At 56.3% G+C, this 57,671-nt stretch carries 46 protein-coding genes and 1 riboswitch (1 of these 47 running past the window's edge); of the genes, 23 read left to right on the top strand and 23 right to left on the bottom strand.

Annotation, left to right across the window (positions count from 1 at the left end; translation table 11 throughout):
* Window positions 1-240 carry the 3' end of an aldehyde dehydrogenase family protein gene (locus ACTJJ7_RS24860; RefSeq protein WP_440969158.1) on the top strand. The gene continues 2,160 nt to the left of window position 1, outside the view, so only the last 240 of its 2,400 coding nucleotides appear in the window; the start codon falls outside the window, past its left edge; it ends in the stop codon at window positions 238-240.
* Between the two features lie 55 nt (window positions 241-295).
* Here ACTJJ7_RS24860 and ACTJJ7_RS24855 read toward each other — a convergent pair whose 3' ends face one another.
* The 8 genes from ACTJJ7_RS24855 to ACTJJ7_RS24820 form a co-directional block, all read right to left on the bottom strand.
* Window positions 296-1,231: an ABC transporter substrate-binding protein gene (locus ACTJJ7_RS24855; protein WP_130273143.1), complete on the bottom strand. Its 936-nt coding sequence runs from the start codon at window positions 1,229-1,231 to the stop codon at window positions 296-298.
* A 35-nt stretch (window positions 1,232-1,266) separates the two neighbouring features.
* Window positions 1,267-2,316 (bottom strand): LLM class flavin-dependent oxidoreductase, encoded by a 1,050-nt coding sequence (locus tag ACTJJ7_RS24850; RefSeq protein WP_105738215.1) that lies wholly within the window; start codon window positions 2,314-2,316, stop codon window positions 1,267-1,269.
* Between the two features lie 38 nt (window positions 2,317-2,354).
* On the bottom strand, window positions 2,355-3,290 hold the full coding sequence (locus tag ACTJJ7_RS24845) for an ABC transporter substrate-binding protein (RefSeq protein ID WP_440969157.1): 936 nt from the start codon (window positions 3,288-3,290) through the stop codon (window positions 2,355-2,357).
* A 42-nt stretch (window positions 3,291-3,332) separates the two neighbouring features.
* Window positions 3,333-5,138, bottom strand: a complete 1,806-nt coding sequence (locus ACTJJ7_RS24840; RefSeq protein WP_440969156.1) for an amino acid ABC transporter permease/ATP-binding protein — start codon at window positions 5,136-5,138, stop codon at window positions 3,333-3,335.
* Between the two features lie 220 nt (window positions 5,139-5,358).
* Window positions 5,359-5,910 (bottom strand): GNAT family N-acetyltransferase, encoded by a 552-nt coding sequence (locus ACTJJ7_RS24835; RefSeq protein ID WP_440969155.1) that lies wholly within the window; start codon window positions 5,908-5,910, stop codon window positions 5,359-5,361.
* An 18-nt stretch (window positions 5,911-5,928) separates the two neighbouring features.
* The gene (locus tag ACTJJ7_RS24830) at window positions 5,929-7,122 is read right to left on the bottom strand and encodes a M20 aminoacylase family protein (RefSeq protein ID WP_440969154.1); all 1,194 of its coding nucleotides are present in this window, start codon (window positions 7,120-7,122) and stop codon (window positions 5,929-5,931) included.
* Window positions 7,122-8,474, bottom strand: a complete 1,353-nt coding sequence (locus ACTJJ7_RS24825; protein WP_440969153.1) for an LLM class flavin-dependent oxidoreductase — start codon at window positions 8,472-8,474, stop codon at window positions 7,122-7,124. The genes ACTJJ7_RS24830 and ACTJJ7_RS24825 overlap by 1 nt, the downstream gene beginning before the upstream one ends.
* A gap of 16 nt (window positions 8,475-8,490) precedes the next feature.
* A complete protein-coding gene (locus ACTJJ7_RS24820) occupies window positions 8,491-9,495 on the bottom strand; it encodes an LLM class flavin-dependent oxidoreductase (protein ID WP_440969152.1) in 1,005 nt (334 codons plus the stop codon).
* A 450-nt stretch (window positions 9,496-9,945) separates the two neighbouring features.
* Here ACTJJ7_RS24820 and ACTJJ7_RS24815 point away from each other — a divergent pair, with 450 nt between their 5' ends.
* The 4 genes from ACTJJ7_RS24815 (at window position 9,946) to gcvP (ending at window position 15,616) form a co-directional block, all read left to right on the top strand.
* The gene (locus tag ACTJJ7_RS24815) at window positions 9,946-10,953 is read left to right on the top strand and encodes an adenylate/guanylate cyclase domain-containing protein (RefSeq protein WP_105738201.1); all 1,008 of its coding nucleotides are present in this window, start codon (window positions 9,946-9,948) and stop codon (window positions 10,951-10,953) included.
* Between the two features lie 129 nt (window positions 10,954-11,082).
* A riboswitch (glycine riboswitch) is annotated at window positions 11,083-11,179 on the top strand.
* A 150-nt stretch (window positions 11,180-11,329) separates the two neighbouring features.
* The gene (gene gcvT, locus ACTJJ7_RS24810; RefSeq protein WP_130273148.1) at window positions 11,330-12,433 is read left to right on the top strand and encodes a glycine cleavage system aminomethyltransferase GcvT; all 1,104 of its coding nucleotides are present in this window, start codon (window positions 11,330-11,332) and stop codon (window positions 12,431-12,433) included.
* Window positions 12,430-12,807, top strand: a complete 378-nt coding sequence (gene gcvH, locus ACTJJ7_RS24805; RefSeq protein ID WP_182552720.1) for a glycine cleavage system protein GcvH — start codon at window positions 12,430-12,432, stop codon at window positions 12,805-12,807. The genes gcvT and gcvH overlap by 4 nt, the downstream gene beginning before the upstream one ends.
* A gap of 10 nt (window positions 12,808-12,817) precedes the next feature.
* Window positions 12,818-15,616, top strand: coding sequence for an aminomethyl-transferring glycine dehydrogenase (gene gcvP / locus ACTJJ7_RS24800; protein ID WP_440969151.1), 2,799 nt, complete (start codon window positions 12,818-12,820; stop codon window positions 15,614-15,616).
* Between the two features lie 38 nt (window positions 15,617-15,654).
* Here the strand turns inward: gcvP and ACTJJ7_RS24795 are convergent, their stop codons facing one another.
* Entirely contained in the window at window positions 15,655-16,719 is a 1,065-nt protein-coding gene (locus tag ACTJJ7_RS24795) for a GSU2403 family nucleotidyltransferase fold protein (RefSeq protein WP_440969150.1), read from the bottom strand.
* 267 nt (window positions 16,720-16,986) lie between these two features.
* On the opposite strand from ACTJJ7_RS24795, the gene ACTJJ7_RS24790 reads away from it, so the two are divergent.
* From ACTJJ7_RS24790 to ACTJJ7_RS24770, 5 genes are all read left to right on the top strand, one after another.
* The gene (locus tag ACTJJ7_RS24790) at window positions 16,987-18,285 is read left to right on the top strand and encodes an amidohydrolase family protein (protein ID WP_440969149.1); all 1,299 of its coding nucleotides are present in this window, start codon (window positions 16,987-16,989) and stop codon (window positions 18,283-18,285) included.
* 396 nt (window positions 18,286-18,681) lie between these two features.
* Window positions 18,682-21,951 carry an adenylate/guanylate cyclase domain-containing protein gene (locus tag ACTJJ7_RS24785; RefSeq protein WP_440969148.1) on the top strand — a complete coding sequence of 1,090 codons (3,270 nt, stop codon included), beginning with the start codon at window positions 18,682-18,684 and terminating at the stop codon, window positions 21,949-21,951.
* Window positions 21,952-21,974: 23 nt separating this feature from the next.
* A complete protein-coding gene (locus ACTJJ7_RS24780) occupies window positions 21,975-22,655 on the top strand; it encodes a peroxiredoxin-like family protein (RefSeq protein WP_105738235.1) in 681 nt (226 codons plus the stop codon).
* A gap of 101 nt (window positions 22,656-22,756) precedes the next feature.
* Complete coding sequence (locus ACTJJ7_RS24775; protein ID WP_105738189.1) at window positions 22,757-23,392, top strand: DUF1326 domain-containing protein; 636 nt, start codon at window positions 22,757-22,759, stop codon at window positions 23,390-23,392.
* A 2-nt stretch (window positions 23,393-23,394) separates the two neighbouring features.
* Window positions 23,395-24,216: a DUF2182 domain-containing protein gene (locus ACTJJ7_RS24770; RefSeq protein WP_440969147.1), complete on the top strand. Its 822-nt coding sequence runs from the start codon at window positions 23,395-23,397 to the stop codon at window positions 24,214-24,216.
* A 54-nt stretch (window positions 24,217-24,270) separates the two neighbouring features.
* Here the strand turns inward: ACTJJ7_RS24770 and ACTJJ7_RS24765 are convergent, their stop codons facing one another.
* From ACTJJ7_RS24765 to ACTJJ7_RS24730, 8 genes are all read right to left on the bottom strand, one after another.
* Window positions 24,271-25,134 carry a protein-L-isoaspartate O-methyltransferase family protein gene (locus ACTJJ7_RS24765; RefSeq protein ID WP_440969146.1) on the bottom strand — a complete coding sequence of 288 codons (864 nt, stop codon included), beginning with the start codon at window positions 25,132-25,134 and terminating at the stop codon, window positions 24,271-24,273.
* Between the two features lie 765 nt (window positions 25,135-25,899).
* A complete protein-coding gene (locus ACTJJ7_RS24760) occupies window positions 25,900-26,721 on the bottom strand; it encodes an NAD-dependent epimerase/dehydratase family protein (protein WP_440969145.1) in 822 nt (273 codons plus the stop codon).
* Window positions 26,722-26,734: 13 nt separating this feature from the next.
* Window positions 26,735-26,881 carry a hypothetical protein gene (locus tag ACTJJ7_RS24755; protein WP_440969144.1) on the bottom strand — a complete coding sequence of 49 codons (147 nt, stop codon included), beginning with the start codon at window positions 26,879-26,881 and terminating at the stop codon, window positions 26,735-26,737.
* Window positions 26,882-27,047: 166 nt separating this feature from the next.
* Complete coding sequence (locus ACTJJ7_RS24750; RefSeq protein WP_440969143.1) at window positions 27,048-28,103, bottom strand: NAD-dependent epimerase/dehydratase family protein; 1,056 nt, start codon at window positions 28,101-28,103, stop codon at window positions 27,048-27,050.
* Between the two features lie 181 nt (window positions 28,104-28,284).
* Window positions 28,285-29,799 (bottom strand): alginate O-acetyltransferase AlgX-related protein, encoded by a 1,515-nt coding sequence (locus ACTJJ7_RS24745; protein WP_440969142.1) that lies wholly within the window; start codon window positions 29,797-29,799, stop codon window positions 28,285-28,287.
* 1 nt (window position 29,800) lies between these two features.
* A complete protein-coding gene (locus ACTJJ7_RS24740) occupies window positions 29,801-31,315 on the bottom strand; it encodes an MBOAT family O-acyltransferase (protein WP_440969141.1) in 1,515 nt (504 codons plus the stop codon).
* Between the two features lie 410 nt (window positions 31,316-31,725).
* Complete coding sequence (locus ACTJJ7_RS24735; protein ID WP_440969140.1) at window positions 31,726-33,444, bottom strand: M10 family metallopeptidase C-terminal domain-containing protein; 1,719 nt, start codon at window positions 33,442-33,444, stop codon at window positions 31,726-31,728.
* 373 nt (window positions 33,445-33,817) lie between these two features.
* Window positions 33,818-35,683 carry a rhamnan synthesis F family protein gene (locus tag ACTJJ7_RS24730; protein ID WP_440969139.1) on the bottom strand — a complete coding sequence of 622 codons (1,866 nt, stop codon included), beginning with the start codon at window positions 35,681-35,683 and terminating at the stop codon, window positions 33,818-33,820.
* Window positions 35,684-36,540: 857 nt separating this feature from the next.
* Here ACTJJ7_RS24730 and ACTJJ7_RS24725 point away from each other — a divergent pair.
* The 6 genes from ACTJJ7_RS24725 (at window position 36,541) to ACTJJ7_RS24700 (ending at window position 45,778) form a co-directional block, all read left to right on the top strand.
* Complete coding sequence (locus ACTJJ7_RS24725; protein WP_440969138.1) at window positions 36,541-37,431, top strand: class I SAM-dependent methyltransferase; 891 nt, start codon at window positions 36,541-36,543, stop codon at window positions 37,429-37,431.
* Window positions 37,432-37,821: 390 nt separating this feature from the next.
* Window positions 37,822-38,268 carry a hypothetical protein gene (locus ACTJJ7_RS24720; protein WP_440969137.1) on the top strand — a complete coding sequence of 149 codons (447 nt, stop codon included), beginning with the start codon at window positions 37,822-37,824 and terminating at the stop codon, window positions 38,266-38,268.
* 285 nt (window positions 38,269-38,553) lie between these two features.
* Window positions 38,554-40,029, top strand: coding sequence for an MFS transporter (locus ACTJJ7_RS24715; RefSeq protein WP_130273154.1), 1,476 nt, complete (start codon window positions 38,554-38,556; stop codon window positions 40,027-40,029).
* 109 nt (window positions 40,030-40,138) lie between these two features.
* Window positions 40,139-41,356 carry a PLP-dependent aminotransferase family protein gene (locus ACTJJ7_RS24710; protein WP_440969136.1) on the top strand — a complete coding sequence of 406 codons (1,218 nt, stop codon included), beginning with the start codon at window positions 40,139-40,141 and terminating at the stop codon, window positions 41,354-41,356.
* A 424-nt stretch (window positions 41,357-41,780) separates the two neighbouring features.
* Window positions 41,781-44,354, top strand: a complete 2,574-nt coding sequence (locus tag ACTJJ7_RS24705; RefSeq protein WP_440969135.1) for a DNA translocase FtsK — start codon at window positions 41,781-41,783, stop codon at window positions 44,352-44,354.
* A 134-nt stretch (window positions 44,355-44,488) separates the two neighbouring features.
* Complete coding sequence (locus ACTJJ7_RS24700; RefSeq protein WP_105738178.1) at window positions 44,489-45,778, top strand: Hsp70 family protein; 1,290 nt, start codon at window positions 44,489-44,491, stop codon at window positions 45,776-45,778.
* A 30-nt stretch (window positions 45,779-45,808) separates the two neighbouring features.
* Here ACTJJ7_RS24700 and ACTJJ7_RS24695 read toward each other — a convergent pair whose 3' ends face one another.
* The 4 genes from ACTJJ7_RS24695 to ACTJJ7_RS24680 form a co-directional block, all read right to left on the bottom strand.
* Complete coding sequence (locus ACTJJ7_RS24695; protein ID WP_440969134.1) at window positions 45,809-46,105, bottom strand: hypothetical protein; 297 nt, start codon at window positions 46,103-46,105, stop codon at window positions 45,809-45,811.
* A 146-nt stretch (window positions 46,106-46,251) separates the two neighbouring features.
* A complete protein-coding gene (locus ACTJJ7_RS24690; RefSeq protein ID WP_105738174.1) occupies window positions 46,252-46,545 on the bottom strand; it encodes a YkgJ family cysteine cluster protein in 294 nt (97 codons plus the stop codon).
* A gap of 5 nt (window positions 46,546-46,550) precedes the next feature.
* Window positions 46,551-46,733, bottom strand: coding sequence for a hypothetical protein (locus ACTJJ7_RS24685; protein WP_440969133.1), 183 nt, complete (start codon window positions 46,731-46,733; stop codon window positions 46,551-46,553).
* A gap of 152 nt (window positions 46,734-46,885) precedes the next feature.
* Window positions 46,886-47,554, bottom strand: a complete 669-nt coding sequence (locus tag ACTJJ7_RS24680; protein WP_158531355.1) for a TetR family transcriptional regulator — start codon at window positions 47,552-47,554, stop codon at window positions 46,886-46,888.
* Between the two features lie 212 nt (window positions 47,555-47,766).
* Between ACTJJ7_RS24680 and ACTJJ7_RS24675 the strand changes: the two genes are divergently transcribed.
* Window positions 47,767-48,930 (top strand): efflux RND transporter periplasmic adaptor subunit, encoded by a 1,164-nt coding sequence (locus tag ACTJJ7_RS24675; protein ID WP_440969132.1) that lies wholly within the window; start codon window positions 47,767-47,769, stop codon window positions 48,928-48,930.
* The gene (locus tag ACTJJ7_RS24670; RefSeq protein WP_105738166.1) at window positions 48,927-52,070 is read left to right on the top strand and encodes an efflux RND transporter permease subunit; all 3,144 of its coding nucleotides are present in this window, start codon (window positions 48,927-48,929) and stop codon (window positions 52,068-52,070) included. The genes ACTJJ7_RS24675 and ACTJJ7_RS24670 overlap by 4 nt, the downstream gene beginning before the upstream one ends.
* Before the next feature lie 51 nt (window positions 52,071-52,121).
* Here the strand turns inward: ACTJJ7_RS24670 and ACTJJ7_RS24665 are convergent, their stop codons facing one another.
* Window positions 52,122-52,490, bottom strand: coding sequence for a DUF3592 domain-containing protein (locus tag ACTJJ7_RS24665; protein ID WP_440969165.1), 369 nt, complete (start codon window positions 52,488-52,490; stop codon window positions 52,122-52,124).
* Here ACTJJ7_RS24665 and ACTJJ7_RS24660 point away from each other — a divergent pair.
* Both ACTJJ7_RS24660 and ACTJJ7_RS24655 read left to right on the top strand, forming a co-directional pair.
* Window positions 52,482-52,646, top strand: a complete 165-nt coding sequence (locus tag ACTJJ7_RS24660; RefSeq protein WP_440969166.1) for a hypothetical protein — start codon at window positions 52,482-52,484, stop codon at window positions 52,644-52,646. The two genes, ACTJJ7_RS24665 and ACTJJ7_RS24660, sit on opposite strands and share 9 nt — an antisense overlap.
* 30 nt (window positions 52,647-52,676) lie before the next feature.
* A complete protein-coding gene (locus ACTJJ7_RS24655; RefSeq protein ID WP_440969131.1) occupies window positions 52,677-53,027 on the top strand; it encodes a VOC family protein in 351 nt (116 codons plus the stop codon).
* 52 nt (window positions 53,028-53,079) lie between these two features.
* On the opposite strand, the gene ACTJJ7_RS24650 is transcribed toward ACTJJ7_RS24655, so the two are convergent.
* Window positions 53,080-53,991, bottom strand: a complete 912-nt coding sequence (locus ACTJJ7_RS24650) for a LysR family transcriptional regulator (RefSeq protein WP_440969130.1) — start codon at window positions 53,989-53,991, stop codon at window positions 53,080-53,082.
* A 125-nt stretch (window positions 53,992-54,116) separates the two neighbouring features.
* Between ACTJJ7_RS24650 and ACTJJ7_RS24645 the strand changes: the two genes are divergently transcribed.
* The 3 genes from ACTJJ7_RS24645 (at window position 54,117) to repB (ending at window position 57,527) form a co-directional block, all read left to right on the top strand.
* Entirely contained in the window at window positions 54,117-54,950 is an 834-nt protein-coding gene (locus tag ACTJJ7_RS24645; protein WP_440969129.1) for an aldo/keto reductase, read from the top strand.
* Window positions 54,951-55,313: 363 nt separating this feature from the next.
* Window positions 55,314-56,513: a plasmid partitioning protein RepA gene (gene repA, locus ACTJJ7_RS24640; RefSeq protein WP_105738157.1), complete on the top strand. Its 1,200-nt coding sequence runs from the start codon at window positions 55,314-55,316 to the stop codon at window positions 56,511-56,513.
* A gap of 3 nt (window positions 56,514-56,516) precedes the next feature.
* Window positions 56,517-57,527 carry a plasmid partitioning protein RepB gene (repB, locus tag ACTJJ7_RS24635; protein WP_105738155.1) on the top strand — a complete coding sequence of 337 codons (1,011 nt, stop codon included), beginning with the start codon at window positions 56,517-56,519 and terminating at the stop codon, window positions 57,525-57,527.
* Window positions 57,528-57,671: the final 144 nt, after the last annotated feature.

Raw genomic sequence — 57,671 nt, 5'->3', positions numbered from 1 at the left:
GGCGAACGCGATGTCCTGGCCAAGACCCTGGCTGAACACGACGAAGTGGATGCGCTGTGGTATGTGGGCTCGAAGGACGGCAGTGCGATGGTCGAAAAGGCATCGTGCGGCAATCTGAAAGCCACCTGGGTCAATAATGGCTGCCAGCGCGACTGGGCGAACACGCAGCAGGGGCAGGGCAGGGATTACCTGCGCCGCGCCGTCCAGGTGAAGAACATCTGGGTTCCCTACGGCGAATAAGCCAAACAAAAGGCCGCACCGGTTACGCCGGTGCGGCCTTTTGATGTGAATGGTCTCAGCTCTTTGGCAGACCGGGCGGGTTGGTGGTTGCCTTGTCGATGGCTTCGGAGCCAAGATTCCAGCGATCGAGCACCTTTTTGTATTTGCCATCGGCGATGACGGCATTCAGTGCCGCAGTAACGCCGTCCGCCGCGCCGCTGCCCTTGCGGGTGGTGACTGCAACCTCGGCAGTGATCGGCCAGCCGCCGCTGACGGTGCCCACGAGCTTGGTTTTGCCGCTGACAGCGGCCTTATAGGCTTGAGTTGCATTGACGCTGAAGACGGCATCGGCGCGGCCCGATTGAATGGCAAGCGTGCTGACCGCATCATCGTCATAATACTGGACTTCGATGGGTTTCAGACCCTTGGCGACATTTTCCTTATCCCAGGCCAGCAGGATCTTCTCCTGGTTGGTGCCCGCATCGGTGATTACCTTCAGCCCGGCGATATCCTTGGGTTCCTTGATGGCCTTGATGGCGCTGTCCGCCTTGACGTAGTAGCCAAGCTCGTCCTTGCGGTAGGTCGAGAAATCGAACTTCTCCTTGCGTTGTTCCGTCACCGTGACATTTGAAATCACCGCATCGAACTTGCCGGATTCAAGCCCAAGCGGCCAATCCGCCCAGGCAACCGGCACGAGTACCAGTTCGCGTCCAAGGCTATCCGCCACCAGCTGGGCGAGATCGACGTCAAAACCGACGACCGTCGTGGCATCGCTGGCGTAGGTGCTGAGCGGCGGGTTGGACGGGTGCAGTCCGATGGTCAGCTTGCCGTCGCTGACGAATTTGAAGCTCTTCGAGACAGCTTCAATTGCCTTTTCGTTTTTCTCGGCCCGCACGCGGTCTTTCTGATCCGGGCTGAGATCGAAGCCGCTCCCGGCGGCAAAGGCGAGATGAGTGGTGGCGGCGATGAATGCCCCGGCCACGAGAGATAGAAGGTGCAGTCTGGTTGTCATGGATAACCCCTTGAGTGTGGCTTGTTGGTTGATGGTCAGCGCCGTGCCCCCGCACTGATGCGCACGGGCTGATTGCCCCAGCCGATTTCCGGAGCGATGTGGGAGATGAAATCGGAGAGGATTTGCTGATATTCGTGCTGTTGGAACTCATAGGGAAGTTCCAGCCGCAGCTCCCCGACGCGCGCCACGATCGGATCGTTGAAAAGCTGCTCGAGGATCTGCTCGGATGTTCCCACAAGATCCTTGGGAAATAGGGTACGCCGCTCGCCCTGCGGCTTCAGGGTGCGTTCATGACGGCTCGCGGCATAGTCGGCATATTTCTTGCGGGTTGCTGCATCGGCGCTATCCGTCGGGACGATGACGCGTCCGAGGGACACGCGGCGGAAGAGGCCATCGAGGTTGTGATGATACGCGTCGAGCTGATGACCCTGGGCTTCGTAGAAATCATCGGTGTTTTCACCGGCGGTCACGTTGCCGATCATGAGATTGAAGCCGTTCTGACCGGCCCAGCCCACGGACCGGAGCGACCCGCCGCCATACCAGATCCGGTTGACCAGGCCCTCCGCATGCGGTTGCAGGCGCGGCCGTTGCGGTCCGCCCGGCGTTGCGATGAACGTCTGGGGATCGGCAAGAAATTCACCACGCAGGTTGTCGGCGAAGCGAATGACACGGGTGTGGGAAAGGTCGTACTCCTTCCAGTCACCGTCAAACACCCGCGGGCCGAGCAACGCCGCATGGGCCGGTGTACCGGCACTCAGGCCGATGTTGAGCCGCCCCCGCGACAGGACGTCGACGGTCGACAGATCCTCGGCGAGGCGATAGGGGCTTTCATAACCGATCTGGATGACCGCTGTGCCCAGCTGGATGCGGCTGGTGCGCTGGGTTGCTGCGGCAAGGAACACGCCCGCGGAGGATATGCCGTGCTCGAGGTGGCGCTGCCGCACCCAGCCGCTGTCAAATCCCAGTTTCTCACCGAATTCCAGCAGCTGGAGCGTGTTCTCCAATCCTTCATACGGATTGTCGTCCCGGTAGTTTCCTGGTGTGAGGAAGCCGACATGATTGATGGCGAGGGATGTGTTCGTCATGGGAGAAGCCCTTCTTGCTTGTTCGTAAGCCTTGCCGGTCAGATTTTCGGCAGGCCGGGCGGATTGGTCCGCGATTTGTCGAGGGCTTCCGGGCTGAGTTTCCAGCGTTCGAGCGACTGGGCATATTTCCCGTCGGCGATCAGTTCGTTGATTGCCGCGGTCAAACTATCGGCAATGCCGCTCCCCTTGCGCGTGGTGATGGCGACGTCGGCGATGAGCGGCCATCCGGCATTCACCGTTCCCACCAGTTTGATCTTGTGATCGATTGCAGCGCGGTAGGCCTGGGGCGCATTGGGATTGAATTCCGCATCGGCCCGGCCGGACTGGATGGCGAGCGCACTGACCGCATCATCGTCGTAATACTGCAGTTCCACGGGCTTCAGCCCTTTTGCCGCATTCTGCTTGTCCCATTCGAGCAGGATCTTTTCCTGAATGGTGCCCGAGCCCGTGATGATCCTGAGCCCGGCAATATCCTTTGGCTCCTTGATCGATGTGATCGGGCTATCGGCCTTGACGTAGAAACCATGCAGGCCGAGGCGGTAGGTGGAGAAATCGAATTTCTCCTTGCGCTGCTCGGTCACACCGACATTGGAAATGACAGCATCGAACTTTCCCGATTCCAGGCCGAGCGGCCAATCCGCCCAGGCAATCGGCACCAGTTCCAGTTTTCTGCCGAGAATATCGGCAATCAGCTGGGCGAAGTCCGGATCATAGCCGACGACGGTCTTGGCATCCGTTGCGTAGGTGCTGAGCGGCGGGTGCGCGACACTGATACCGACGGTCAGCGTATCGTCCCTGACGAATTTGAACGTCGCAGGAACGGTAGCAATGACCTTTTCGCTCTTTTCCGCCCGGATACGGCGGCTCTGGTCCGGGCTGAGGTCAAAACCTTCGGCGTGAACCATGGCGAGACCGGAAACGGTGGCGATAAGCACCGCGAGAGCGAAGGAGATGTGGGATGGGCGAAAATTCATGCTGCTTTCCTTGGATATGGACATGCCGGAGCGGGCGCTGGGTTAAAGAACCTTGGCGAGAAATTCGCTGGTGCGGGCATTCCTTGGCCGGTTCAGGACCTGCTCAGGCGCGCCTGTCTCAACAACCCTGCCGCCGTCCATGAAGATCACCGTGTCGGCCACTTCCCGGGCAAATCCGATCTCGTGGGTGACGATGATCAGGGTCGTGCCGGAGCGGGCCAGTTCCTTGATGACGTCCAGCACCTCGCCGACCAATTCGGGGTCGAGCGCGGATGTCGGCTCATCGAACAACAGGACCTTTGGCCTCAACGCCAGCGCCCGTGCAATCGCCACACGCTGTTGCTGCCCGCCGGACAGCTGGCGCGGATAGGCGTTGATCTTGTCGCCGAGACCGACACGGGCAAGCAGTTCCCGTGCGAGGCTAATGGCTTCCGGGCGGGTCAGCTGGCCGAGTGACACCGGCGCTTCAATGATATTCTCAAGAACGGTGAGATGCGGGAACAGGTTGAAGCTCTGGAACACCATGCCGATGTCGGCGCGGCGTTTGAGAATGTCCTTCTCCTTGAGCTCATAGAGTGTCCGGCCGCTTTTGCGATAACCGACCAGTTCGTTGTCCACGGTGATGAAACCGTCATCGACGCGTTCGAGATGGTTGATGGTGCGCAGCAGGGTGGACTTGCCGGAGCCGGACGGGCCAAGGATCGCGGTGACGCTGCCTGCCTTGATGTCGAGCCGGATATCGTCGAGCACCTTGAGCTGGCCAAAGCTCTTGGAAACACCCTGGATTTTTACCGATCCCGGCGTACGCCAACTGGCGAGAGGTATGCTGCGGTCGCTGGTTTTGACCGCGGCCGCATTTTGCAGGGAGGAGACGGGGACGCTCTGCGGGCGGGCGAGAATCGGGGCACCGAAGAGCCGGCGAAACAGTTTGCGGAAAATCGGGGCAGGAGGATTGCGCAGGGCACCTTTGGAGAAGTGCCGTTCGATATAGTGCTGGGCGACTGACAGCACGGTCATGATGATCAGGTACCAGACCGTTGCCACCATCAGCAACGGGATCACTTCGAGGTTGCGGCGATAGATCACCTGAACCGTGTAGAAGAGCTCCGGCAGCGCCAGCACATAGACCATGGATGTGCCTTTGGCCAAGCCGATGATCTCATTGAATCCGGTGGGCAGAATAGTGCGCATGGCCTGCGGCAGGACGATACGGAAGGCCTGCCGGCGCCGGGAAAGACCGAGCGCGGCGGCGGCTTCAAGCTGGCCCTGATCGACGGACAGGATACCACCGCGGATGATTTCAGAGGAGAAGGCTGCCTGATTGAGGCTGAGACCGATAAGCGCTGCTGCAAAGGGGCTGAGGATCGAAATGGTCGGATACTCGGCGAAGAGAATATCCGTATAGGGCACGCCGATGCGCACCGTCGCATAGAGATAGCCGAGATTGTTGAGGATCAGGAGCAGCACGATCAGGGGAATCGAGCGCAGAAGCCAGATATAGGCCCACGACAGACCCGACAGGAGAGGCGATTTCGACACGCGGGCCAGCGCTAGCGCTGTGCCCAGCGCGAAGCCGAGAATGGTTGCGAGTAGGGTCAGCAGCAGTGTGCGCGCCAGGCCAGCCAGAACGGGAGCCGAGAAGAACCATTCGGCAAAAACATTCCATCCCCATTTCGGATTGGTCAGAATGGATTGAAGCGTGACAGCAATGATCAGCGCAGCAAACAATGTTCCGAAGAAACGCGCGGGGTATCTCGCCTTCACAATCCTGTAGTGGGTGTAATCCTCGGTAGTGGCGGCGGGCGGCTGGACGGAATGTGTAGCCGAATAGTCTGCTGTAATCGCCATGCTTGCAAATTCCCCTGTACAACACTTTTCAGTCGAGCGAGCCCGTATCGGAAAACCTTCTGCGGGCCCGGATTTTACTCGACTGATTTAGTAGTGTTTAAGCGAAACAGTCAAAGACGGCGGACTGCGAAATCAGAGGGGTTAGAGAAGCATTGTTGCAAAGAACCGGACTTATTGAGCATGAAATCCCACGGTCCGGGCAATCGTGGCGCCGGTGAAATCAGCCGGCCTGGCGCAGAAGATCGCGGTCTGACGAAGCCGAAGCAGCAACCTTGGAAAGCTGTGCTGCCAATGCACTGATATCTTTCTCGAAGGGCAGATGCCGATAGACTTCCGGGTCGGCATTGACATCGAAAAGAGCGGTATATCCCGAACGCAGATACAGTTCCTTTGCCTCGGGCTGGCGGAAGCCGGTGGTCAGGTAAATCCGCGTATAACCCTGGCGCGCAGCCTGTTCTTCCAGTTCGGTCACAACCTTGCGTGCAAGGCCCTGCTGACGCAAATCCGTATGGGTCCAGATGCGTTTGAGTTCGGCTGTCTGCTCGTCATAACGTTTGAAGGCACCGCCGCCAATGGTCTGGCCATCGCGGATCAGGAGCAGAAAGGCACCATGGGGAGGTGCAAACAGTTCGGCCGGATACCGGCTCAGCTCGTTGCGGGCGGGTTCGCCGTAGAAGTTGCCGTAGCGTGTTTCATATTCAACGATCAGAGCTTCTATCAGCGGTTGGGAGCGTTCGTCGTTCGGTGTCGTGTAAACAAAAACATCAGTCATGATTGTCTCGCGTTCTTGTCAGATGGGCCTGTCGGAGGGATTCCTGGTGAGATAGGCTTCGGTCAGCTTCACCCAGTAACGGGCGGCTGACGGCAGAATCTCGTCATTGAAATTGTAGAGCGGGCTGTGCAGTGGAGCGCTGTCGCCGTTGCCGAGGAAAAGATAGCTTCCCGGTGTTTCCTGCAGCATGAAGGCAAAATCCTCGCTGGCGGAAATCGGCCGGAAATCCTTCTCGATCCGCGCATCGCCGAAGTGTTCAAGCGCCACGTTTCTGGCGAACGCCGTTTCATCGGCATGGTTGACCAGCACGGGATAGCCGCTGGGATATGCCACCTCGGCGACAGCGCCGTAGCTTTCGGCCTGCGCTTTCGCCAGCGTGGTGAGGCGGGATTTGATGGCTTCCCGCACTTCCTTGCGGAAGGTGCGCACCGTCAGTTCCAGCTCGACGCTGTCGGGTATGACGTTGGGGGCGATGCCTGCATGGATGGTGCCAACCGTAATCACCGCGGCATCAAGCGGATCGATATTGCGGGCGACAATGCTTTGCAGCGCCATGATGAAAGAGGCGCTGGCAACGACGGGATCAATGGTTTCCTGGGGGCGGGCGCCGTGGCCGCCCTTGCCGATGATCCGGACCGTGACCTTGTCGACCGAGGCCATGGCCGGGCCGGTGATGAACCCGAACTGGCCCGTGGGAACACCCGGCCAGTTATGCAGGCCGAAGACGGCGTCGCAGGGAAAGCGCTGGAACAGGCCGTCGCGAACCATGCTGCGGGCGCCGGCACCGCCTTCCTCGGCCGGCTGGAAGATGACGTTGAGGGTGCCGGAGAAGTCACGCGTTTCGGCGAGATAACGGGCGCTGGTCAGAAGGATGGTTGTGTGCCCGTCATGGCCGCAGGCATGCATTGTTCCGGGTATGGTGCTGGCATAGGGCAGGCCCGTCGCTTCGACGATCGGCAGGGCATCCATATCGGCGCGAATGCCGAGCCGTTTGGGGCCGTTGCCGTTCTGCAGGGTTCCGACAACACCTGTTTTGCCGACCCCCTCGGTGACCTGATAGCCCCAGTCGCGCAGCCGGTCGGCGACGAGCGCGCTGGTGCGGTGTTCGTTGTAACCCAGTTCGGGATTCCGGTGCAGGTCGTGGCGAAGAGCGACCATCTCATCGAGATAGCCGCTGATTCGTTCCTCAATCCTGTCTGTTGGCTCATCCATCAGAGTGCCGTCTCCCTGATGCGTTCCTTTGCGCCCTGATCAATCCTGGCATAGCGGCTTTCACGGAAGTGCAAGCCGAGGTTTTCGCGCAATGTCGTGCCGGGAAGCACCCTGTTGTGATAACCGCGCTCCTCAAGCAGCGGCAGTACATCGCGCGTGAAATCCTCAAGCCCTTCGGTCAGGATCTGGAAGCCGAGAATGAACCCGTCGGCCGCTTCGGTTTCGACCCAGCGGATGAGTTCGTCGGCGATCTTCTGCGGTGTGCCGGTGAAGGCATTGCGCGGCGTTGTGACTTCCAGCGCAACCTCGCGCAAGGTCTGGCCCTTTTCCCTGGCATTGCGCTTGATGCGGTCCGTGGTGGAGCGGAAATTGTTCTTGCCGATATCGCCGAGTTCCGGGAATGGCGCGTCAATGGGATAGGCGCTGAAATCATGATGGTCGAAGAAGCGCCCGAGATAGGCGAGCGCTTCGTCAACGGTCACCAGATCGCGGATGATACGGTACTTTGCCTCCGCTTCTTCATCGGTTGCACCGACGATCGGTGCGATGCCGGGGAAAATCAGGACATCGTCCGGCTTGCGGCCATGCGCGACCGCGCTCTGCTTGACCCGGCGATAGAAGGCCTGCGCTTCCTCGATCGGCACGTGATTGGTGAACACGCCGTTCGCATGCTTGCCGGCAAGGTCGATGCCGTCATCGGACGATCCGGCCTGGAAAATGACCGGCTGGCCCTGTTCGGAACGGCTGATGTTCAGCGGGCCCTCGGAGTTGAAGAACCGGCCATGATGGTTCAGGCGATGCAGCTTGGTCCTGTCGAAAAATTGACCCGTTTCGCGGTTGCGGACAAAAGCGTCATCATCCCATGAGTCCCACAGACCCTTGACCACCTCAAGATGCTCGTCTGCAATCTCATAGCGCAGGGCATGGTCGGGATGGTCGCGGCCGTAATTCTTGGCTGAACCTTCAAGCGGGGATGTCACGGCGTTCCAGCCGGCGCGGCCGTTGCTGATCTTGTCGATCGAACCGAACTGCCGGGCAACGGTGAAGGGATCGCTGTAGGAGGTTGAGACCGTGCCGACGAGGCCGAGTTTCGAGGTTGTTGCGGCCAGTGCCGACAGAATGGCAATCGGTTCGAAACGGTTGAGAAAATGCGGGATGGATTTTTCGTTGATGTAGAGCCCGTCGGCGACGAAGGCAAAGGCAATGCCTGCCTCCTCGGCTTTGCGGGCATTGCGGACAAAGAAATCGAAATTGACACTGGCATCAACAGGCGAACTCGGGTGTTTCCAGGAATTCATGTGGCCGCCGGCACCTTGCAGCATCACACCGAATGGAATGGGTCGCTTGGACATGGTTAAATCTCCTTGATCACGCGGCAGCGGCGAATTGCGCCTGGGCCAGTAGTTCGATGGATCTGAGGCGCTTTGCAGCGTCATTGATGGGGGTATCGATGATGAATTCCCCTATGCCGTAGCGGTCATGCAGCCGGTCGAGCTGATCAGAAACCGTGCGGGCCGCACCGCGCAGGACATTGGGCGTCTTTTTCTCGATCCGGTAACCGGCTGCACCTGCCTGGCGGGCATATTCTTCAGCCTGTTCGACGCTGCCGACGGTGACGCTCTGGCCGTTGTCCACATGCACCTTGAAGTGCTGGATATTGCCGGTCAGCCGGTCAGCCTCCGCATCCGTTTCGGCCGCCACGATCCCCACGGCAAGGAGAGGCGCACGGCCGTGCGCTGCCTTCCGGTACGCGTCCAGTGTCTCCTGCAAGATCGTTTCGTCGCCGTTGAGATGGCTGGCGAAGACAAAATCCCAGCCCTGGGAGGCGGCAAGCAGCGCGCTGTCGACGCTGGCGCCAAGCAGGAAGCGGTTGGCGGCGATGGCAGGGCGCGGCGTCGCCTGAACCCCGGCAAGCGGGTCATCCGCAGGCAGTCCTTGATCGAGAAAGGCGCTGAGCTGGGCGAGCTGGGCGGAAAAATCCTGCTTCTGCGTCCGCGGGATAACGCCTTGCAGGGCACGCGTCGAAAACGGCAGTCCGCCGGGGGCCTTGCCCACGCCGAGATCGACGCGGCCGGGTCCCAGTGCAGCCAGGACATTGAAATTTTCGGCCACCTTGTAGGGGCTATAGTGCTGCAGCATGACCCCGCCGGAGCCGACGCGGATGCGGCTTGTATTGGCCAGCAGAAAGGCGATCAGCACTTCCGGTGACGAGCTTGCCAGCGTTGGCGCATCATGGTGTTCAGCCACCCAGAACCGGTGGAAGCCCCACTGTTCCGCCTGGCGGGCAAGCGCAACCGTCCGCTTTAGCGCGGTGCTGGCCGTTTCGCCATCGTGGATCGGACTTTTATCGAGCAAACTCAGTGCATAGCCCATTTTGGGGTATGGCCTCCATGTGATTGAAGCCACGCATTGCCACAGGCAGCGCGGACTCCGTTTTCAGAGGCAATCAGATTTTATCGGATTTCGAGGCCCGTCAAAGAACGCTTTGCTAAAAATCGGCGGGCAAACTGTATTAATATTCCGCTCGCCGACGGCGTGGATTATCCCGGTGGTTTGCATGCGGGGCATCGGGTTTGTCGTTGAACGACTATTCGGCGATGGTCATTTTCCAGTAATCTGGAGCCTTAAATTGACCGTAACCGATGTACAATTTGCACGGCGGTGAGTCTGATGGGATGATCCTCCATATAATTCTCTAGATGGATATCGCGATATCTTAGATATCTATTGGTTGGATAATATCTTTCGGCGCATCAATGGAATGACGAAGGGACGCGGTCTAGAAGGCGGCCCTGAAAGTTTGAAACGGATCGGAACGGGAATATGCGCAGAAATTCAGTGGGACTGTGGGTATTCCTTATCAGTGCAGTCGCGGCAAGCGGCTATCTCTACAGTTGGCTGGTCTACAGTCAGGGGTACTTTTTAGGGGCGGTGTTTGCCCTCTCCATCTGTGCTCCGATCCTGGCGTTTGAACGCGGGCTCATCTTTCCGAAGTTGCGCGCCTGGATCAACACGCTGCCGACAGCGGGTTTTCTCGTCACCGCATTGATAGCCGATTATGTGCTGATCAGCATCGGCAATGCCGTTTGCGGGATAACGCTGTGGAGCTTCGGCTGGATTGACGGACCTTTCTGGCGTGTTGCAACGCTTTCGCCGCAGGTGCTGCTCTACACGCTTGCCGTCCTGACCGTCATGATTTTCATCCTGCGGGTGCGCGATCTTCTTGGCCGCGACATTTTTGCCAGTCTTCTGATGAGCCGCTACCGCCAGCCGGTGGCTGAAGAGCGGGTGTTCCTTTTCATCGATCTTGTCGGGTCGACCTCGTTTGCCGAAGAACATGGCGATCTGCGGGCCCAGCAGTTTCTTGGCGCGCTGTTTGCCGCCTTCGCCGAACCTGTCCGGCGTCACGGCGGAGCCATTGACGACTATGTCGGGGACGCGGCCATCATCACATGGCCCATTGAGCGCGGCATCAAGGATGCCAGCTGCGCGCGCTGTGTTTTTGATATTCTGGACAGTATCGAAAAGAATGCAAATCAATGGCTTGAGCGATTCGGGAGGGTGCCGCGCCTGCGTGCAGCCCTGCACGGGGGGCCGATCATCACGGCCGAGATCGGGGTGGATCACCACAAGATCACCTATTTCGGCGATACGGTGAATACGACAGCGCGGCTGGAGAGCCTCTGCCGCACATTGGCCGCGCCGGTTTTGATCTCCAGCGAATTGGCACAGAGGATGAGTTTCTCCAATGAAATCAAGGCAAATTACCTTGGAATGCATGGCGTCAAGGGCAGGGGGCAGGCGCTTGGGGTGATTGCCCTGACCCGCTGACAGCGGGTACTCCTTGTTGAAGTATCCTCATTCAGACAATTTCTGTCCACAAAGCGGCAAATCGGCCATTTGCACGATGACAGGCAGAGGCCGTTGCGCTATGGTCCGGCCTGTCGAGGGCTTCGGCCCTGTCAGTTTGCGGGAGAGTGTCGTGCATGGAAATGTGCAGGCCACCGAAGGGGAAATCGCCCGAAATCTCTCAGGTACCAGGAACCGCAAACCGGGAAGGCAACTCTGGAAAGTCGGGGGAAACTCCGCGCCGAAGGTGTAAGTTCAGTCAGGGGTCCTGATTGAGCGAGTCTCTCAGGCTTCCGACAGAGGGGCAAAGAAATGTTCCGTCGTGTGGCGGAGGTCTTTGCACGTCTCTGGAGTAAAAATGGGCACTGAAGATAATCTGAAACAATTGCCGCTTGACGATCTGCACAAGGCTGCGAATGCGCGCTTTGGCGGTTTTGCCGGCTGGTCGATGCCAATCACCTATCCGCTCGGTGTGATGAAGGAACACCTTCACACGCGCGAGAAGGCCGGGCTTTTCGACATTTCGCATATGCAGCTCTTTGATGTTGCCGGGCCACAGGCCGCGGCACTCTTGTCACGCGCATGCCCGCTTGATGCGTCTGCGCTGCAGACGGGTCAGTCGAAATACACCTTCTTTCTCAATGACAAGGCAGGCATCCTCGATGACCTGATCGTCACGCGTCTCGGCGATGAGCATTTCATGGTCGTTGCCAATGCCGGAAATGCGGCGGCGGACGAAGCGCATCTGCGCGGTGTCGCCAAGGGTTTCGACTGCAAGATCGATGCGCTGGATCGTGTGTTCCTGGCCATCCAGGGGCCGCAGGCCGTGAATGTGTTGCGCGATGCCGGTATTGCCGGAACTGACCTTGCTTTCATGAACGGATTTGAGCCGAAGCCGGGCTGGTTCATGAGCCGCTCCGGCTACACCGGCGAGGACGGTTTTGAGATCGGCCTGCCGGAAGCCGATGCCCGTGTGCTTGTCGAAAAGCTTTTCGCCGACGAGCGTGTTGCCTGGATCGGGCTTGCCGCCCGCGACAGTTTGCGTCTCGAAGCAGGCCTGTGCCTGCACGGCCATGACATAACGCCGGACTATGATCCGGTGGATGCCGGACTGCTCTGGGCCATTGCCAAGCCGGTACGCGAGACGGCGGGCTTTATCGGCGCCGCGGCCCTTCTCGCCAAAATCGCAACAGGATCCACCAAGAAGCGCGTCGGCTTGAAGCCCGATGGCCGGCAGCCGGTGCGCACCGATGCCGAACTCTTCGATGCCGACGGCAACAAGGTCGGGCTGGTCACCTCGGGCGGTTTCGGACCCTCGGCGGGTTTCCCCGTTGCCATGGGGTATGTCAGCAAGGAGCTGTCCGCGCTGGGCTCCAAGGTTTTCGCCGAGGTGCGGGGTAACCGCGTCCCGGTCGATATTCATTCACTTCCCTTCACTCCACATCGCTACCACAAAGGATAATTGAGATGGCAGCCACTTACTTTACCGAAGATCACGAATGGGTCCGCGTCGAGAATGACATTGCGACGGTCGGCATTACCGATCACGCGCAGGATCAGCTCGGCGATCTGGTTTTTGTCCAGTTGCCGGACGTCGGTCAATCCTTGTCCAAGGGCGATGCCACGGTTGTGGTTGAATCCGTCAAGGCGGCATCGGACGTCTATGCGCCGCTCGATGGCGAAGTGACGGAAGTGAACGATGCAACCGCAAGCGATCCGTCTCTGGTCAATTCGGCCGCCGCAAGCGACGGCTGGCTATGGAAGATGAAGCTGTCCAATCCGGATCAGCTGACCGGCCTTCTCGACGAGGCAGGCTACAAAGCAATCATTGGCTGAAGGCATGATGATGAAAGACACCATATTCCCGTTCGCTGACCGTCACATCGGTCCGAGCACACAGGGCTCCCGCGCCATGCTGGCCGCTCTTGGCATTCCGTCGCTGGAAACCTTGATTGCGCAGGCTGTGCCGAAATCCATCCGGCTTGAACGGCCACTCGACATTCCCGAGGCCGCCACTGAATCGGAAGCTCTGGCCGAGCTTGCTGCCAAGATGAGCCAGAACAAGACCCACAAGAGCTTTATCGGGCAGGGCTATCACGGCACCCATGTGCCCGCCGTCATCCTGCGCAATCTGTTTGAAAATCCGGCCTGGTATACTGCCTATACACCGTATCAGTCGGAAATCAGCCAGGGTCGCCTTGAGCTGCTGTTCCACTTCCAGACGCTGGTAACGGAGCTGACCGGTTTGCCGGTTGCATCCGCGTCGCTCCTGGACGAGGCGACGGCCGTTGCAGAAGCCGTCGGCATTGCCTATCGCCATCATCGTGAGAAGCGCACCCGCATCGTGATTGCCGGTGCCCTGCATCCGCAGACCGTCGATGTGGTCAAGACCCGCGCCGAGCCGCTGGGCATGACCGTGGATGAAGGCGAGATCAACGTCAGCGTTGCAGCGATCATCGTTCCATGGCCGGACACATTCGGTGTCTATGGCGACCATGCTTCGGTCATTCAAGCAGCCAAGGCCGCTGGTGCGCTGGTGATCGCCGTGGCCGATCCGCTGGCCCTGACGATCACGGCGCCGCCTGCCAAGGCCGGTGTCGATATCGCTGCCGGTTCCATGCAGCGCTTTGGCGTGCCGATCGGTTATGGCGGCCCGCACGCCGCCTATCTCGCCGTCAGCGAAACGCTGACGCGGCTCATTCCGGGCCGTCTGGTTGGCCAGTCCGTCGACAGCAAGGGACGGGCAGGTTATCGCCTCGCCTTGCAGACGCGCGAGCAGCATATCCGCCGCGACAAGGCGACATCGAACATCTGCACCGCGCAGGCGCTGCTGGCCAATATGGCGGTGTCCTATGCCATCTGGCATGGCCCGCAGGGGCTTCAGGCCATCGCCCGCCGCGTGCATGCCCAGGCAGCCCGTCTGGCCGCTGCGCTGACAGGGGCGGGCCTTTCCATCGCTGGATCGCAGTTCTTTGATACGGTTACGGTCACTGCTCCCGGCAAAGCTGCCGCCATTGCAGCGCAAGCCGAAAAGGGTGGACGTCTGCTGCGCGTTGTTGATCAGGACCGCCTCGGCATCACGGTGGATGAAACGACATCGGAAGAGGACCTGAAAGCACTCAGTGCGCTTTTCGGTGCCAATCTGCCTGCGGAAGCAAAGGCAACATTACCCGGCGAAAGGCAGGCCGAGGGTTTCATGACCCAGGCCGTTTTCCATCAGCAGCGCTCGGAAACCGAAATGATGCGTTTCCTGCGCCGTCTGGCGGACAAGGATCTGGCGCTCGACCGCGCCATGATCCCGCTCGGCTCGTGCACGATGAAGCTCAACGCCGCTGCCGAAATGCTTCCGGTCAGCTGGAACAGCGTTGCCAATGTGCATCCGTTTGCTCCTGCCGGCCATGCCCTTGGCTACAAGGCGATGACCGACGATCTGGAAGCCTGGCTGTCCGAGATCACCGGCTTTGACGCGGTTTCACTGCAGCCCAACGCCGGCAGCCAGGGTGAATATGCCGGTCTCCTGGCCATTCGCCGCTATCATCTGGATCGGGGCGATGCGCATCGTGATATCTGCCTTATCCCGGAATCAGCGCATGGCACCAATCCGGCCAGTGCCCATATGGCTGGCATGCGTGTGGTGGTCGTGGCGTGTGAAGAGGCTGGCGATATCGATCTTGAGGACCTCAAGGCAAAGGCCGAGCAGCACAGCGCCAATCTCGCAGCGCTGATGATCACCTACCCCTCGACCCATGGTGTGTTCGAAGAAGGTGTCAAGGATATCTGCACGGTCATTCACCAGCATGGCGGTCAGGTCTATTTCGATGGTGCCAACCTCAATGCGCTGGTTGGGCTTGCCCGTCCCGGCGATATCGGTGCCGATGTCTGCCATATGAACCTGCACAAGACCTTCTGCATTCCCCATGGCGGCGGCGGGCCAGGTGTTGGTCCGATCGGCGTGAAGAAGCATCTTGCTCCATTCCTGCCCGGCCATGTGGCCAAGGGATCGCAGCATGCGGTTTCAGCGGCCCCATTCGGCAGCGCCTCCATTCTTCCCATCACATGGATGTATATCCGCATGATGGGCGGAGCTGGCCTCAAGCGTGCAACCGAGATGGCTATTCTCAACGCCAACTACATCGCGGAGCGGCTGAAGGGACACTATCCCGTTCTGTTCACCGGACAGAACGGCCGCGTGGCGCATGAGTGCATTCTCGATACCCGCGTGCTGAAGGACAGTGCCGGGATCAGCGTCGAGGATATCGCCAAGCGTCTCATCGATTACGGTTTCCATGCTCCGACCATGTCCTGGCCGATTGCCGGTACGCTGATGGTCGAGCCGACGGAATCGGAATCCAAGCGCGAGATCGACCGCTTCTGTGATGCAATGATCCTCATTGCCGGGGAAGCGGAGAAGGTTGCCAGTGGCGTCTGGCCGCGTGACGACAATCCTCTGGTCAATGCACCGCACCCATCCGGGGATGTGCTGGCCGATGACTGGTCGCATCCCTATACCCGCAGGGAAGCCAGTCTGCCGGCAGGCGAGAGCGAAGAGAACCCGAAATACTGGCCGCCGGTGTCGCGTATCGACAATGTCGCCGGGGATCGCAATCTCGTCTGCGCCTGCCCGCCCATGCAGGCCTATAGCTAAGACAAAGCGCCCCTTCCGGATCATCCGGGAGGGGCTTTTTACCAGTTCGGCGTGAGACTCAGAGCTTCGCCGGCATCATCGTCAGGCACGGGATCGAGTTCGGGCGCCAATTGGCGCAATGCCAGGGGAAGTGCCTGCAGGTCATTTGCCTCGAAGGACAGGTGCGGCAGCCTTGTCCGGATTAGTCCGGCAACGGTTCTGGCCTGCAACTCATCGCGTACGCGTTTGGCAGCATCGCGGTCGCTACGGCGCGACAACCACAGCTTGTGCAAGGCGAAGGCACGCGGATCAGGGCAGGTATAGTCCAGCGGATAGCCTTTTTCGTCGATGACAACAGTCGAGATTTTCGGACTGTTGACCAGCCACGTCAGGCCTTCGATTTCGATTGCCTGCAGGTCCTCTTCATCGGCGCTGAACCGGGTTTTCTCCCGCGTCGACATGCGGTCCTTCGGCGTCGGCTTGATCAGATCGACGAGAAAGCCGTCGCGGTTGGCGGCGCGATACCCATTTCTCGCCAGTGGCGCAAACGAATGATCGATTTTTTGCAGAAGCCCGATCAAACCCTTGTGGGAAAAATCCTTGCTGATCAGCCGCAGGCTGAACCGGGAGTCGAACAACAGGTCGACATCCTGTGTCGATAAAAGCCCGCCGGTGATCTGGACACCGGCCATGCGTTCATAGGCAAAAAGCGCATTGGTGCCGACGACATCGACCGCCGTGCCGATCAACCCCGATTTCCCGAGCGCGCGGATGATGCGTGCCGTCAGAAGCGGTACCCGGCCCAGCGCCATGGCCCGGTTGACAGGGGCAAGTTCATCCAATCGCCTTGCCAGGCGGGAAACACGGGTCTTGGCGTTTTCGCGACCCGTATGAAACTGCCCGAAGATCGCTTCCGTTTCGGCCGAGCGAGGGCCAAGGGATTTCCAGATGCCCTGTGTTTTTTTGTAGAGATAGTTCTTGCCGTTCGTGCTTTTCTTCCACGACATCGACCCGGAAAAACGCTGTTCATACTCCTTCAGGCTGGTCCGGTAGACATCATAGGCCTGTTCCGTATCAATGAGCTGGCGTATCTGATCTGAAGATAATTCTCTGAATTTACTCATCTTATCCCCAAACCTTGCATTAATGGCAGCAAGAGGGATAATACACCGATACAACTAAATTAGAAAGTTGATATGCAAAGGATTATCCCTATATCTTCATTATTCCGTTGAAATGGGGATAATCCTTTGCTCTTCAATAACTAACGTGAGTTGAGTGCGCCGGTGTCAATCGCAGTTCCCTGCAGTGCTGTTTGCCCGTTGCAGGTATGGGGTGTTTGCCTGTTAAAGTAGAGACAGTGCAACCGGCAAAACAGTCAAAGAGGTTCCATGTTCGATCTGAAAGTCACCAATGCAACCTTGCCTGACGGCCGTACGGCTATCGATATCGGCGTGCAATCGGGCCGCATTGTTGCGGTTGGCGTCAATCTGGTCGGGGAGGCGGGGGAGACGATCGATGCCGGCGGTCTTCTGGTTTCGCCCCCCTTTGTCGATAGTCACTTTCATATGGATGCAACGCTGTCGCTCGGCCAGCCGCGCCTCAATGACAGCGGGCTGCTGCTCGATGGAATCCAGATATGGGGTGAATTGAAACCGCTTCTCACCCATGAAGCGGTGGTTGAGCGCGCTCTGCGCTATTGCGATCTGGCGGTCTCACAGGGGCTGCTGGCAATCCGGACTCACGTGGATATCTGCGATGAGCGCCTGCTGGGTGTCGAAGCCCTCCTTGAGGTCAGGAAAAAGGTCGCGCCCTATATCGACCTGCAACTGGTGGCTTTCCCGCAGGATGGTTATTACCGCTATCCGGGTGCGGTCGATCTGCTCAAGCGGGCGCTTGATCGCGGCGTCGATGTGGTTGGCGGCATTCCGCATTTCGAGCGCACCATGGCCGATGGCACGGCCAGCGTCAAAGCGCTCTGCGAGATTGCGGCGGATCGCGGCCTGATGATCGATCTGCATTGTGACGAGACCGACGATCCGCTGTCACGGCATATCGAAACACTGGCCTATGAAACCCGGCGCCTTGGTCTTGGCGGCCGTTCGACAGGCTCGCATCTGACCTCCATGCATTCGATGGACAATTACTATGTCAGCAAGCTTCTACCGTTGATTGCAGAGGCTGGCGTGGCCGCGATTGCCAATCCACTGATCAATATCGGCATTCAGGGCCGTCACGACACCTATCCGAAACGCCGCGGCATGACCCGGGTTCCGGAGCTTCTGGCCCATGGTGTTACCGTTGCCTTCGGCCATGACTGCGTGATGGATCCCTGGTACTCGCTGGGTCAGGCCGACATGCTTGACGTCGCCAGCATGGGGTTGCACGTGGCGCAGATGACGAGCCGCAGCGCCATGAACCAGTGTTTTGCTGCGGTTACCACGGCGCCTGCCAGGATTCTCAATCTGGAAAATTATGGTCTCGAGGTCGGCTGCAAGGCGGATATGGTGCTGCTGCAGGCTGCCGATGCAATCGAAGCCATCCGGCTCAAGGCGACGCGGCTGGTGGTCATCAAGGCGGGCAAGGTCATCGCACGCACGCCAAAACGGATCAGTACGCTTGCTTTGGCCGGGCGTCCTGATGTGGTCGATGCTGCCCGCTATGCCCCATCATTCGCGAGAGTAATGTGAGTTCCATAAGATAGATTACGCGATCTTTATCCAGCAATTGAGTAGATTCAATTTTCATCGGACACCCCTGGAAAAGGGCCGGACCACTGGGTCCGGCCAAGTTGTGAAGGTCCTAGACCTTCTCCCTGGGGTGGGGGATGCCAGCACCCAAGAGGAGTGTGCTGGCATGTCTTCAGTAATGCCCTGCTCAAACACTTGCAACCCGATTATCTCGAGCGCAGATTTTGTTTCAACAGAATGCGTTCTATTGAGACAAAATCTGCTCTGGCATTGTTGGTTTGAAGTCCTGCTGCTTGCCAGTTCCTCGCAGCAGGTCCATTATTTGTTGGGGAGCCCAGTCCGCGGGATATAACCAGCGACAGGATCGCACATCCAGCTTCCCGCGAGGTCACATCGATGAACTGCACGAGTTGCGGTTTTGACGTTCAAAGTAGTTTTGCGTTTTGCCCAAAATGTGGCGCGAAGCAAGCCAGTGTGTGCCCCAGCTGCAAATATCTGTGCCCGCCCGACTTCCTCTTCTGCCCAAAATGTGGGACGCAGATCGCCGATGCGCCGGCAGTCAGTGGCCCGCAAAAGCCGGGAGAGATGCCGGGGCAAGCTCCCCTGCCCGTTCCGATCAAACCCGAGACCGGTGCAGATCGGCGCACCGTAACTGTGTTGTTTGCCGATCTCTGCGGTTTTACCACGTTGAGCGAACGGCTTGATCCGGAAGTAATGCAAACACTCCAGAACGAACTTTTCGAGGAACTGACGGCGGCGGTTCAGGGCTTCGGCGGCTTTGTCGACAAGTTCATCGGCGATGCGCTGCTCGCATTGTTCGGGGCTCCGGTCGCGCATGAAGACGACCCTGAGCGGGCACTTCGCGCGGCGCTGGACATGGCTGACCGGGCCGCAGCGGTGGGAAAGCGCTGGCAAACCCGCACCGGTTCGCCTCTCATTCTGCACGTTGGCATTAATACGGGGCCGGTTGTTACCGGCGGTTTCGGCGCGGGCAGCGCCAAATCCTATTCGGTGACAGGCGATACGGTCAACAGCGCACAGCGGCTGCAGTCAATGGCGAAACCGGGCGAGATCCTAGCAGGACCTTTGACCTACCGGCTTACACGCCATGCCTTTGCTTATGATTCACTGGGTGATCAGGCCCTGCGCGGCAAGGTTGGCAGTATTCCCGTGCACCGGCTGGTGGGCGTTCTCGAGGCGCCGCGCACCGCACGGGGCCTTGAAACGCTTGGCTTGAGTGCACCGCTGGTCGGACGTGAAAAGGAACTTGACCGCATGCTTGGCTGTCTCGACCTGGCATATGCTGGCCGGGCCCAACTGGTGCGCCTGATCGGTGAGGCAGGCATTGGAAAATCACGCCTGACGGAAGAGTTTCTCGCTGGCATGCGTGACGAAGTCCGGTTCGCCGATGTCGTGGTCCGGCGCGCCATCTGTTCGCCGCTCGGTGAGCCGTCATATGGAACGCTTGCCGCTGTATTGCGCAGCGCCTATGAAATCAGCGCCAACGATTCACCGGAGAAAACAAAAGAGCTGCTTGCGGCCGGGCTGAGCGAACTTGGTCTCGCCCCCGGCGACGTCAAGCAGTTGATGCCGCTCCTGCTTTACGTGATGGGCCTTGGCGAATCCGATGGTGTGCTGCGTCAGGTCGGGCCTGAGCAGTTGCGCCGGCAGATATTCTACGCAATCCGCACCATTTTCGAGCAGCGTCTGGCGCACTCGCCCCTGTTGCTCGTCGTCGAAGACCTTCACTGGGCTGATGCCGCCTCGCTTGAGGCATTGCGCTTTCTGATGGACCGTCTGGAGCGCAGCCGCTTCATGCTGCTGACAACGCATCGGCCTGCGTTTGATACGGATATGCTCGATTCAAGCCGCATCAGCCTGACGGCGCTGCGCCTTCCCCCTTTGCATGCCAATGACGGCCGGAAACTGCTCACTGCCTTCTTCGGTCACGGCCCCAATGGATTGCCTGCCGATCTGTGCAACCGCATTCTCGACCGTGCCAACGGCAATCCGCTGTTTATCGAGGAAATCGTGCGGCATTTCATTGAAGTTGGCGCCGTGCACAGGGACAAACGGCATTGGCGGGTTGCGAACAGGGAGGCTGCAGCCGATATTCCCGCCGGTATACAGGCAATGTTGCTCGCCCGAATGGACAGGCTGCCGCCGGACGTGCGCAGATTGGCTCAGGAAGCTGCCGTCATTGGGCCCCGTTTTGATACAAAGCTCTTGAAGACCATTTCGGCTGCTCCGGCACGTGTGGAAGCGGGGGTCGATCTTCTTTGCGATGCTGAAATCATCGAGGAAATTCCTGGCGCAAACCCGATATCGGCACCAGCTTACCGTTTCACGCAGACGCTGCTTCATGACGTGATTTATCACAATCTCCTGTTGCAACGGCGCATCGAAATGCATGCGCTCATTGGCGATACACTGGAGCGGTTGTATGGGGACGACCCGGAACGTCTCGAAGATCTGGCAATGTTGGGCCATCACTTCAGCCAAACCGCAGCCAGAATGAAAGGCGCGCGCTATCTGACGGCGGCGGGCGACCGGGCGCGCAAGACCTACGCCAATGATGACGCGCTCCGTTTCTACAGGCAGGCACTGGATGCCCTGTCGACCGCTGGCGATGAGGGACGGGAATCGCTGCTCCTGCGCGAACGCATTGCCGATCTTAGCGGGCCTGCCGGTCAGCGCGATGTGGCTGACGAACAGTACCAGACCGTCCTTGACGTTCATCGGTCCACGGGGGATCTCGCGGCTACCGCAAGAATATTGCGCAAGCTTGGGCGATTGCTTTGGGACACCGGCAAGCGCGAGCAGGCCGAGGCACGCTATGCCGAGGCAGCAGCACTGCTTGAAGGAATGAGTCCGCTGATTGAACACGCGCATCTTTCGCAGGAACGCGGCCACCTTGCGTTTCGCACCGGCGACCACGCTGCTGCCGTGGGGTGGGCTGATAAGGCCTTGCACTATGCTCAAACCCTGGCGTCCGAAACCGGCGTCGAAAGTGAGATCGAAACGGCGCGGGTCACTGCGGAAGCGCTCAACACCAAGGGGGTGGCGCTCGCACGGCTTGGCCGGAGCCAGGAGGCGCTGAGCGAGGTAGAGCGAAGTGTCAAGGTCGCAGAAGATGCCGGCCTTTTCAGTGCTGCCTGTCGCGGCTACACCAATCTTTCGGTGCTCTATACGATGGTCAACCCGGAGCGCGCGATCCAGGTGTGCCAGCGCGGGCTGGCTGTGGCGCGCCGCATCGGCGACCTGGGCTTTCAAGCGCGTCTCCTTGCCAATCTTGCCGTGGCCTACTGCACCTTCACCGACCGGTGTGTCAGCGAAGGCGTGCCTGCGGTCGAAAAGGCGATCGAGATCGATCGTGCGCTCGATCAGCGTGATCACCTCGCCGTTCCCCTCGTCGTGCTTGGACAAATTCATCAGTGCCATGATCAACCGGAACTGGCGCGTGAATGCTACAATGAAGCCCTTGAGGTGGCGCGCGAAATCGGTGAACCACAATTGCTGTTTCCGTGTTATGATGGGCTGGCGACGCTCAATCTCGACCTCGATGATTTGGCCGAGGCGGAACGATATTTCGCCATGGCGCAAGAGGTCTGCGTCCAACATGGGCTCGACCCTGAAGCGCTGGTTGTACTGCCATTTCTTGACTAGCCGCGTGGAAGGGGATGATGCATATGCCCGAACCTCAAATCAAAGGACCGCTGCAACCCGGCGACCGGGCGCCCAATGTTGTGCTCGACGCGATCACGCGTCAGGGCAAAGTCGCCATTGATGATTTTCGCGGCCGCAAGCCGGTTTTGGTGGGCCTGTTTCGCGGTTTGCATTGCCCGTTCTGCCGGCGCCAGATCACCGCCATGTCGCAGCTCGAAGGTGCCCTGCGTGAGAAAGGCATTGGCAGCCTGACAGTGGTGAATACGCCAATCGACCGTGCCCGGCTCTATTTCAGATACCACCCCTTGCCCAATCTGCTGGCTGCTTCCGATCCGGAACGGGTCTCGCACCGGGCATTCGGCCTGCCCAATGTCGAGTTCAACGCGGCTGAAAGCGACTGGCCATACAAGGTCAGCGCTGACGCCGTCATGAATATGCGCATTGACATGCCCGGCGAACTGCCTGGACCGATGAATACGATGGCAGCGGTCGAGTTTCTCGACAAATTGGACGGATATGAATTTTCCGAAGCGGACCGCCAGATGATCGCAACGGGCGAAGGTCAGCTCGTGGGAGAGTTTCTGCTGGATCGCGATGGTATCGTGCGCTGGAGCTTTACCGAAGTGCCCGAAGGCGGCCGTTACATGTTTGGGGTGCCGGCGCCGCAGGAACTCATGTCCGCCGCTTCGCAGATTGCCGCATAGAGCGACGCTTGTCTGCCTGCAAGGCAGGGCCTGCGCCGGACGAATGGTCAAATATCCGTTGGAGAACAAAGAACAAATAAAACAAGAAACAGGAGGAGAAAATGACGGACGTTAAATGGACCCTCGTGGGCCGTGAATTCGTACACTGCAACTGTGCTTATGGCTGCCCCTGTCAGTTCAACGCTTTGCCGACACGGGGAGATTGCTGCGCAGTTGCGGCCATTGCAATCGACGAAGGTCATCACGGAACCACAAAACTGGACGGGCTGAAATGCGCCATGATCGTGGCCTGGCCGGGAGCGATCCATGAGGGCAAGGGCCAAGCCGTGCCGATCATCGATGAGCGTGCGTCGGCCGGGCAGCGTGAAGCGCTGCTGCGCATCGTCAGCGGCTTGGATACCGAACCTGGCGCGACGTTTTTCCAGGTCTTTTCGACGACGTTCGAGAAAGTCCACGATCCGGTCTTTGCAAAAATGGATTTTGAAGTGGATGTGAGCGGCCGCACGGCGCGCCTGAATGTTCCCGGATGGATCGAGGCGCGCGGCGAGCCGATCCTCAATCCGGTCACCGGCCAAACCCATCGCGCGCGCATCAACCTGCCAAACGGTTTTGAATATGACACATGCGAGGTGGGGCGCGGCTGGGCTGAGACGCAAGGCCCTCTGAAGCTGTCCATTCCTGACTCTCATGCGCAGTTCGCCAGATTGCATCTCACCCAAAGCGGTGTGGTGCATTGAATGTGATGAGTGCCACTGCGCTCGAAGCGGTACTGCGGCGCGATCGATGGATCGTCGCCGCGTCCCTTGCCGCACTCACAATGATCGCGTGGGTCTATATTTTCTGGCTCGCACGCAGCATGTACAGCGATGACACGGCGATGCAGGGCATGGATGCCGCTTCGCTCGATGCGATGATGATGACGGGGTTTCGGTCGTGGACCATGACCGAACTTGCTGTCACATTGTTGATGTGGATGGTCATGATGATCGGCATGATGACACCCTCCGCCGCACCGATGATCCTGCTCTACGCGCGGGTTGGCCGGCACAGTGAGGTGGAAGGCAAGCCGTTGGCAGCAACGGGGTTCTTCCTTGGCGGCTATTTTCTCGCCTGGATGGCTTTCGCTTGTGCCGCGACCCTTGGCCAATGGGCCTTGGAAAGTACCTTGCTGCTCACCCCCATGATGACGAGCGCGAGCGGTATTTTCAGCGGGATTATGCTGATCGCCATCGGGCTGTTTCAGTGGACGCCGCTGAAGGATATCTGCCTCAGACAGTGCAAGGCGCCTGTCATGTTCATTCATCGGCACGGCGGGTTCCGGCGTGATCCTCCGGGTTCCATTGCGCTTGGCTTTCGCCACGGCATGTATTGCGTTGGATGCTGCTGGGCGCTGATGGGTTTGCTCTTCATCGGCGGGGTGATGAATGTCCTGTGGATTGCGGCCGTCGCGATCTTTGTTCTTGCTGAAAAGCTGGTGGCGAGGGGACGCTGGTTTTCCCGGTTGTCCGGGCTTGCACTGTGCGCAGCCGGATTATGGCTGCTGGGCGCAGCGATGCTCTGATTTATCCGGCGCAATGGAAGGTCGGAAACCGCCTCGCCTGCCCGAAACCGGTCCTCAAGCGTAGGCGAGCGACCAGCCTGGTGCCCGCAGCCAACAGCGTTCTGCTGGAATGTCCTCGCTACGATAGAGGCGCGTGACCCGTTTGTAGTCACTGCTCTCAAAGGCTCTCGCAAGCACCTTTTCCGATGCCGCATCGCGCATTCCCTCGCATGGGTAAATCGCCACCGGCGATATCCACCTGGCCCAAAATTTCTCCGCTTCACGCGTTATCAGAAAGACGCCGCCACGCCGGTGTACTTTGCTCCAATCGCTGCTGAAGCCCTTTTCGGTCGTGAGCGGCAGGATCAGTCTGCCGCCTTCCTTGAGGCGGTCGAGCCAGATATCTGCCGGCTTGGTCGCCCCTGCATTGACATAGATCAGGTCTGCGGCTTCAAATCCAATTTTGCTTCCGTCGCCTTGCAGCACCGAAACGTTCGCATGGGCGGCAAGATTTGTGCGCGCCCTTGCGGCAAGTTCCGGGTCGTATTCGATCGCAGTGACCCTGCCGGATGGACCAGCGAGCTGTGCCATGATTGCGGAGTAGTAGCCGGTACCGGCACCGATATGCACGATGTGTTCGCCTTTGCGGGGAGCGCTCTGCGAAAGAAGGAAGGCGTGCAGCGACGGCTGGCCGTTGTTGATGTGCCGTTCGGGCAGAATGCCCACAAGACTGTCGGTATAGAGATAAACCGGATCAGCGCCGGGTGTCGGCGTGTAGTCTTCCTGCCACCGCAGCACCGGCCACGGTCCGGGCCCGAGGAAATCTTCTCTGGGCACCGCAGCAAACGCACCTTCGACGGCTTTGTCAGCGATTCCCGCTGCAGCTGCGATCTGCATCGCGTAGGCGCGGCGCACTATCTTCAGTTCGTCAGGCGTCATGAGCGAAATCCGCGGTTAGTTGGCAAGTTGACTTCGCGGATTTGCGCTTTTTCCCCAGCTTGAATCATAATTCCACCCACACATTTGTGAATTGGACAAGCATCGCCTATCTCAGCGGCATGTTTTAGGATTGTGCCTCCTTGATCTCAAGCCGATCATCTCTAAGATGCATTTACGTCAGTAAAGTTGCAAGTATGTGTCGGCCATAAGCAGTTTATGCCCTCGCGTCAGCACAAAAGTTTCTCGTAAGTGGCTTTATGTCCGTAAGTATTGTCCTCGCAAAAAATCTGTGAAACCGCAAAACCCAATTAAAGCGTCCGTTCTGCACATATATAGCAATCTTATGGTTGCTTGCTGCTACGATGTTCACTTGGTGTGTACTTGGACAAGTGATATTCGTCCTAGTGCGGCAATCAACCTTATACGGATCCCGCTGCAGTAAGTTTATTTAATAGAATTATACTTGAAAAATATTGAGAAATAGGCGTTCTTTAATCGGTGATGTTTGTAAACTACAGGTGTGATCAGTATTTTTTGAATATGGAAGCGGAGTATTAGTAGGCCAACATCAACTCGATGCTCTTACTTGCTCGCCGATACATCGGATGTTTAAGTGTTGGAGGTTGTGTCGATGCCCCTTTGATATAAATGTCTTGGTTCACAACAGGGCTTTTTATAGGATAAAACACATCTGCTGGATTGCGATTGGGCTGGACCAGTTCCGATTCCAGGAACGGCTATACATTGAACAGGCTAATTTTTGAGTTAGCCTTTGACTGCCTGAATTGCACGGATTTTCGTTGCATCGCCCCAAATCGCACGGGAATCATAGGTTCTCATTGGAAATGCACCCCAGATCGGCTTGATCTTCAAATTATTCTTCTCAATGAAGCGTAAGACCATTGTCTTGAGCGTAACTGGTTCGCCAGAACAACAGTTGATGGTACCCGCAATTTGATCCTGACCAGCAACATCTGCAATCATTTCACCCAGTTCAGCTACATCTACAAAATCATAAAGCAGTTCGCCGGAGTTCAATGGGAATTCTGCTCTTCCTTCCGCTTCGGCTAGCAGCAATTTCTTAAAGATCGAATTGTTGTTGATGTCGTCTCCAACAATGTAAAAACATCTTACCCATTGGCTGACAGCACAATGTTCTCTGCATAATAGTTCCTGGACCAACCGAAGGTGATTTTTGGCTATTCCATAGGCATTCTGTGGAAAAGTGGGCGTGTGCTCTGTGATGGGGCCGACATGAAAACCGATTTCGTGAGAAGTTCCCGCACCGACCACATGCCTTAAACCACCGGCAAGCATGTTCTTGAGGAAAATGACATGTGCCGGCAGGTTATCCAAATGTTTGGGGCTGGCGTGAACAAAACCGTCTTCCCAAGCCAAATGGATCAAAATATCAGGCCGTCCGGTCTCTTCGAAAATATTCAGGTTCGGTATGAGAACATCGCCATCAAAGATTTCAACGCCATCATCACGCGACATCTTGCTACGGGTTGCAACGACAACGTTCTGCCCTCGAGAAACCAAGGACGCAACAACATGACGGCCAACGTAGCCATTGGCTCCGGTCACCAAATACCTCAAATCAATCTTCCTTCTCAAGGTTGCGACGTAGATGCCATTTCTCAAAGATGTAAGTCAACCAGTCATCCGGATTACGCCGCGGCATGTGGTCAAAACGCAACAACCTCAGCTCCAGTATCATCCTTTCAAGCGGAATTGTTTTTGCCATGCGATAACACCTGTTTGAAAAGATAATGTGGCGAGTGAACATGATTTTTGAGCTTCAAAGCCTTGTGACCTGAGGCCCTGAACGTCGTTGAAAACTTGGTAGAGCCCGTCGCAACGAGGCGACGGACAGTATGAAGCAGGCAGGATTTGCGGATGAATAGGCAGGCTTAAGCACGCTTATCGATCCAATGGATCAATGAACGAAGACCGCTCTGAAGGGAGATCTTTGGCTCCCAGTCAAGGTTTTCACGCGCATTCTGCGCTTTTGAGAACGCATGCCGAACATCTCCATAACGATATTCGCCAGTGAAATGAGGTTTTGGGGCAGAGTAGATTTCTGCGATCTGCTCCGCGAGATACTTGATCGTGATTGGAACGCCGCCCCCAATGTCCAATACACGTTCCGTGATACTTGGTTTGTGGGCAGCTCTTACGAGAGCTACAGCAACATCGTCGATGAGAACGAAATCACGCAACATCATTCCATCTTCATAAAGTGGAATTGATCTACCACTCTTGCCGAGCCGGCAAAATAGGGAAGCAATACCTGTATAAGGATTGATCAGGGATTGTCCGGGCCCAAAAACATTTTGCAGACGGAGCACTACCAATTCGGATCCACTTGCGTTGCACCAGGAAGCCAAAATATGTTCCTGAGCAAGTTTGGTGGCACCATAGATGCTGACAGGCACTGGGTGAATATGTCCTGCCTCCATTGCCAATGGTTCTCCGTCAAAGTCCCATTTCGCAGCCGCGAGTTGCTCGCGGCTGCGCTGCCCCGGGTAAAATATGGTATTGTTCTTAAGCGATTGCCAAGCGCCCTCACCATATACAGCACGGCTACTAGTAAGGACAAAGCGCTTGGGACGTATCCCGTGCCGATAGAAAGCGTCAAGCATTGTGGTCGTGCCCGTGACATTTGTGTGGGAATGACGCGACGCCTCTGAAAAGGATTGACCGGTGCCAGTTTCTGCTGCCAGATGAATTACCGTGTCGGGAGAACAATCCGAAAGTAGTGATTCCCACGTCGGTGGCTCGGTAATATCCGCCACGACAAGTTCTACACTTTTACAAAGGGAATCTGGACGGATTCGGGATTCATGTACCTGCGGATGAAGATTGTCTACAACTATAACGCGATCATAGAGCTTGGACAGCTGAGATGAAATCGCGCAACCGATGAAACCAGCTCCACCCGTGACAAGACATGTGCCGTTGCTCACGTTTATTCTCCCAATATTTCTATTTAAACTTGTTGGTGATAAAACTGCAACCAAATCTAAAATGTACCCCGCTTATTAGAATTTAAAGAGTTTTTATTCTTAACTCAACGTACGGTAAGTGCATAGTCAGTGTAGAAATTTCGACGAAAAGGCTCGTCAGCTTCGATTTGGGCGATCTTTATCAATGCTCAACTGAAGCCAATCTTACGCGAATGCCTGTGAGGGTGGCTGCCGCTCGCTTTGTGTCTCGTAACAACCAGACTGTGTTTGCATCGACCTGTGCTGGAATGGGTATCTGGATTTTGTTCTCGCCAGGACCAAATTCATGCCACCCTTCGGTAGTCACGCCAGCGACCTGATATGATACGTAAAGAGAACCGTCCCCTTGGCCGTTGACCGTAATCTGGACATATCTTTTGGCTCCGTCGTTCCCGGGAAGTTTGAATGTGGATGGTTCGGATAGACTTGTGCCAGATGAAAAGGCAACCTCATTTTGCTGCATTTGCACAGGCCATACGGCGTCCGTTGCCAACTCAGGCGCAGCCTGGAACGATGCTCTCATCTTGAATGCATCAACGTCGCCCAACGGCACACCGAAATAGCGTTCGGTCATCAGGTAGAGGACAAACTTAGGTTTGAATTTTTCAACAGTACCTTCAAAGTCCAACTTTTCCGGCGGTTGACGGACGTGGTGATTCACCTGAAGAAGTTCTTTGAATGATGCAGTCCAATACGGCGACAGAGATGCACCCATGGAATCCGTAAAAACAAGGGTTCGTATGTCGCTGGTCGCATTTGGGGAAAATGTCTCACGCGGCAGGTCAAGAAATCCGGTCAAGGTTTCTCCCGACAAAGGGCGCTGCTTGCCGTCTGGCATTACGACATTGTAAGCGGGAAACGGTTGTTGACGAACCGGTCGGGTCCAGTCGTTGGGTACATCTATGTTCAAGAGGCCTGATGCTTCGTTGCCTGTGTTAACCGTTTCAATTTTTATCCTGTCACCAACACCAGCGAGTTTTTGACCGGGCATAATTTTTTCAATTTCTGGCGCAATTTTCTGCCAGGCTACATATGCGCCAAAATCAGACCAGTGTGAATTCAATTTGGAATAGGTTTCGGCGGTCTTCCGCTCTTCGATCAGATCGCCGCGCACGTCGAGCAGTGGCAATCCCCGCTCCTTCGTTAGCTTGAGAACGCGATCAAACAACGTGGGATTGCTTGAAAAGCCTGCAGGTACGTTTGCAAGCTTGTCTGCGTAAACGGTTCCAGTTGAGGGTGCTACAACAAACAGCATTGGGATTCCCTGCTGCTTGAGATAATTCCGCTCATATTCGAACGTATTCACCCATGCTTCTATCTCGGCCTGCGGCGGATTAATGCGTCTGGTTACCTGGTCGTAGGCTTTGACGTGATCATTGCCAAGGAACATGTAACCATCTTTACCCATCGCCATCACATTCGGATTGGGCGACACACCGATGCGATAAAGAGCCGTATTATAGAGACTGATACCATCAGACCAGAGAGGTGTCGCGCGTCGCAAAGCTTCCTTCTGCACCGCAATAGACGCGGGGTTAGCGATAACCGCGCTGGCGAAGGTATGAAACTGAGGTGACAAGACTGCTGCCGCCGGCGGGATCAACAGAGCCCCGATAAAAACCGTGTTGATGATCGTCTTTGTGGGCGAGCTGAACATTCTAGAACCTGAAATAAAGGAACGGGCTGTAGGATCCGGAAAGAACCTTGAGGCTGCAAGCAAACACCAGAATTGCGGCGATAACCACGCTGCTGGGTACGAGTACACTGACTGGGACGAGTTTCTTCACTTTTTCATAGACAGGCATACTGAATATCACACCGACAATCAGTGTGCCCACGACAAGCGCGTTGGCAAAGGCGGCAATCGGCCACGCGAGTGTACTAGCTTCACCAAACCCGAACATTGCCTTCAGCATATGGGTTGCAACATCAGCGGAATCGGCCCGGAACAACGTCCAACCAATCATGACGACAAACATGACATAGACATGCCGCAAGGCATTCGGGATTGGCCATGTCTCTGGATTGAACCGTCTTTCGATAAGCATGAATAGGCCATGCCAAAGGCCCCAGATAACAAAGGTCCAAGATGCACCGTGCCAAAGACCGGTTAGTGCGAATACAATCAAAAGATTGACGTATGTCCGCCCCGCACCACGGCGGTTTCCTCCCAGCGAGAAATAGACATAGTCACGGAACCAAGATGACAGTGTCATATGCCACCGGCGCCAGAAATCGCCGATGGAACGGGCCGCATAGGGATGATTGAAGTTCTCCGGATATTTGAAACCAGTCATCCGTCCCATTCCGATTGCCATGTCAGAATAGCCGGAAAAATCGAAATAGATTTGTAGCGTGTATGCGATGACACCAAGCCAAGCGACGCTCCACCCCAATTCTCCGTGTGGAAGGGAAAATATAGCGTCGGCCGTGGCTGCCATCGTATCAGCAATAAGGACTTTCTTGGCGAGCCCTCGAATAAAACGTCCTATGCCCTCAAATACATCATCAGCTTTGACACGCCGGTCAGCCATGTCATCGGCGATATCGGCATAGCGCACGATTGGCCCGGCGATGAGTTGCGGAAACATGGCTTTGTAGGTCGCAAAAACAAACAAGCTGGACGTCGCTTGTATCGTCCCTCGATAAATGTCCATGAGGTAACTGATGCCTTGGAAGGCAAAAAAGCTGATCCCCAGCGGCAAGGCGATGTGAAGGACTGGAAGCATGTGCTCAATGCCAAGCATATGAAGTACGCGATTGGCATTCTCTCCAACAAAACCGATATATTTGAAATAGCCCAGCAGGCCCAGATTAAACGCGATGCCAGTGATCAATGCAAAGAGAGCTATCTTTTTTGATTGATTGACGAACCGCTTGATGAGAATGCCAAAGGAAAAGTTTCCAACGATTGATACCAGTAGGATAACAATCCGCTCGCCTTCGCCAATGGAGTAGAACAGCAGGCTGACGAGAAGGATCAGTAGGTTGCGATAGCGAGGATCAAGCAGATAATAGGCAAGAAAGAACAATGGAAAAAAGATAAACAGGAAGTTGTAGGAACTGAAAACCATTGTTAACCGGCCATTGTCAAAAGTGCTTTTTCCAAGCTGCACCTCACGTGTCAGCCGAGTGTGTCGATCGTCAATTTCAAGCGCAGGTACGCTTTTCACCAATACGGTTCAGTGAGTCAAGCGCAGTCGTTGTAACGTACACAACCAAATCCTCCATGCGTTGCCATGGGAATGCCGCCTGCTTCTTTGCAAATTACCCTGATCCGGCAGGTGTAGTGATTGTCAAATCCACCGCCAGACAACGATCAAGCAAACAGGGAAGCCAGAAAATGTACAAGCGCAAGGTAATTAATTCTATCAGAGTCTAATCCCAGACGATTCACGAAAGCGGCTTCGACACATCGCTGATAGGGTATTCAATTCATCCCGCATCATAACGGCAAGTTTCATCTCTATACACGGCCATCCACGTATGTTTGGGTAGGCAGACAAGCGAATGCCTATCCGTTTCGGGGATTCGTTTCGCAGACACCGTACCCAAGAAGTAAAATAGTCGTAGTTGCTGAATCTTAGAGGTACAAAAAGCTGCTTTGTACCGCTGCAACATTATGAGTACCATAGACCATGGCGCCCCAATAATTATTGTTGACCGCTACTGAGATGAACACGCCATTGGTGGTATCTTGAACAAAGGTTTGACCCAAATAGGCGGATGATAAAGCAAACAGATCTTGTCCAGCTGTGAAATCAGCCACGGCTTCGACTGTATTTGCTTGAATATCGCTCATAAACTGGAAGATATCCGCACCTGCCCCACCTTCAAATCGATCGCTTCCGAGACCACCGTAGAGCACGTCATTGCCATTACCACCATAAAGGAGATCGTTTCCGTCATAGCCAAAGAGGTAGTCTTCACCATCATTACCGATCAGAATGTCGCCGTTGACGGTCCCGCCGACACGATCATTGCCAGCTCCAGCATCGACGTACACGTAACCGCCGTAGGCATTATTGCCGTATATTGTGTCATCGCCAGCTCCCCCGAAGACTACATCAATGCCATTGGCATAAATTGTATCGTTGCCGTCGCCACCGTCGATTCTGCTAACACCGCTGGAAATAGAACCGTAATAGGTAGATGAGACGATAATATCGTTACCTTCTCCACCATTCAGGCTATCATTGCCTGTTCCACCATAAAGAGTATCGTCACCCGGGCCGCCATCCAAGAAATCGTTGCCTTGGCTGCCGTCTAGCGAATCATTGCCGGTCCATCCGTATAGAAAATCGTCGCCCCCATTTCCGCGGATCCAATCGTCACCAGCATTTCCATAAAGGCCATTTGGACCATCGTTACCAACAATGACGTCATTGAAAGCACTTCCAACACCGACCTCTATAAAGTAGTCAGATGGGTTCGCATTGTGGCCATTAAAGATATCAATATTATTGACGAAGCCATTGACGCTGGAAAACGTTCCGGGGATCAAATTAAGCGTTGTTCCCGTCACCGATCCCGAAAAATCCAGTGAATCCCATCCGCCAGAATCGTGGATGGTGAAGCCACCTTGGCTGAGATACCCGCTGGTAGTGAGAGCAAAGCCGTCCTTGCCGCCAAATCCATAGCTGTCATTGGACGTGTTGATGTTGACCTGCTGATAGGTGCCATCTGCATTGACAAAATATTTGCGTATCAATGCCTCAACATCGGCGCTTCGAGGGGAGACAAGATAGTAGTCACGATAGGAGTGGCCGGCTTCACTGGGTGTAAAATATGACATGATCGAGTATTGCCAGGAATCATAAGTGAACTCTGCATCCGTGCTGAAAGTGCCGCTACCATTATATCTTCCACCATGGCCAAGACCGAGCGCATGGCCGATTTCATGAATGAAAGTTTGATAACCGTAACCTCCGACTGAGAAATCCCCTCCCCACCATGTTCTGTTGACGTTCAGATTTCCGTAGTAATCGTCGAAATAAGCGCCATCGTAAACATTGCTGACCCTGATGTCAGTTGGGCTGCCTGCAGACACTTCCTGAAAAAAAATCGGCAGCATTTGTGACCATTTAGCCATTGCCATGCGCGCGCTATCTATCTGCTGGCCTGATCCGTTCAGCGCCGTGAGATCTACCTGCACAACCATATCCGGTTGGCGATACTCTGGGCGTCCCTTTGCCTGCCAATAACCGTGCCGAAGAAAATCCACATAGTGATCAAATGAGGGATCAAGTGTGCCAAGAGCCAAATCGCTTGACTGAACAGCGAAATCATAATTTCGAGACATGCACAGTACCCCGTAGCAGCGTGAAACAGATCTTCCCGATCAAAATACATATTGTCGCACTAAAGTATCACTAGAATGTACGCCTTACTACTGTCAATAGGTGTGCATTTATGGGATTGACAATGAACAGTGTTCTCGCAAGTTGTATATCGGGAGAGTGTTTGTTTGGTTTTAAATAAAATACGGCAATAGCGGCAATCATAAGTGATGCTGACGCTAATTAATGGATTATAAAGGTAATCTGGTGCTGCAAGTTACCTATGCAATGCCGTAAACAGCACTCCTATAACAGCTGCAATGCAGTACGTTGACGAGTTCTCCCCCACGGTTGCTTATACCAAAACCGTTCGTATCTCTGACTGAAGTCGATAGCTTAAGATTTGGTACGCATACGCAGGATGCGCCATCGGAATGAAAGCAGCATCGCCCGTGACAGAATAGAAATTGACCTCAGTACGCTGGGATGGAGGTTAACACTATCTACCGCGTTCCTACCGCCCTGTCTCATTGACATGATCATATTTCGTTGAGACTGAATGGAGTTCGTTGGTAAGGCCGATGTAAGAAGATCAACCTTATGCTCCAACATCACATAACCTTGGGCCGCGCTTCTGGCACCGGAAACATGCTCCGTGGTATATCCTGAATCTTGTGCGACATAAGCCATTACCCGCTCAAGCGCATGAGCCATGCCACCATCTGCGTGGTTGGGTTCCTTGTTGAAATCGGTCCATTTCCATTTTTGCTCGAACATCTTGCGTAAGGCTGACGGCCGGAACCAAAACATTGTCCCATAGGAAGCTACCGGTGTTGTATCATCAAGGTTTGCTTGAATATCCAGCAACTTGACGACTTCTTCCACCTTCGGCTTGTTATTGTACCAAGCATGGCCGATCGTGTAGAACGATATGTGGATGATTGGAGGTATGGCGATCCCGATCCAAGGGCTGTCGGCCAGCAAATTCAATAAATTGGTCACATAGCCTTTGCTGCCCAATAGATTGTTCAACAAATGCCGCTTGAAGAACTCCCCGCGTGCAGCTTCGACTTGCGGCGTTTTCTTTGTATGAACCCGGCAGACATAGTTGTATCGATCATCAAGAAAGAGGTCGCGACAACTGATGAATAGCGCGGACATATCTCTTCCACGATTTTCCTCTACCACCCTGACGATGACATTCTTTATACCCGGATAGCCAGTCAATCTCTCTATAAGTTCATTCTTCTTCTTTTCGGTGTCCGTCGTAGCAATGAAATCATAGGGTACCGGAATGTTATTTGTGTAACTCAAGATTTCCGGAAGCATTTCCGTGTAATACATATGAGCGCATACCGCGATATTCCCATACTGTTTTGCTTTCGCAGGCATTTCCGCCTTCTCAGGCAGTATGGACATAAGGGTGGCGTTTGTGTTCAATGTACGTAGCTTGCTCGTTCGTGCAACGTTTTTCCATATTAGACTCAAATCAAAATCGGATGTGGACTTCAATATATCCAATGCACGCGTCGTGTCGGATGCGTTGACTTCGAGGTAGTCGGTGTCACCAAAAAACATTCTGCGCTTAAGGATAGGGCAGCGCTTTAACATCATTTCGTCAGGCCGCAGCATAAGCGGGTAATCCCCCCCTATGTCCCGGCAAGAAAGATAGACAGAAGAGGTGAAACCTAACTTTTCAAGATAATGCGTAAACCTGCTCTCATGTTTCAGCACAGAGTCCACATAGCCATTTATTTCAGGCATTTTTGTCCAATAATGCTCAAAGGAAGTGGACTGAAGGATCGGACGTCGAATGGCAATGAAATGCGAATTGATATGGTAAGGTAACACGCCAGTGTGTGTAAATGGGTTCGGAGCCATCTCCGCATGATCTGTAATGCCCCAGAAATCGCATTCGCGGCTATCCATTTCTGCGAATAATTCTGAGAACGGATAAATAGGACCAAAATTCGTGTGATTATAAAGTATCAACTCATCATACTCAGCCAGCTGCTTGTAGCCGACTGATTCAATAGCCGTTTTGTAGGCCCATACGTCGAACCCCTCGTTCTCCCGGATGATAAGCTGGTCAACACATTCCTTGATCTTGATCTCGCCATCACGATGAAGCGGGCCATTGCTCACAAAGATGGTCTTCTCCACGAACGGTTTGAAGCCCTTCACAAGGGCCGGCATATAATCGTCCACAATTCCATCTTTGTCGTAGAAAAAAGCCACGGCAAGACGTTTGATACCGGCCATTTGCTAACTCCTGCATTGCAGCTTGTCTAATCTAAAGGGTCTAGCGAACCCAATTGCAGATTTTTTTCAAAACTACAACTCGGCAGAGCGGATTCGTTTGATCATTTGCGCTTGATCGGAGTCGTTTTGCCCGTGTCTGGTTAGTGTTTTGCCGTTTGTTGTGCACATTCACGAAACCGCGATAAGCTCTGCTCAACTGTTCACCTGTCAAACTGGGTATATTAAACATGTGATCTCGCGGCTTAGCCCAGGGGTAATGCGAGTAAGCGTAGTCTCCGGTTAAAATGAAGTTCTGGTGAGCAGGGCTCCTACAGAAATTTGACGCTTGGAGAGGATCGAATATCGTTCGTCAGTTCACTCGGCCGACGTCAAATAGAAAGAATCAGTGCGAGAGGATACCTTCCGTTGTAATCCATTCTTCTTGTTTTGATCGGTGTCTTGGTTCCTGACATTGTTTCAAAGCAATGCAAATGATGCATTCATGCTGCACCGAGCTATTGAGGGCCGCAGTATGGGCACTATCCGTTGGCGCCTCCGGCAAGACACGGGAGTGGGTATCTAGTCAGGATGATCCTAAGGTGCGACGGGCAATTGATGAATTGTCTGCCATTGTTAGTGTGAAGATGTTTCAACATTTAGCAGCGGATTGACAAGTATGGCATGTGGTTCATGTTGGGTTTCTGGGTAACTGAAAATAACAATGGTGAAGCCATTTGAAATTAAAGGGTTGTCTGTCTTGCGACACTTAATGCATATACAGAGTGTATATCGACGCGTATTGGCGGACACGTGTGCAGCTAGATCGTTATTCGTACGACTATCTATAAATACTGGATTTGAGGAACGGTGGAAAAGGGATGAAAATGGCTGTGCATGCGACTGAATTTCCCGCGGAATGCGACGTTGAAATATATAGATCTGAAAATGCCGAACTGGCGAGTTTTTCACCACACCTTCTGGAACAACACTACAGGCTCTATGGCGCAGCAGAGGGCAGATCCGGAAATGCATTGAAGACACGCGCCGATTTTTTGGCTTTGATACCATCCACCGCGTCGGTCCTTGAAATCGGTCCGTATTTCTCGCCGAGCATGATAGGCGATAACGTCAAATATTTTGATGTCCTGTCGCGTGAGCAACTTATTAAACGCGCGATTTCTCAGGGACAGACTAACCCAAACCCTCCGCACATCGATTACGTGTCACCAATAGCCGATCTGAACATTGTTGATGGCCAGTTCGACTATATTGTCAGTAGTTATTGCATTGAGCACCAGACCGATTTGATCAAACACCTGCAGGACGTTGAGCTGCTGCTTAATCCCGGGGGGAGTTATTTTGTCATGGCCCCGGACAAACGATACTGCCACGACCACTGGATGAAAGAGAGTGGAGTGGCTGAAATTCTGGGAGCTCATTACGAGCGCCGGACCACACATCCATTCCGGTCTGTTGTAGAGCATTTGGCACTTTCGGCACACAATGACCATTTTAGGCATTGGGCCGGCGACCATGGGCATCCATATGACGATTTCCTGCCGCGCCTCGATCACGCAAGACATGTTTTCGAGAACGCAAACGGCAACTATGTCGATGTTCATTCATGGTATTTTACACCAGATAGTATGCGCGAGATTATCGGGCTCCTCAACCGCACAGGTGACGTAAGCCTATCTTGCGTTCGCTGCTACGACACTCGAAAGTATCACAACGATTTCTGGGTGATACTTCAAAAAGCACCTCAATAGAGGTGCTGGCGCGGGTTGTCAGTGACAATTCCGGGTTGGATGAGGCGATTTAGCTGAGGAGCATCGACGCGTTTCTTCGGGCATTCAAACCTGCAGCCACACTGGATTCTTAATATCGCCCATTTTTGCATTAACTATACAGCACGCTTTTGGGCGCATTTTGTCGCCACTCAAGTCGAGCAAGATTGCCGCGTGACTCGGCACGGTTCTGTCCATCGTCTCATTTTTCGTGTTTTGTGCGATGGCATGGAATTGATACAGTTGCCGGTTTGATGCCAGCTGAAGCCGTTGACCAATGATGAAGGCATTGATCAGTAGGATTCACGCGAAGCCAGGGGGGGGATATCCCCTAAAATGCTGATGGTCCGAGTAAGATAGAAAGAGATAATTATGAGCACTCGCAGATTTACCTATAGCGCTGCCATTTACTCTATGATCGCTATATTTCCCATTACCGGAAGCTTTTATGTGAATGTCCTGCCGTCGGTTGCAGAAGAAAATGGCGCGGTATTGGCATCATGGCCGCCCGTTGACGGGATCGACAACTCCGCATTCGTGGGGGACCCAGCGCTCTCGGCACCCGCATCCATAAAGCTTATCAAATCGAATGGCGACGGCGATTTGCATTTCTTCTTTGCTTCAGAGGGCGCCTCTTCGGTTTATATAGGCTACCAAGTTGGGGGTAAAATAATTGAATCTTGGCACAATTTTAATATGGGAGAACCTGTAACTGTTCGAATACCGAGTAATGTGGATAATCAAATTGTTTGGATTAGCCGTGATCCTAAATTGGCACCGTTTAGCTTAAAAAGGATAGAGATCGTCCGAGGAATGTAAGCTGGATAGAGCTATGCGCCTTGGCAATCCGGTTGTCATGTTAACAAATATCTGATAGCCAGCGATATGCGTGTCTTCGGTCTTGAGCGGTTCCATGAAATTCTCGGCCCGAGCTCAATTTCGAGCAATTATTTTGTACCAGGTACAATGAATCACGAGAATGTATATGGATATCGCATAATCGCAGGTTTATATCGGTGGGCGTTTCCCCACGGCTGACCGCCGTTTGCAAATCCGCGGCATTTTCTTTCTGATGTGTACGCGCTACTGAGAGCGAACCCGACCATGTCGGACCAAACCAGTCAGGCCTCCCCGGCCCGGCCACTGACGATCCAAACGCCTGACAACAAAACAACAGGTCCGAATTTTCGCACCATAGCGCTCATCATTGCCAGTGCCATGTTCATGGAACAACTCGATGCGACGGTGCTGGCAACGGCGTTGCCAACCATGGCGCGCGATTTCGGCGTCAATCCCCCGGCCATGAGCCTCGCGCTCACCTCCTACCTCCTCAGTCTCGCCATCTTCATCCCGGCGAGCGGCAAGATCGCCGACCGCTTTGGATCCCGCACCGTTTTCAGCGCGGCAATAGCGGTGTTTGTCGCCGGTTCGATCCTGTGCGCGCAGGCACCGGATCTGCGCTTTCTCGTTCTCGCCCGGATCATCCAGGGGCTCGGCGGTGCGATGATGATGCCGGTTGGCCGGCTCGTCCTGATGCGCAGTGTCGCGCGCAAGGATCTCGTTTCGGCCATGTCCTGGCTGCTGGTTCCCGCGCTCGTCGGCCCCATCCTCGGGCCGCCGGTTGGCGGACTGATTGTCACCTATTTCGACTGGCGCTGGATTTTCTATATCAACGTGCCTATCGGCTGCATTGGTTTCATTCTTGTCAGGCGTTTCATTGAGGAGGTGAAGGGCGTATCCGACGGCCCCTTCGATTTTCTCGGCCTTTTCCTCTCCGGCATTTCACTCGGCTCTCTGCTTTTCGGCTTCGAAATGGCAAGTCGTCCGGGCGAAGGGCAGCTGGCGGGCTTGCTCGTCGTTGTGGGCGTGATCTTCGGCATGGGCTATCTCGCGCACGCCCGGCGGCACCCCTCCCCCATTCTCGATTTCTCGCTCATGCGCGTCAGCAGCTTCAGCACGTCTGTCATTGCCGGATCACTGACCCGCATCACCCAGGGTGCCCAGCCGTTTCTATTGCCGCTCATGCTGCAGCTGGGTTTTGGATTTTCTGCAGCACGCGCTGGCGGTATCGTTGTGGCGACCGCACTGGGCTCCATGATGATGAAGGCTGTTGCACCGAAAATCCTGCGGCGCTTCGGTTTCCGCGCAAGCCTCATCGTCAATGGCCTTATTGCAACGTTCGGCTATGCGCTTTGCGCGGCATTCCGGCCCGACTGGCCCCTGCCCCTCATCTTCTCTGTCCTGCTGTGCTGCGGGTTCTTCATGTCGTTCCAGTTCACCGCCTACAACACGGTTGCCTATGATGAGATCGGACGGGAACGCATGAGTTCCGCCACCAGTTTCTATACGACATTCCAGCAGCTCATGCTGTCGCTCGGTATCTGCGTCGGTGCACTGGCCCTTTCGGGTTCCATGCTGGTGCGAAGCCACGCGACACCGGAACTTGGTGACTTCTCGGCGGCGTTTCTCGTCGTAACGGCGATTTCGCTGACTGCAACGATCTGGAATCTCCGCTTCTCGCAATCGGCAGGCGCTGACATCAGCGGCCATACGAAAATGGTCAAGGCTCCCGGCGAATAAGGTTATGTGGCGGCAGGCCGTGCAAAACAACGGCAATCGATATGTCAGTATTGTTGACATATCGGCCATTTTACGGTGCTATGCGCCGACAAACAGCCGGGAGGAAGAAATGGGCGATTGGGATGCTCTGTACGCGACACGCACCAAAAACATGCGCGCGTCCGAGATACGCGAACTGCTGAAACTGCTTGATCAGCCAGACATCATTTCCTTTGCCGGCGGTATTCCCGACCCCGCCCTTTTTCCCAAGGAAGCGATACGGGAAGCCTATGAGGCCGTTCTCAGCAAGAATGCTGACGTTGCGCTGCAATATTCGGTGAGCGAGGGATATCGCCCGCTGCGCGAATGGCTGGTGCAGCATATGGCTTCGCTCGGTGTGTCCTGCACGATCGACAACATCATCATCACCACGGGCTCGCAACAGGCGCTGGACTACCTCGGCAAACTGTTCATATCACCCGGCGATACGGTGCTGACGACCTGGCCCACCTATCTCGGTGCCCTCCAGGCTTTCAATGCCTATGAGCCACGCTATGACCGCCTCAACCCCGAACAGGGAAACATGACACCGGCCGCCTATCGCGACAGCGCAAAGGCGGCAGGCGGTGATGTGAAACTTGCCTATTTGACAGCGGATTTCTGCAACCCGACAGGCGAAACAGTCAGCCGGGATGGCCGCATCCGCCTGATCGAGCTGGCACATGAACTCGACATACCGCTGATCGAAGATGCGGCCTATCAGGCATTGCGGTTCGATGGCGAGCCCGTGCCGTCGATGCTTGCCCTCGACTGCGAACGGGAAGGGCATATCGACCGCACGCGTGTCGTCTATTCCGGCAGTTTCTCCAAGACCCTTACGCCCGGTCTGCGCGTCGGCTGGATTTGCGCGGCGCAGCCTGTGATTGCCAAGCTGGTCCTGATCAAACAGGCGGCCGATCTGCACAGCCCGACCATCAATCAGATGACGATCCATCACGTTGCGTCCCGGGACTTCGACAAGCAGGTCGAAAAGGTGCGCAACAGCTACCGCCAGCGCCGCGACTATATGCTCGATGCCCTTGCCCGTTTCATGCCGCCAGGCGTGACATGGACAAAACCGGAAGGCGGCATGTTTGTCTGGGTCACCTTGCCGGAAGGCATGGACGGCGCGGCCCTTTTGGCACAAGCGCTGCAAAAAGTGCGCGTGGCATTTGTTCCCGGCTTTGCCTTTTATGCGGACGGGACCGGCAAGAATACCATCCGGCTCAATTTCTCCTTGCCCAACAAGGAAGCAATCGAAACCGGGATTTCCCGTCTTGGCAAGCTGATTGCCGAAGAAGCTGCCTGACGGCCCATACAGATACATGACAAACAAAGCGGCCTGATCTCAAACAGGCCGCTTTGTTTTTGTCATCCACGGCGTGCCTGCGCCGGTGCCCTGCGCCGATCGAGGCCGCCTCCGCCCCTGTCAGGAGACGGCAACAGGCAGAGCGTTTGCAGCCATCAGTAGCAACTTATTAACCTTCATTTTCTATTCGATTAGGCAAGTTTACGAGCAACATCCAATCGCTTCGCTTGCAGGTATCATGCGTATTCCAAGAACAAATTTCTCAATGAAGTCAGATGATTACGTAGACGAATATGGCGATGCGCACGAATCGCCAGCGTCTGCGCAGCCTCCCTTGGCGCAAAAGCCCGCCGTGCCGGAAGCTGTGCAACCGCCAGCTCCGGCCCAGGCGGCTCGAAATAGTGTGCCAAACGGTTCGGGAAACATGCGCACGCCTGCTGCTTCGCCCTATGAGCCGGTCTCCACGCGGCGTTCCATCGAAGCGCCTGCATCAACCACGCCCAGCGGCGGGATGCGCGCGCCTGCACGTGCACCGGTCACGCTTGAGCCGGATACGGATCCCACAGCTCCCATTTCAAAGCGGATGTTCTCCCTTTCGGCCAATGTGCGTTTCACCCGCACCCCCGATACCGTTCTGCAAAAGCATCGCAACGGGGCCGAAAGCGCGACCCCGGCGCCTGCTCCCAGGACGGAAAGGCCGGTTGCCGCGCCAAAGGCGGCCATCCCGGCACCAGCCCCGAAGGGTCCTGCCGTCGCTCCGGTTGCCGCTAAGCCGGTTGCAAGCGCGACTGTTCTTCGCACGGCCCCTGCCCCGGTGCAGTCCAGCTTATCGCGCGCTCCGGCATTCGTCACAAACTATGCGCCGGCCGTCGTCACGCATGCAGCGGCCGTTCCCGTTACGCGCGAAGCCCGGCCAAGCCTGCAAACAACCGGTGCGCAGCCTGTTCCGCAAAAATCCGGATCGCTCGATTATCTCTCCGATTATGCGTTCTGGGAGTCGATGGAGTTTTCCGGCGGTTTTGCAGCCGCCCCAGCCGCCCCCGTGGCCAAGACGATGCGCAAGATCGCACCCGATGCCATTACCGCGCTGTTCCGTGTTGTCGAACTGCGGCAGCCGCATGCCGCTGCCGCTGAGACCACAGTGCCCGCAGCGCCGGCTCCCTTGCCTGCCGCACCGGTAATCCCGGCTGTACCGGCGGCCGTTGCAGCCGTTACGCCGCAGCGCCAGGCCGATCCGGTCGTGGAAAGCGCTGCGATTATGAATCCGGTGGTTGATGTGCAAGAGGAAGTGACCCTTGCTCCCGCTGTGGTGGCACCATTACCGCCGGAAGAAGCGGCCGCTGAAGAAAAACCGTCACGGCTGCAGGTAACGGTGCGCCAGGAAAAGCCCGCGATCACGCCGGCCCGCCTTGCACCGCTTGCCGTGCAATCCTATGGCGAGATGTATGAGCGCCCTCCTCTGTCACTGCTGCAGGAACCGGCGGAACGTGCGGAAGTGATCATTACGCAGGAAGCGCTGGAACAGAATGCCGGGCTTCTCGAAAGCGTGCTTGAGGACTTCGGCATCCGCGGCGAGATCATTCATGTACGCCCCGGACCGGTGGTGACGCTGTATGAATTCGAGCCGGCACCCGGCATCAAGTCCTCTCGGGTTATCGGCCTTGCCGATGATATCGCCCGTTCCATGTCGGCCTTGTCTGCCCGCGTGGCGGTGGTGCCCGGACGCAATGTCATCGGCATTGAACTGCCGAATGCGACGCGCGAGACCGTATACTTCCGCGAAATGATCGCTTCGGCGGATTTTGAGAGCACCAAGCTCAAGCTGGCGCTCTGCCTTGGCAAGACCATTGGCGGTGAACCGGTTATCGCGGAACTCGCCAAGATGCCGCATCTGCTGGTTGCCGGTACAACGGGTTCGGGTAAGTCGGTTGCGATCAACACCATGATCCTGTCGCTCCTCTACCGGCTGACGCCGGAAGAGTGCCGGCTGATCATGGTTGACCCCAAAATGCTTGAACTGTCGATCTATGACGGTATTCCGCACCTGCTTACCCCTGTTGTGACCGACCCGAAAAAGGCGGTCATGGCACTGAAGTGGGCCGTGCGGGAAATGGAAGACCGCTACCGGAAGATGTCAAAGCTGGGCGTGCGCAATATTGATGGCTTCAACGCCCGCGCTGCGCTTGCCAAGGAAAAGGGCGAGACGGTGATGTGCACCGTCCAGACCGGTTTCGACAAGGGAACGGGCGAGCCCATTCATGAGCAGGAAATCATGGATCTGACGCCGATGCCCTATATCGTCGTCATCGTCGACGAAATGGCCGACCTGATGATGGTGGCGGGCAAGGACATTGAAGGCGCCATTCAGCGCCTCGCCCAGATGGCCCGTGCTGCGGGTATCCACCTGATCATGGCCACGCAACGTCCATCGGTCGATGTTATCACCGGCACCATCAAGGCGAACTTCCCGACCCGTATTTCGTTCCAGGTAACGTCGAAGATCGACAGCCGCACGATTCTGGGTGAACAGGGGGCAGAGCAGCTGCTCGGCCAGGGCGATATGCTGCACATGGCGGGCGGCGGGCGGATTTCCCGCGTGCATGGCCCGTTCGTCTCCGACGAGGAAGTCGAGCGCGTCGTCGCGCATCTGAAGGCGCAGGGTCGTCCCGATTATCTCGATACGGTGACTGCCGACGAGAGCGAAGAAGAAGAACCGGAAGCAGAAACCGGCGGTGCCGTCTTTGACAAGGGATCGGTTGCGGCGGAAGACGGCAATGAACTCTACGACCAGGCGGTCAAGGTGGTTATGCGCGACAAGAAGTGTTCCACGTCCTATATCCAGCGGCGCCTGCAGATCGGTTACAACCGGGCTGCATCTCTGGTGGAACGCATGGAAAAGGAAGGGCTTGTCGGACCGTCGAACCATGTCGGCAAGCGGGAAATTCTCTCGCATAGCCGGGACAATGCCCCGTTTAGCGCTGCAGATAGCGCGGAATAGCCTGTCCGGATAAAACGCACCTTGCGTCTGCACGTTTGCTATGTCATGACGCGCGTCCTTGATTTGGGCGCGCTGGGCCCATTCGACGGGCTTTGTCCCGATTTCTGACATTCATGGCATAAAGGAGCGCGGCAATGGCTCAGGCGCTGGGTTTTGACTTTGGCACAACCAATACCGTTTTGGCATTGGCGGATGGGACAAAGACACGCTCGCTATCCTTCACCAATGCGACCGGCACGGCCGATAGCATGCGCACGGCGCTATCCTTCATGAAGGATCCCCTCGCCGGTGCGGCGGCGTTGAAGGTCGAGGCCGGGCATGCGGCCATCCGCCAGTTCATCGACAATCCCGGCGAATGCCGTTTTCTGCAATCGATCAAGACATTTGCCGCAAGTGCCCTGTTTCAGGGCACCCTGGTTTTTGCAAAACGTCATTCCTTTGAAGACCTGATGGAAATCTTTGTGCGCCGGCTGAGGACCTATGCCGGTAACGACTGGCCCACCGACGTCAAACGCATCGTGACCGGCCGGCCGGTGCATTTCGCCGGAGCCAATCCGGACCCTGCCCTGGCCACGGCGCGCTACAACGAGGCGCTCACCCGGTTCGGTTTTCCAGAAATCCACTATGTCTATGAACCGGTAGCTGCGGCATTCTATTTTGCCCAGAACCTCAAGGCAGATGCCACTGTGTTGGTGGCGGATTTTGGCGGAGGCACGACGGACTATTCGCTCATTCGTTTCGAGACGAAGGGCGGAAAGCTCAGCGCAACACCCATCGGCCATTCCGGTGTCGGCATTGCCGGCGATCATTTCGACTACCGGATGATCGACAGCATTGTTGCGCCGCAGATCGGCAAGGGAAGTTTTTTCAAGAGCTTTGACAAGACGCTCGAAGTCCCCTCCTCCTATTATGCCAATTTTGGACGGTGGAACCAGCTCTCGATCTTTAAGACATCCCGGGAGTTTTCCGAATTGAAGAAGCTGGTGCGGTCCAGCCTGGAGCCGGAAAAACTCGAGACATTCGTCGATCTTGTCGACCACGATGAGGGTTACCCGCTGTATCAGGCCGTGTCGGCCACCAAGATGGCTCTGTCGACTGCCGACGAGGCTGAGTTCCATTTCGAACCGCTCGGCCGCGGCAGCCGCAAGCTCATCAAACGCAGTGAGTTCGAGGAATGGATTGCCGGTGACCTCGCACGCATCGAAGGCGCGCTTGACGATATTCTTGCAAGCACCCGCACGGTGGCCGGTGAAATTGACAAAGTGTTCCTGACCGGCGGAACATCATTTGTCCCGGCCGTGCGGCGCATATTCACCGAACGCTTTGCGCAGGACCGGATCGAGACGGGCGGCGAACTGCTCTCCATCGCACATGGGCTTGCGCTTATTGGCGAACGCGACGACATCCCGCAATGGACCGCCTGACGGCCATCCGCCGCCAGTTTCGGCCGGGCATCAGATATCAAATCGACGCCAAGATGCCGGTTTGAGGTTCGCCTGCGATGAGTGCTCGACGGTATCGCAGAAGGTCAGGGATGTCTTGCTGTCCGCCCGCCTGTAAAGTCCCGTATTCGCCGTGGAAGCGGTTACGGTCATGATATCCGGCCATTCGGATTCATATCCCACGGCTGTTGTGGCAATCAGCGCGGCACACAGGGCCAGGCTCAGCAGATAGACCCGTCCCAGGTTTTGCGGTCCTCCGGTGCGTTCCCTTACATATTCCGGTTCACGCTCGATATTGCTTCTATGCATGATGATACTCCGGATAGGTTTGATTGAATGCAGACAAATCAACTCGAAAGGCCGCCGGAGTTACCGCCGCAATCAGGGCAAGTTTTTGACCGATGTGCACACATCGGAATCACATCTTATTGATGGGAATTATGGGCAGCTCTATCTCAGAGATTGTGGGCCCGGCGCGCCATGAGGCATTCCGGATCGCCCGGCATGCAGGAGCGGCATACTTCAGGCCGCACCGCGTAAATGCCGCAAGCCGTGGTCTTGCCGATTTCACCGGTCAATGCCGAACAGCGAACGCCGATGCATCGCATGCCGCTTTCATCGCTGGCGACAAATTTGGCGGGAATGAGCGCAAGCTGCGCGTCGTCTTCCGTGGAAAAGCGCGGCCACTGGGATGAGTAGCAGCAACAGGCGCCGCAGGACTGGCAATCAAAAATCTCGCCTGCCTCCATACGTCTTATTTGCCCTTGCGTTTGCGTGCCGGTGTCTTGGGCGCCGCATTGAACAGATCGCTGTCGGCTGATCCAGTATCGCCTTCCGGGGCATCGGCGGGCGATTCAATCTTCGCAGACTTGGCCGCTTTTACCGGCGCAGGGCTTTCGGTGATTGCCGGGTCTTTGGCGGTAAACTTGATGGCCATCATTAATCCTCTCGTGTTCGCCCTGATGAGCGATACGGATTGCCAAGCAGACCGACAGCGCAGGAAGGGAGCCGTTGTTTACTCCGTATGGGGCGCCGATACTAGGCTTGGCACCGATTTATCTGGGGAAGCAGCATGAGACGATGGGATGATCAGGACGCCACCAACTGCCTCTTGGTTCTGACAACAGGCGCATCCACAGGAACGTCCTTCTTGCGGAAGGAGTCGACGATGGCGGTCATCGTCATCGTTCCGGCGGCGACCAGGTCGAAATTCTTCTCGAGCCGCATCCACTCGAACAGCAGCCCGGACATCGTGCTTTGCAAGGCTCGCGCTGCAATATCGGGATGCCAGGCGGACGACAGCATGCCGCGCTTCTTGGCTCGTGTCGTCAAACGCAACAGCATGTGATGAACCTCGTCGTTGAGCGCGCGCAGCCGCTCCAGGATCTGGGCCATTTCACCGACATATTCGCAGCGCTGGGTGATGATCGTGAAAACCCGTTGCTTTCTCGGATCACCGGCGAAATTCTCGAGACAATAGATACCGGCATCCAGGGCAATATCGAGAGGGTTGGCATTCTCGCAATAAATTGCCTTGGTGAGAAGATCGTCCTGAGGCAATCGCACACGCTCGACGACGTCCTGATAGAGTTCGATCTTGTCCTTGAAGTGGAAGTAGATGGCGCCGCGCGTCACGCCGGCATGTTCGGCAATCTGGTTCAGGGTTGACCGGTTGACACCATATTCCAAAAAGACAGTCTCCGCGGAATCCAGAATGGCTTCCCGCGTTGCTCCTGCCTCAGCTTTGGTCCTGCGCATAACGCCTCCTTCGCTTGGGTGATCCCTCCTGGGATGCCGGAACATCGTCATCAAGCCACGCACAAGCGGTTGTTCGTACCGCTGGTTCGATAACCCAAACGTGATCGCGTCCGGTCTATTTTCCGACACAATATCACGCTTTCGTTTATTTACAATCACGGATGTATGTTTGTACATGCACCCAGATATTCCTCGGACAAGCGAATCCTCCCATGACTTTGCTCGGTACCCGTTTTCTCGGTCTCGTTTTTTTTGCAGGCGCGGCGCTGGCACTCAATTTGCCGGCTAATGCTCAGCAGGCAGGCGGCAAGACCCCTCCCCCGCCACAGGTGACGGCGGTTGCCGTTCAGCCGGAGGAAGTGGATCTGTCCTACCAATATGCGGCGCGGATTACGGCTTACCGTGACGTGCAGGTGCGTGCCCGCGTCGGCGGCATACTGCTGAAACGGAATTTCGTTGAAGGTTCGGAAGTGAAAGCCGGTGAGCTGCTGTTTGAGATCGATCCGGCGCCTTACGAAGCAGAACTCGCCCGTGTTCAAGCCCAGCTGCAGCAGGCCCAGGCGCAATATGCCCAGTCCGTACGCGATGCCGATCGGGCGCAGGCGCTGGTGGACCAGAAAGTGCAAAGCACGGCGGCACGCGATACGGCGGTATCGACGCGTGATTTGAATGCCGCAGCGGTTGCGGCGGCAAAGGCGCAGGTCAGGACAGCAGAACTCAATCTGCAATATACGAAAGTCACCGCGCCGATCAACGGCGTAACCAGCCGGGAGCAGGTCTCCGAAGGCAGTCTCATCGGCACCGATGCGGCGTCCAGCCTGCTGACATCGATTACGCAGACCGATCCGGTCTACATCAACTTCTCCTTTACCGATACGGAAGCGGCGGAAATCCGCCGCCTGCTGGACGAGCGCAAGGCCAAGGGGCTTGAAGCCAACAAGCTGTCGGTCAAACTCTCCTTTGGCGACGGAACGGTTTACAATCATCTTGGAACCATCGATTTCACCTCGAGCAGCCTTGATCTGGAAACCGGCACGCTGGGTGTGCGTGCGATCATCGACAATCCGGATCGCCGTCTCCTTCCGGGGCAGTTCGTCCGTGCGACGGTGACGGGCGTGACGGTAAACGATACGATCGTCATTCCCGAAGCCGCCCTGATGCAAGGCCCCAAAGGCCAGTTCGTCTATATCGTGAACAATGAAGGCAAGGCGGAAGTCCGGCCGCTTAATCTTGGCCAGCAGGTCAACAAGGGCTGGATCGTGCTTTCCGGTCTGGCTGCCGGTGACCGTGTGGTCACGGAAGGCGTCATCAAGGTCAAGCCGGGACAACTGGTTTCGGCGACTGACAGTGTCAAACAGGCGCTGGTGACCCAATGAACCGGTTCTTCATCGACCGGCCGGTTTTCGCGGCCGTCATTTCGATCATCATCGTTCTCGCCGGTATTGTCGCGATAAGGGTGCTGCCGATTGCCCAGTATCCGGAATTGACGCCGCCGCAGGTGGTGGTCAGCGCCAATTATCCGGGCGCCAGTGCCGAAACCATCGCACAGACCGTTGCATCGCCGCTGGAACAGCAGATCAACGGCGTCGAAAACATGCTCTACATGCAGTCGACGAACTCGGCGAGCGGCCAGATGCAGCTGACGGTAACCTTTGCGCTGGGTACCAATGCCGACCAGGCGACGATCAACGTCAATAACCGCGTGCAGCGCGCGACATCGACCCTGCCGCAGGACGTGACCCGCCAGGGTGTGACCGTCGCCAAGCGCTCGACATCCATTCTCGGCCTTGTCGCGATGTTTTCCGAGGGCGGCCAGTATGACCGCACCTATATCGGCAATTACGCGCTGCTGAACGTTGTCGACGATCTGAAGCGTATTCCCGGTGTCGGTGACGCACAGGTTCTCGGCAATCCCAACTATTCCATGCGCATCTGGCTGCGCCCTGACAAGCTGGCGCAGTACAATCTGACCCCCACGGATGTGGCAACGGCCGTTCGCGAACAGAATTCCCAGTTCGCCGCCGGCAAATTCGGGGATCAGCCCGATCCGCAGTCCAATGCGTTCACCTATTCGGCCACGACCATGGGCCGCCTGCCCGACGCCAAGGCGTTCGAGAACATCATCCTGCGTTCGTCGCCCAATGCGGCAACCCTGCGCTTGGGTGATGTTGCCCGGGTGGAACTCGGGGCGCAGAGCTATGCGGTGGACAGCAAGCTGAATGGAACGCCTGCCATTCCCATTGCGGTCTATCTGCAGCCGGGCGCCAATGCACTCAACACGATGGAAGCCGTGCGCAGCCGCATGGACGAGCTGAAAACAGCCTTCCCCACGGGGATGGACTACTCGATCCCCTACAACACGACCAAATTCATTCAGGCGTCGATCGATGAAGTCGTGACCACCTTCATCGAGGCGATTATCCTCGTCGTGCTCGTGGTCTTCATCTTCCTGCAGAACTGGCGCGCCACGCTTATTCCGGTCATTGCCGTTCCGATCTCGATCATCGGCACATTTGCCGGCATGTATGTGCTTGGCTTCTCCATCAATCTGCTGACGCTGTTCGGTCTCGTGCTGGCAATCGGTATTGTGGTCGATGACGCGATTGTGGTGCTGGAAAACGTCGAACGCATCATGTCGACGGAAAAGCTGCCGCCGCGCGAGGCTGCGATCAAGGCGATGAGCGAGGTCACCGGCCCGGTTGTTGCCATCGTGCTGGTGCTGTGCGCGGTGTTCGTGCCTGTTTCCTTCATGGGCGGGCTTGCCGGCGCCATGTACAAGCAGTTCGCCGTTACCATCGCCATGTCGGTAACCATCTCCGGCATTGTCGCATTGTCGCTGACGCCGGCACTCTGCGGCCTGATCCTGAAACCCGGTCATCATGAACCGGCCCTGCCGTTCCGCATCTTCAACCGGGCTTTTGACCGGGTGGCATCGGGCTATACGTCAGGCGTTCGCTTTCTGATCAAACGGGTTGCCATCGGCTTGACGCTGTTTGCCTTCCTGATCGGCGGCACGGCCTATATGTTCTACAAGATACCAGGTTCGCTTGTTCCCGATGAAGACCAGGGTGTGCTTCTCAGCGTCGCGGTTCTGCCGCCTGCGGCTTCCCTGACGCGAACCAAAGCAGCCATGGAGCAGTCATCGCAGAATCTGGCGAAACACCCGGCCGCCGAGAACGTCTTTGCCATCGCCGGTTTCGACCTTCTCTCCGGCGGGCAGAAATCCAATGCGGGTACGACCTTCCTCACCTTGAAGGACTGGAGCCAGCGCAAGACGCCGGAACTTGATTCCCGCAACATGGCGGGGCCGATCATGGGGATGAATGCAGGTATCAAGGATGCCATGGTGCTGGCATTCAATCCGCCGCCCATTCAGGGATTGAGTACGACGGGCGGTTTCGAGCTTTACGTGCAGAACCGTACGGGGAGCGACGTGGCCAAGCTGACCGACGCCACAAATAAAATCGTCGAGGCCGCATCCAAGCGCCCCGAACTCACCAGCGTGAGAACGACGTTCGATCCGAATGTGCCGCAGTACCAGCTCGATCTCGACCGGGACAAGGCCAAGGCGCTGAATGTCCCGATCAACTCCGTCTTCGATGCCATGCAGGCTTCCTTCGGCAGCCTCTATGTGAATGACTTCACGCTCTATGGCCGCAACTATCAGGTCAACCTGCAGTCGGAAGCGGATTTCCGCCGTACGCCTGACGATCTGCGCCAGGTGTTCGTGCGCGCGGATTCCGGCAGCATGATCCCGTTAAGCGCCCTGGTAACGGTCAAGCGTATTGTTGGCCCGGATCAGCTCGAGCGGTTCAATGCCTTCAGTGCCGCCAAGGTGACCGGCAATCCGGCGCCGGGATACACGTCAGGCGATGCCATCAAGGCCATGCAGCAAGTGGCCAAGGAAACGCTGCCCGAAGGCTTCCAGATCGCCTGGACCGGTTCGTCCTTCCAGGAACTGGCGACGAGCGGTACGGGTTCGCAGGCGATGATCTTCGGCATCATCATGGTATTCCTGATCCTGGCAGCCCAGTACGAAAAATGGAGCCTGCCGCTGGCGGTCATCATGGCGGTGCCTTTCGCGCTCTTCGGTGCCTTGGGTGCAACCATGCTGCGCGGCTTGACCAATGATGTGTACTTCCAGATCGGCATGGTGACGCTGATCGGCCTTGCGGCAAAGAATGCTATCCTGATTGTCGAGTTCGCCGTCCTGAAACGCCAGGAAGGCTATTCGGCAGCGGAAGCTGCCATTGAGGCGGCGCGGTTGCGTTTCCGGCCGATTGTCATGACCTCCCTCGCCTTCATTCTGGGGGTTGTGCCGCTGGCGATCAGTTCAGGTGCCGGTTCGGCAAGCCGTCATGCAATCGGTACGGGCGTTATCGGCGGCATGCTGGCGGCGACCTTCATCGCAACATTCTTTATTCCGATGTTCTACCGGCTTATCGCCTGGAAAGATCCGGGCAAGAAGAAATCATCCCTGCCCGATACGCAACCGGCGCCGGCTCCGGCCGAATAGCAGATGAAGCCCCCTCCCCGTTCCGGATCGAGGGGGCTTTTCTTTTGCGGCTTATGAACTCGCTTGCGATGTGCGCTTGCGGCGGGATTTTTTCCCGGCAAAGCTGATGCGAAGATAGAGGGCGGCGGTAAATCCGGCAAAGACCACGCAGAGCCCGCTGGTGATGACCACCCCGCCCCACAATGAGAAGAAACTATCAATCTCGGCGGATTGCGGTTGGGACTGTTCATAGAAGACGGTGACAATCTCGTCGCGTGCAAAGGACGGGGGATAGGACGCGCTTGTCGACTTGAACTCGACCCTGGTTCCATCGGCAGTTCTGAATTCCACCACTGGCCGTGTCAGCGGATGCCCTCCGTCCCTCGAAGGCTCTGTCAACAATTCGACGACCCGCCCTTCAGCTCGGGCCGCATGAACGATGAAACGATGGGTCTTTATTGCGAAAAAACCGGCGGCCCCGAAGAGGATCAGTGTTGTGACAAGAAAGATGAACCTGGTAATCCCGGCGCTGCGCATATCGACGTTTTAACGACCCTGGCCTATAGATCAAGCGGTGATGGAGGCCTGGAGGCCTGAGACCGAGACCGGTGCTCAAGAGGAGGAAGTATGGCAGTTCGACGCATAGTGCCGAATCTCAAGGCATCCGATCCTGAACTTGCCAGGAAATTTTATCAGGAATTGCTCGATCTCGATGTGGTCATGGATCACGGGTGGATACTGACATTCGCCTCTGATGTGACCTCCCGGCCGGAAGTAAGCGTGGCAAGCGAAGGCGGTTCAGGCACCCCCCTCCCCTCTCTTTCCATCGAGGTCGATGATGTCGACGTCATCTATCAGCGGGCGAAAACAGCCGGACTGGAGATTCCATACGATATAACTGATGAGCCATGGGGCGTCCGCCGCTTCTATGTCCGTGATCCCTTTGGTAATATCGTCAATATCCTTTCACATGGCTGAGCCGATATTGTCGTTAACCACTTAACTATTTGATTTTATATCTATATAGTTCCTATACGGTCATGTCCGCGGGGTTACTTTCCACTAGAAAGTCGATGAACGCGCGAATACGGGCAGCCATATGCTCGTGTCCGGCGAAGACCGCATGGATAAACTCGATATCTTCCGGATTATACTCATCGAGAACCGGAACGAGTGTACCAGCATCCAGATCTTTCTGCACGTGAAACTGTCCGATCCGCGCCAGTCCCAGTCCTGCAATCGCCAGCTGGCGCACACTCGATCCGTTATTGGCCTTGAAGTTGCCTTTCACCGCGATGGGGCGTATGCGCTCCTCCCCCGGATAGCGGAACGCCCATTCATCCATGCTGCGGCGAAAGTTGAACGTCAGGCAATTGTGCTGTGACAGTTCGTCGGGCGTTTGCGGTACACCATGTTTGGCCAGATAGTCCGGCGCAGCCACGACCACGCGGCGGCTTTCGCCCAGTTTGCGCGCCTTCAAACCCGAGTCGCGCATGGGGCCGGTGCGGATGGCGACATCGGCGCGCTCCTCGATGATGTCGATGACACCGTCGGAAAGGGACAGGTCCAGTTCGACATCGGGATAACGCGCCAGGAAAGCCGGCACCAGGGGAACAATGTAGCGCGTCCCAAAACCGACCGATGAGTTGACGCGCAACAGCCCGCGCGGAACGGCAGCACCGCCCGAGGTCATCAGCCGTTCCGTCTCCTCGATTTCGGCGATGATGCGCACCGCACGCTGATGATAGGCCTCGCCTTCCGGCGTCAGCTGCAATGCCCGCGTCGAGCGAACAAGCAGGCGCGTGCCGAGACGCTCTTCAATCCGGGTTATCAGTTTGCTGATGGCGGAAGGCGACAGGCCAAGCCGTTCGGCGGCAGCGGTAAAGCTGCCGCGCTCTACCGCTTCCACGAAAACTTCCATCTCGCCCGCGCGATTGTTCATGGAAAACCGTCCGATCGATCATATGAATTCATTTCACAGACCATAGCTCATTTTACCGCATTATAACAGCAATGGCTTTGCGCCATATGTCAGGCAGCAATCGTGGAACAAGACAGGAGAATAAGATGTATTCCGTTTCAGCCAATGGCGCTTCCATCCCCGCTTTGGGTTTCGGCACGTTCCGCATGCCCGGGGCCGATGTCCTGCGCATGGTGCCGCACGCACTCAAACTCGGATTTAGACACATTGACACAGCGCAGATCTATGGGAACGAGGCCGAGGTTGGCGAAGGGCTCGCCAGCTCTGGTGTTGCACGTGGCGATGTGTTTCTGACGACGAAGGTCTGGGTGGATCATTATCGGCGTGATGCTTTTGTTGCATCGGTCAATGAGAGCCTGAAGAAACTGAAGACCGATTACGTTGACCTTTTGTTGCTGCACTGGCCGAACAATGCCGTGCCTCTTGCGGAACAGATCGGCGCCCTGAACGAAGTGAAAGCCAATGACAAAGTGCGCCATATCGGGGTGAGCAACTTCAATACGGCACTGATGGCCGAAGCAATGGCGCTGAGCGATGCACCGCTGGTGACCAATCAGGTGGAGTATCATCCCTATCTCGATCAAAAGCCTGTCATCGATGCGGCGCGAAAGGCTGGCCTGTCGGTGACCGGTTATTACGCGATGGCGGACGGCGCGGTGTTTGCCGATTCCGTGCTTAAGGATATCGCGGCTCGGAACGGGAAAACCGTTGCCCAAATTGTGCTGCGCTGGATGGTGCAGCAGAACGGGGTGATTGCCTTGTCGAAGACCGTGAGCGAAGCGCGCGCCGCCGAGAATTTTGCCATTTTCGACTTTGCGCTCAGCGATGCCGATATGGCGGCGATCCATGGACTTGCACGCACGGATGGCCGCATCGTCAGTCCCGGCGGCCTGGCCCCGTTATGGGACAAGTCTGCATAAGTAAGACCGCACGCAGGCAAGCCGCGCGCAATGGGATAAACGGCAATTCACTCCTAGCACCTTCGCAGGGAGGTGAATTGCCCGATACCTGCTATGATGCGATGAATGATGATTCCATTCCATTTACGGACATCAGGCAATACTGCAATTGTCCCGTGTTGTACGCGTACAACCCGCCGGCCCGGAATTGGGGGCATTTCTGGAACCGGTTGTACGTGTACAACTGCCGTCACCTTCAGGGCATCCGCTCACTTAACTGTTGGTTAACCTAAAACCGTTTGCCACAAAAAGAGAATCTCTCCATATTATATATCAGCGCATATTTTTAAAGTTTGGACCAAAATGCGCAGATGAGAGGTTGAGATGCTTGATCAGAACCCGGCAGATGTGCCCGCAACGACGTTGCGGTCGTTGATCGCATCTGACGCTGAAGATTTGGCGCGGCAGCTGCAGGCTCATCAATCACGTATTTTCCCGCCCACAGCGCAGAAGACGATCCGTCTTTTCACACCGGCCGAGGCCGCTGACTTCATCGGCATTCACGAAGGGTATCTGCGCCAGATCGTGGCGGATGGTCATGGTCCTGCGCCGCAACCCAATGGCCGCAGGCTTTATTCCGTCAACGATCTGGAAGAGCTGCGGCGTCTGCTCGATGCAAACGGCAAGAGTGCGGCCAAATATGTGCGGCATCGCCGGGATGGGGAAAAGCTGCAGATCATTTCGATCATGAATTTCAAGGGCGGTAGTGCCAAGACGACAACGTCGGCGCATCTCGCGCAATATCTGGCATTGCGCGGATATCGCGTGCTTGCCATTGATCTTGATCCGCAGGCGTCGCTTTCCGCCATGTTCGGGCATCAGCCCGAACTCGATGTAGACCAGAACGAGACGTTGTACGGCGCCATCCGCTACGGCTCCGACCGCCGGCACATCACCGAAATCGTCCGTGCAACCTATACGCCGAACCTGCACATCATTCCGGGCAATCTGGAATTGATGGAATTCGAGCATGAAACGCCGAAAGTTCTGGCGGATAAGCGCCCCGATACGATGTTTTTCTCGCGGATCGGTGAATGTCTTGCCGATATCGAATCCGCCTATGACGTGGTGATCCTCGATTGCCCGCCACAGCTCGGCTTCCTATCGCTGTCGGCGCTGTGTGCCGCAACCGCCATCCTGATCACCGTGCATCCGCAGATGCTGGACGTCATGTCGATGTCGCAGTTCCTGCACATGACCAGCGATCTGCTTGCCGTGGTGGAGAATGCAGGCGGCAAGACCGAGTATGACTGGATGCGTTATCTGGTGACGCGTTTTGAACCGAACGATGGGCCGCAGAACCAGATGGCGGGCTTCATGCGTTCCATTTTCGGCAATCGCGTTCTCGAGAATGAGATGCTGAAATCCACGGCGATATCCGATGCGGGCCTCACCAAGCAGACGCTCTACGAAGTTGACCGGTCGCTGTTCACGCGCGGCACCTATGATCGCGCGCTGGAAAGCCTGACATTGGTCAATGGTGAGATCGAAGAACTACTCCGTAGAACGTGGGGGAGGAAGTAACCCATGGCGCGCAAGAACCTGTTTGAAATGACACCGGATACCGCTGAACCGGAGGCCGCCGCGCCCGTCAGGACGACGCTTGGCCGGCCTTTGCTGGGGCTTGACCGCCCATTGCGCCCGGCAAGTCCCGTCGGGGCTATCTCCCAGTCTCTGGACGGCATATCCGCCAAGGCGCAGCGCGCCGAAGAAATCGAAAAGCGTCTTGCCGAGGGGCAGGCAATCATCGAGCTTGATCCTTCGCTGGTTGATGCCTCGTTCGTCGTTGATCGTCTCGGCGTTGATGCAGAGGACCAATCCGGTCTAGTCGACCAGATCCGCGAACACGGCCAACAGGTTCCGATCCTGGTGCGCCCGCATCCTGAAAGGGCAGGGCGGTTTCAGGTTGCCTATGGTCACAGGCGGCTGGCCGCCATCAAGGAAATCGGCGGCACGGTCAAAGCGGTTGTACGCGATCTCACGGACGAGCAGCTGATCGTCTCGCAGGGCCAGGAGAACAACGCCCGCACCGACTTGTCGTTCATTGAGCGCTGCTATTTTGCGGCAAAGCTGGAAACCAAGGGGTTTGGCCGCGAGACGATCATGTCGTCGCTGGGCGTGGATAAAGCCGCTTTGTCACGGATGATTGCCCTCGTGCGACGTGTGCCATCGCCATTGATCGAAGCGATCGGTCCCGCGCCGTCCTTTGGACGGCAGCGGTGGGCAGAAATCGCTGATATGGTTGAGGAGAGGGCCAAGCGCATGCGGGCCCTCAAACATGTCGAAGATGCGGATTTCCGCGCAGCCAGGAGCGATGCGCGCTTTCAGATTATCTTCGATCTTCTGAAGATCAGCAAAGACAAGCCGCGTGTGACGGCCTGGACAGCGCCCGACGGAACGTCTCCGGCGAAGATCAAGGAGACCGATACGGCGCTTAACATCGCTTTCGACAAACGGGGTGGCGCGCAGTTCGGTGCTTTTGTTGAGCGCAAGCTGCTGACTTTGTTTGAAGAATTCCGGAAGGAAACAGGAGACTAGACACCGCAAAAGAAAAAAGCTCCCGAACGTTGCCGTCGCGGAAGCCCTTCTCACAGTGTGGTAACTTGAGAATCGCATTTCCGGGAATCAGTGTCAAGCAGAATTGGCGTCGTTTGGGCGGATGGATTTCTTTTGCCTATTGAA

The organism is Phyllobacterium sp. 22229 (genome assembly GCF_052056495.1).
Classification (GTDB): domain Bacteria; phylum Pseudomonadota; class Alphaproteobacteria; order Rhizobiales; family Rhizobiaceae; genus Phyllobacterium; species Phyllobacterium myrsinacearum.
The sequence above is the reverse complement of the archived record's forward strand: the minus strand, read 5'-3'. Positions and strand labels throughout refer to the sequence as shown.

Coding starts and splice junctions, on each gene's coding strand:
- ACTJJ7_RS24710 (WP_440969136.1), top strand. CDS start 40,139: ATGGGCGATTGGGATGCTCTGTACGCGACACGCACCAAAAACATGCGC.
- ACTJJ7_RS24825 (WP_440969153.1), bottom strand. CDS start 8,474: ATGTCCAAGCGACCCATTCCATTCGGTGTGATGCTGCAAGGTGCCGGC.
- ACTJJ7_RS24660 (WP_440969166.1), top strand. CDS start 52,482: ATGAACGATGAAACGATGGGTCTTTATTGCGAAAAAACCGGCGGCCCC.
- ACTJJ7_RS24845 (WP_440969157.1), bottom strand. CDS start 3,290: ATGAATTTTCGCCCATCCCACATCTCCTTCGCTCTCGCGGTGCTTATC.
- ACTJJ7_RS24655 (WP_440969131.1), top strand. CDS start 52,677: ATGGCAGTTCGACGCATAGTGCCGAATCTCAAGGCATCCGATCCTGAA.
- ACTJJ7_RS24815 (WP_105738201.1), top strand. CDS start 9,946: ATGCGCAGAAATTCAGTGGGACTGTGGGTATTCCTTATCAGTGCAGTC.
- ACTJJ7_RS24735 (WP_440969140.1), bottom strand. CDS start 33,444: ATGTCTCGAAATTATGATTTCGCTGTTCAGTCAAGCGATTTGGCTCTT.
- ACTJJ7_RS24690 (WP_105738174.1), bottom strand. CDS start 46,545: ATGGAGGCAGGCGAGATTTTTGATTGCCAGTCCTGCGGCGCCTGTTGC.
- repA (WP_105738157.1), top strand. CDS start 55,314: ATGCTTGATCAGAACCCGGCAGATGTGCCCGCAACGACGTTGCGGTCG.
- ACTJJ7_RS24795 (WP_440969150.1), bottom strand. CDS start 16,719: ATGAGTAAATTCAGAGAATTATCTTCAGATCAGATACGCCAGCTCATT.
- ACTJJ7_RS24705 (WP_440969135.1), top strand. CDS start 41,781: ATGCGCACGCCTGCTGCTTCGCCCTATGAGCCGGTCTCCACGCGGCGT.
- ACTJJ7_RS24855 (WP_130273143.1), bottom strand. CDS start 1,231: ATGACAACCAGACTGCACCTTCTATCTCTCGTGGCCGGGGCATTCATC.
- ACTJJ7_RS24670 (WP_105738166.1), top strand. CDS start 48,927: ATGAACCGGTTCTTCATCGACCGGCCGGTTTTCGCGGCCGTCATTTCG.
- ACTJJ7_RS24645 (WP_440969129.1), top strand. CDS start 54,117: ATGTATTCCGTTTCAGCCAATGGCGCTTCCATCCCCGCTTTGGGTTTC.
- ACTJJ7_RS24775 (WP_105738189.1), top strand. CDS start 22,757: ATGACGGACGTTAAATGGACCCTCGTGGGCCGTGAATTCGTACACTGC.
- ACTJJ7_RS24850 (WP_105738215.1), bottom strand. CDS start 2,316: ATGACGAACACATCCCTCGCCATCAATCATGTCGGCTTCCTCACACCA.
- ACTJJ7_RS24835 (WP_440969155.1), bottom strand. CDS start 5,910: ATGACTGATGTTTTTGTTTACACGACACCGAACGACGAACGCTCCCAA.
- ACTJJ7_RS24675 (WP_440969132.1), top strand. CDS start 47,767: ATGACTTTGCTCGGTACCCGTTTTCTCGGTCTCGTTTTTTTTGCAGGC.
- ACTJJ7_RS24790 (WP_440969149.1), top strand. CDS start 16,987: ATGTTCGATCTGAAAGTCACCAATGCAACCTTGCCTGACGGCCGTACG.
- ACTJJ7_RS24720 (WP_440969137.1), top strand. CDS start 37,822: ATGAGCACTCGCAGATTTACCTATAGCGCTGCCATTTACTCTATGATC.
- gcvT (WP_130273148.1), top strand. CDS start 11,330: ATGGGCACTGAAGATAATCTGAAACAATTGCCGCTTGACGATCTGCAC.
- ACTJJ7_RS24745 (WP_440969142.1), bottom strand. CDS start 29,799: ATGTTCAGCTCGCCCACAAAGACGATCATCAACACGGTTTTTATCGGG.
- ACTJJ7_RS24730 (WP_440969139.1), bottom strand. CDS start 35,683: ATGGCCGGTATCAAACGTCTTGCCGTGGCTTTTTTCTACGACAAAGAT.
- ACTJJ7_RS24755 (WP_440969144.1), bottom strand. CDS start 26,881: ATGGCAAAAACAATTCCGCTTGAAAGGATGATACTGGAGCTGAGGTTG.
- ACTJJ7_RS24785 (WP_440969148.1), top strand. CDS start 18,682: ATGAACTGCACGAGTTGCGGTTTTGACGTTCAAAGTAGTTTTGCGTTT.
- ACTJJ7_RS24765 (WP_440969146.1), bottom strand. CDS start 25,134: ATGACGCCTGACGAACTGAAGATAGTGCGCCGCGCCTACGCGATGCAG.
- gcvP (WP_440969151.1), top strand. CDS start 12,818: ATGAAAGACACCATATTCCCGTTCGCTGACCGTCACATCGGTCCGAGC.
- ACTJJ7_RS24780 (WP_105738235.1), top strand. CDS start 21,975: ATGCCCGAACCTCAAATCAAAGGACCGCTGCAACCCGGCGACCGGGCG.
- ACTJJ7_RS24700 (WP_105738178.1), top strand. CDS start 44,489: ATGGCTCAGGCGCTGGGTTTTGACTTTGGCACAACCAATACCGTTTTG.
- ACTJJ7_RS24840 (WP_440969156.1), bottom strand. CDS start 5,138: ATGGCGATTACAGCAGACTATTCGGCTACACATTCCGTCCAGCCGCCC.
- ACTJJ7_RS24695 (WP_440969134.1), bottom strand. CDS start 46,105: ATGCATAGAAGCAATATCGAGCGTGAACCGGAATATGTAAGGGAACGC.
- ACTJJ7_RS24680 (WP_158531355.1), bottom strand. CDS start 47,554: ATGCGCAGGACCAAAGCTGAGGCAGGAGCAACGCGGGAAGCCATTCTG.
- ACTJJ7_RS24725 (WP_440969138.1), top strand. CDS start 36,541: ATGAAAATGGCTGTGCATGCGACTGAATTTCCCGCGGAATGCGACGTT.
- ACTJJ7_RS24685 (WP_440969133.1), bottom strand. CDS start 46,733: ATGGCCATCAAGTTTACCGCCAAAGACCCGGCAATCACCGAAAGCCCT.
- ACTJJ7_RS24650 (WP_440969130.1), bottom strand. CDS start 53,991: ATGAACAATCGCGCGGGCGAGATGGAAGTTTTCGTGGAAGCGGTAGAG.
- repB (WP_105738155.1), top strand. CDS start 56,517: ATGGCGCGCAAGAACCTGTTTGAAATGACACCGGATACCGCTGAACCG.
- ACTJJ7_RS24715 (WP_130273154.1), top strand. CDS start 38,554: ATGTCGGACCAAACCAGTCAGGCCTCCCCGGCCCGGCCACTGACGATC.
- ACTJJ7_RS24820 (WP_440969152.1), bottom strand. CDS start 9,495: ATGGGCTATGCACTGAGTTTGCTCGATAAAAGTCCGATCCACGATGGC.
- ACTJJ7_RS24830 (WP_440969154.1), bottom strand. CDS start 7,122: ATGGATGAGCCAACAGACAGGATTGAGGAACGAATCAGCGGCTATCTC.